The sequence below is a fragment of the Anaerotignum neopropionicum genome, from assembly GCF_001571775.1.
In the GTDB taxonomy this organism is placed as follows: domain Bacteria; phylum Bacillota; class Clostridia; order Lachnospirales; family Anaerotignaceae; genus Chakrabartyella; species Chakrabartyella neopropionicum.
On sequence record NZ_LRVM01000016.1, the window covers coordinates 1 to 40,781 of the forward strand.

Genomic DNA, 40,781 nt, shown 5'->3' on the forward strand with positions numbered 1-40,781 from the left:
AGAATACATTGACCCGTTTACGGGTGAGCAAGTGAGCACAGGCAAGAAGTAAACTGCTTTAGCAGTAGCCAGAGAATAAGAAACGGTTGGCAAACCGTTCAATGCATCTTTAGATGCAAGTTGGTAAAAGCCCCTTCTAGGGGCAGAGCAAACCACCAGCTGAGCTGGTGGTGATGATTAGGAAAGAAACATTAAAAAGGGTGCGTGGAAATTGCAGTAGCATTTTTATACCGCCCACTTATGAGCCAACGGGTGCGCATAAATCATTAAAAAAACAAAAATATAAAATTACACTCAAAAAGAGATATGCAAAAGGAAGGATGCATATCTCTTTTTTATAGATTTTATAGAAGTCTATACCCTAGGGAAGCGGTGATTAATTCCGTTTGCATATCTAATTTGCATATCTAATCGGTAAATTTTCCGCTTGGACGGCGTCAAAAAGCGTGGCAATAGCGCTGCTATTGCTGTGTTTTTTTCTTGCAAATTAAAAATTTCTTCGACTATCTGCATACCCTCCATTAAATCAGCGCTTACTTAGATAAGATAGATCATGTCATTTGTGGATGAATTGGGTGTGGATGAATACGAATTCAATTCGTTGGAGGATAGACAAACCTTGGATATTGCCCCTTCACAGCCCAAGATAGGGTAGATGGAAAATCTGGCTTTTGTAAAGCAAAAGCGATGATCAAACTTAATTACTTCTTGCAAAGACCAAAAATTTCAAGAAACCCGTATAGTAAGGGGAAGGATCAAGGGTGAAACCCGTATAGGAGTGTTTGAGGGAAAATCCCTCAAGATTTTTAGTTTGTATTCATCTGACAAATGCAATCATCTTTGCTTTATTGCAGATAGTGATATAGTTTATTGCCGCTATAAAGTAGGCTAACTGCCAAAATAGCCGTCAAACCTTCGGCAATGGGGATCGCCAACCAGACGCCGTTGATGCCAAATACATGGGGCAAAAAAAGAATGCAGAGCGTAACGAAAAAAAATGTTCTCAAAAACGAGATTATTGCAGACAGCTTTCCGTTGGACAACGCCGTAAAAAGGGATGAGGTGAAAATATTGATGCCTGCAAACAGAAAGCCCCAAGCAAAAATATGATACCCGTGGAGGGCAATTTCATAGGTCGCCGTATTTTTTGGTGTGAAAATTGCAATGGTGGGGGTTGCCATATAGAAAGAAAATATAGAAATTGCAACGGATGATACCAATATGATTCTAAGGCATAATTGAAACATCTTTTTCATTCTTTGTGCATTCCGATTACCGTAGATAAAGCTGAAGATTGGTGCAACCCCGCTGGCAAAGCCCATATATGCCGATGAAAATAAAAACTGGGCATACAAAATGATTGTGACTGCGGCAACCCCGTTTTGTCCTAAGGTTTTCATCATCGTCAGGTTAAATAAAAACGTAGTTACAGCCATGGCTCCTGAGGTCACCATTTCTGAAGAACCGTTTAAAATACTATTAAGAATCACCTTACCATCCCAGCGTGGCTTCACAAAAAAAAGAATGGCTCTGGGTTTAGCGAAGTACCAAAGGGGGAATAATCCACCGATAAGGAAGCTGGAAGCAGTGCCCCATGCGGCCCCTGCAATACCCCAATCCATTACCACAATAAACAGGTAGTCGAAAAAAATATTTGCAATGCCGGAGATTGCGTTTAACCATAGCCCGAGATGAGGCTTCCCAGCTGTTACAAATAAGGTTTGGAACAATACCTGTATAACGGCAACAAAATATAAGGACATAAGAATTTTACCATAATCCACGCAATATGGCAAAAGTACGGCATCGGCTCCTAAGAGGCGACATAGTGGCGTAATGAAGATAAAACAAAAGGCCGAAAAAACAAGACCTAGTGCTGCGGCAAAAATTATTATTAAAGTAAAACTGCGTCGTGCGTCGTCTATGCGTCCTTCACCCAGCGTTCGACCGATGACTGCACTGCCCCCAGCGCCCAGCATAATGCCTATACCCATCATAATATTGATGAGAGGAAACACAATGTTGGCCGCAGACAGTGCCGTAGTTCCTACATAACGGGAAACGAAAATGCCGTCAACAATGGTATAGGTGGCAACAAATATCAGCATAGTGATGGTTGGCAGCGTAAAACGCAAGAGAGAAGATAGATTAAAATCCTTTGCCAGTTCATTTTGCATAATAAAACCTCAATTCAATTTCAAAAAAAGCTTGGAAATGTTTTCTTCCTTAGACTTTAAACGGACTTTAGACAAAGCCAAAACCTTGAGGGCTTTGCCCTCAAACACCTACAAGGGTTTTGGTCATCACTTTTGCTTTGCAAAAGCCAGCTTCGCTGTCTGCCCTATCTTGGCAGTGAGTGGTCATCACTTTTGCTTTGCAAAAGCCAGCTTCGTTGTCTGCCCTATCTTGGCAGTGAGTGGTCATCACTTTTGCTTTGCAAAAGCCAGCTTCGTTGTCTGCCCTATCTTGGCAGTGAGTGGTCATCACTTTTGCTTTGCAAAAGCCGTCCTTGGGACAAATGACACTTTTTTGCCACTGCAACCTTGACCGGCGTAAACCCGCATAGAATGCGGATTTTATAAAGATTTTTGATCTTGCTTTTTAAAAAAGCAGTGGGTTTGGGCAACGCCCAAGGTTTGTCTTCGCTCTGAGGCATAGTGTTTTCCGCCTATAAACAGTAAAATGAATTCCACCACATTGTTTTTTTCGAAAGCATTTCAATCAAAGAGCTTGTATAGACTGCACTTTTTCTTCGTCGGGGGTTACATAAATAGTACGGTTAGTTAGATAAATAACCATACCTGGTTTTGCGCCGTTAGGCTTTTTCACATTTTTACGCAGCGTGTAGTCAACAGGTACCATGCTGCTGTTTTTTGCTTTGCTATAATATGCAGCCAAATTTGCTCCTTCTGCTAGGGCCATATCACTTGCTACACCTGTGCCGTTGGTTCTTATAATAACATGAGAACCTGGAATTTCTTTGGTATGGAGCCAAATATCCGTACTTTCGGCAAAGCGTAACGTTAATTCGTCATTTTGCAAATTGCTTTTTCCTACGAAAATGTCATAACCGTCAGACGATACAAAATGTAAGGGCTTGGCCTTTTTGGCTTTCGGTGTACCTTTTTTTGGTGCTTGACGGCGAATGAAACCGCTTTGTGCCAATTCCGTTCGGATTTCTGTTAAATCCGCTTCGTCAGCCGCACTTTCCAGAGCATTAAGCACACTTTCCAAATATTGAAGCTCATCATTGTTCTGTTTTTCCTGTATCTCCAATGCGGCGAGGGTTCTTTTTGCTTTATTATAGCGAGCGAAATATTTTTGTGCATTTTCCGCCGCAGTTTTTGTGGGGTCGAGGGTGATATCAATTTCCCCGCTGTTTTCATCATAAAAATCTATGGTACGAAAGGTAGTAACGCCCTTGGGTACGGCATAAATATTTGCAGTCAAAAGCTCGCCCTTTTTCTTCCATATTTCCATATCAGCCACATCCTTACGGGTTTTCAGCTGAATTTCTTTTTTCTTTATACAGCGGTCAATATTTGATGTGACCAAGCGATGCATATCATGGGCTTTTTGGCGAATGTGATAAGCATTATCTCGTTCTTGGTAGAAGCTCTCTAATAAAGAAGAAATGTCGGGAAAAGATTTTTGCTCTAAATCATTGAATTCCGTCATTTCCAAAACTGAAAAATCCATAACACGTTTGGAATTTGGATGGTAATAGATTTTCGGTGTAAAATTGGTCTGCTTTACCTCATCCATTGTGTTTACAAAAGCGGCAAATAAGGTTTCTCCCTGATCAGCCGTTGTTTGCTGACAAGCGTCAGAAGGCTCCAAGGCTGCGCGAAAACAAATTTCTCCTGCCATAATAGGGCTGATTCCCATATAATTTTTGTATAAGAATTCTTGCAGCTTTTGTCCTGCTTGCAATTGTAGGGAAAATAGAAAATCTGACTTTTCCGCCAAAAGCGGATTTTTTTTGTTTTGGGAGGGAGGGTAAACATAGTCTTTCCCGGGCAATACCTCTCTTACAGAGCTTTTCTCATGGGAAATCCGCTTGATAGAATCCAGAATACGTCCGTTTTCATCGGTTAAAATTAAATTACTGTGTTTTCCCATAATTTCCAAAATCAGATTTTTAACCGTCATATCGCCCAGTTCATTTGCTGACTCCACTTTTATGATTATAATGCGCTCAAAGGTCGGCTGAAAAATATCTACAATTTTCCCTCCGGCAAGGTGCTTGCGTAAAACCATGCAAAATAAAGGGGCTGTCATGGGGTTTTCTTTTGCGGTTTGTGTGAAATGGATTCTTGGGGTGCTTGAATTTGCGGAAACTAATATTTTATGGACAACGCCGGCGCCTCTTACCGAAAAACGAATTTCATCCGCCATCGGTTGATGGATTTTATCAATTCTGCCGCCAAGTAGATTTGTTTTCAATTCGTGTACAATTGCTGCTGTTGTGATACCGTCCAAAGCCATTAGGCGTTCCTCCTTGTTTCATGATTGATATGTCGGTATAGTATAACATAGGGAGAAAAATAATACATCTATGACAAAAATTAAAATTAGATTAAAAATTTGGTGCTATTTTTGGGTTTTTCCTTGATATTTGTTAGGGTATAGGCTATAATGGGGAGCAATATACACAAAGGAATAGGTGATTTTTCAAGAAATATTTTTGCGTTTTTGAAAGTGTGTAGCATTCTTTTGCGATAAAATGCAAAGATAATTTTTAATGCACAAGGTAGTATTGATAATAATATGTTTTAAAATAAAAAAATTGATACAGATTGTCTTGGCAAAAGTACACAGAGAGCAAGAGAGAGGAAAAGAATATGGAATCAAGTGTTAGAAGCATGACGGGATACGGCCGTGGGGAGCATATTGCAGAAGATAGAAAATTTACCATTGAACTAAAATCTGTAAATCATAGGTATAATGATATTAATATTAAGCTGCCAAGGTCTTTGATCAGCTTGGAGGATAAAATTAAAAAGCATATTATGAAGCAGGTTTTTCGGGGTAAAACCGATGTTTATATTGGCTTTGAAACCTTTGCTGTTGATGATGTTGATGTTAAGCTGAATGAAGTGCTAGCACAGGCATATGTGGGAAAATTGAAAATACTGCAGGAAAAAATGGGTCTTGAGGGCGGAAGTTTTTTTGATTTAACGGCAAAATTTCCCGATGTTCTCACCGTGGAAAAACCGCAGAAGGATGAAAAAGTTATTTGGGAGGCCTTGCTCCCAGCTTTGGACGAGGCAGTAACACGCTTTGTTGCAATGCGTCAGATGGAAGGTGGGGCTTTAAAAAGTGATGTTTTGGCAAAGGCAGAGCGAATTATTATTTTGGTTGACAAAGTGAAAGAACGCTCACCCTTGGTTGTAGAGGAATACAGAGATAAGCTCAACAACCGTTTAAAGGATTTGCTTGACGGCGTTGACATTGATCCCCAGCGTATTGCTACAGAGGTTGCAATTTTTGCTGATAGAGGCTGCGTGGATGAAGAAATTACACGCCTGAAAAGCCATTTGGTACAGCTTGCTGATATTTTGGAAAAAGGCGGGCAGGTTGGCAGAAAGCTGGATTTTCTTGTGCAGGAGATGAATAGAGAATCCAATACCATTGCATCGAAAGCAAATGATATTCAAATTGTTCAGGCAACCATTGAATTAAAAAGCGAAATTGAGAAAATTCGTGAACAGATTCAAAACCTAGAGTAGTTGGGAGTGGGCGCATGGATAAAATACAATTTTTAAATATCGGTTATGGAAATGTAGTCTCTGCAAATCGGGTGATTGCCATTGTCAGTCCTGATTCTGCCCCGATTAAGCGTATTGTGCAAGAAGGGAAGGAGAAGGGGAGTTTAATTGATGCAACCTATGGCAGAAAGACCCGTTGCGTGATTATTATGGATGATGGACATTTGGTGCTTTCGCCGAATATGCCGGAGACAGTCGGTGGTAGACTTTCAGCAGAGCAAAAGGGGAATTAACAATGAAGAAACAAGGAATATTGCTAATTATTTCCGGTCCTTCCGGTTCAGGCAAGGGAACGGTGGTAGAACAGCTTTGCAAAAAAGAAAATTTTTCACTTTCAATTTCTGCAACAACAAGGGCGCCCAGAGAGTATGAAAAGGATGGAGTTCACTATTTTTTTCATACGAAAGAAGATTTTTTGCTTATGCAAGAGCATAAGGAGCTTTTGGAATGGGCGGAATTTTGCGGAAATTATTATGGTACACCCCGTAAATACGTTGTAGAGCAACTACTGCAGGGGAAAAACGTAATCCTTGAAATTGAGGTGCAAGGAGCGTTGCAGGTGAAAAAGATTTATCCCGACGGTGTTTTGGTTTTTCTTATGCCTCCAAATCTGGAGGAATTGGGGAAGCGACTAACGAACAGAGGGACGGAAGACAAAAATACAATTAACCGTAGAATTCATAGGGCTTTAGAAGAAATGGAGCTTGTGGAAGAGTATGATTATGTTGTAATTAATGATACCATTGAAGAAGCTACGGAGGATTTATTTGCCATTGTTCAGGCGGAAAGAATGAAATGTAGCAGAAACCCTAATATTAAAAAGATATTTAAAGGAGAGATTTAATATGTTAAGACCTTCTTATACAGATTTATTGGATATTCTTAATCAGAAAACAAATGATATTACCATTGTTAGTAGATATACCATTGTTATTGCGGCAGCAAAAAGAGCAAGACAGCTGGTGGATCACGCAGAGCCCTTGATTGACAAAATTAAAGTGAATAAGCCTGTTTCTATTGCAGTGAGTGAACTTTATGAAGGGAAAATCAAGGTTCGCCAGGTTGCAAATACAGGATTTAGCGATGAAATGCTTTTGGTTGAGGATGCGGAAGAGGATTTTGAGGCAACAGAGGAATAAGAAAAGAATTGAGGGCGATAATCAAAACGTAACTTGCGCAAGTAAAAGGTTGTTTGCGTAAAAAATTTGATTATCGCCCTTTTATCACTAAGGAGTCTTTTCGATGAAAGGGGGGAGAAAAATGAAGTTTGCCAGAGTGATTGTGGGGATGAATAATCCGGAAACCGATCGGGTATTTGACTATCGTATCCCGGAGAAATTTGAGGATATTGCTATCCAAGGAATGCGTGTGATCGTGCCCTTTGGCAAAAAAAACACGAAAACGGAGGGCTATATTCTTTCCCTGTCTAACGTGAGCGAAATTTCCCAGGAAAAGCTGAAGGATCTCCTTGAAATTTTAGATGAGGGCAAGCCCATTTTTACCCCTGCAATGCTACGTTTGGCTGAATGGATGAAGGATAAATATTTTTGCACGCTTAACCAATGCCTGCAAGCGATTATGCCCAGCGGAATTCGAACAAAAAGTGTTTGGTATGCTTCCCTGACCGATAGGAAGGATATTCCTAAATGCGGAAAAATGGAGCAGACGGTTTTGGATGCTTTGGCGGATATGGGGGGTGCGGCAGAGCTTACGGAGATGGAAAAGATCTTTGGCAGAGGATGCAAAAGCATATTGCAGCAGCTTCAAAAAAAGAATATCATATCTCTAAAGCAGCGGCTTTTACGTTCGGATTTTAAAATTGAAAAGCGTTTTTTTTCTATTAATTTTAATGCTACGTTGTTGGAAAACGCAATGAAAAAGGCACAACAGGATAAACGCCTGCAAGGGCAGAAAATGCTCTTTGATTTACTTCTGGAAAAAGGAGAATGTTCCATGGAGGAAATCAAGGGGAAAGGTATAAATGATTCTCCTGTGAAAACATTGCTTGCAAAAGGGATGATACAGGAGCGTCGGGAAGAAAAAAAGAGGGCGGTTTTTTCCTTAGATGATTATGAAAAAACTTCTCCTTTTCATCCAACGTCACAACAGGCAAATGCTTTGGCAGTGATTGAGAAACAGCTTATAATTCCGGTGAAAAAGCCTATTTTGCTCCATGGAATAACGGGCAGCGGTAAAACGGAGATTTATATGCAAAGCATTGCCAAAGTCTTGGCAATGGGCAAGCAAGCGGTGGTTCTTGTTCCGGAAATTAGCCTTACGCCTCAAATGATGGAGCGGTTTATTTCCCGTTTCGGGGCGGCTGTTTCTATTACCCATAGCAGGCTTTCTGCGGGGGAGCGGCTGGATCAGTGGAAAAAAGCCAGAGAGGGGGAGGTTTCCGTAATCATCGGCCCAAGGTCTGCGCTATTTATGCCCTTTTCTAATTTGGGAATGATTATTGTTGATGAGGTGCATGAAAATAGCTATATATCCGACATTACCCCTAAGTATGATGCTAGGGAAGCAGCCAAAAAGCTGGCAGAGGACACCGGAGCTGTTCTCATCATGGGAAGTGCAACCCCCGATTTGGTGACATACCATAAGGCGACTATGCGTGAATACCTTTTACTAGAGCTAACGGAGAGAACCGGAGGCGGGTTTCTTCCCCAAATGCATATCGTTGATATGCGCAAGGAATTAGAGGAAGGGAACCGATCCTCTTTTAGCCGGGTTTTGCAACAGGAAATTGCAAAAAATTTGGAAAAAGGGGAGCAAACCATGCTGTTTTTAAACAGAAGGGGCTTTGCAACCTTTGTATCCTGCCGCAGCTGTGGACATGTGATGCGCTGTAGGGATTGCAACATTTCATACACTTATCATGCAAAAGAGAACGCCTTGATGTGCCATTATTGCGGAAAAACTGTGGAGAATCCTAAGACTTGCCCTGTTTGCGGTTCAAAATATATCCGCTATTTTGGCACGGGTACCCAAAAAATTGAGGATGAGGCAAGACGGTTGTTTCCTAAGGCAAAAATTCTCCGCATGGATTTGGACACCACATCTGGAAAGGGTAGCCATAATCGAATTTTAGAGGCATTTCGCCATGGACAAGCGGATATTTTGGTGGGTACGCAAATGATTGCAAAGGGTCATGATTTTCCCAATGTATCTTTGGTGGGCATTATGGCAGCCGATACCTCTTTAAATACAGGCAGCTTTTATGCTTCGGAAAATACTTTTCAGCTGATCACCCAGGCAGGTGGAAGGGCAGGGCGGGTTAACGATACGGGGCGGGTTTATGTGCAAACCTATCAACCCAAGCATTATGCAATTACCCATGCCGCCAAGCAGGATTATAAAGGCTTTTATGGGGAGGAAATATTACTGAGGTACATGATGGGATACCCCCCCTTTGGCGCTTTTTTCTCCGTTTTGGTAAGCGGGCAAAATGCACAGGAAACGGTTTTGGCGTCGGAAGGCTTAGGAAGGTTATTTCAGGAGGGAAATCAAGACGGGAACTTTTTCGTTATGGGGCCTGTGGCGGCAGTACTATCCAAATTTAGGGGGGAATTTCGCCAGAGAATTTTGATTCAAGGAAAGGAAGAAGAAGCTTTGGCGCAATTTGTGGTGCGTATTGTTGAAAAAGCTAAAAAAAATACAAAGAAAGAAATTTATTTTAATTTAACCCCAAATCCGATGAATATTGTGTAACTTTGTTTTTTATGTTAAAATATTGAGTAAACATTTCCAAAACCATTACTTTTTAAGGATTTCTCGAGTATAGCATGGTTTTTATCTATGGTTTGCGAATATAAAATTAGTTAAGGGGTAAAAAAGAAGCTTGTTTCTGAATGGATTGTATTTTTAGGAGGTAAGATAAATGGCAACAAGGGAAATTCGCGTGAGTACAGACGAAGTTTTAAGGAAAACTTGTAAGCCTGTAAAAGAGATTAACGAAAAAATATTAACACTATTGGATGATATGGCAGAAACCATGTACGCCTCAAACGGCGTTGGACTTGCGGCGTCCCAAGTGGGTATTTTGAAAAGAATTGTTACGATTGATGTTGGAGAAGGTTTAGTTGAGCTGATTAACCCTGTGATTGTGGAAAAAAGAGGTTCTCAGATTGATTATGAAGGCTGTTTGAGTGTTCCGGGAAGAAGCGAATTGGTGGAGCGTCCGGAATATGTGAAGGTTGAGGCGTTAAATCGTAACGGAGAAAAGATTGTTGTGGAAGGGGAAGAACTGATGGCAGTGGCACTTTGCCACGAAGCCGATCATTTGGATGGGATTTTATATATTGACAAAGCCATTCCAGCAGAAGATGTGGAAGAGGTTTAAGGAGGAACGGCCCGTGAGAGTGATTTTTATGGGTACACCGGATTTTGCGGTGTATTCTTTAAAGGCATTGTTGACACAGCATGAAGTTATTGCCGTTGTGAGCCAGCCGGATAAGCCAAAGGGCAGAGGAAAAAAGCTTGTGCCCACACCTGTTAAAGAGTTTGCTTTGGCCCAGGGGCTTCAAGTTTTTCAGCCGGAAAAAGCAAGGGATTTGGAATTTGTTGCACTTTTAAAAGAGCTTAATCCCGATGTGATTGCCGTAACTGCTTTTGGGCAGCTTTTGCCCGAAAGCATTTTGAATATTCCCCAATATGGCTGCATTAATGTGCATGGTTCTTTGCTCCCTAAATACCGTGGCGCGGCACCGATGCAATGGGCCATTATTAACGGGGAAAAAGTAACAGGAATTACTACCATGTTTATGGCCAAGGGCATGGATACAGGAGATATGCTTTTAAAAACGGAGGTGAAAATTACTCCCCAGGATAATTTTGCTTCTATTCATGATAAAATGGCACAGGCAGGAGCAGGCTTGCTTTTGGAAACCTTAGATGCCTTGCAGGCAGGAACGGTGGAAAGAGTTCCGCAAGACCATGAGGCCGCCACCTATGCGCCTATGATTACAAAGGAAACAGGGCACATTGATTGGACAAAAAGCGCATGGGATATTATTAATTTAATGCGTGGGCTGGATCCGGCACCCGGGGCATATGCAATTTGTGAGGGGGAACCCTTGAAGCTTTTCAAGGGGATGAAAGCAGAAGGGGACTATCGTCAGGGGAAACCCGGCGAGGTTATAGATATTACAAAGAAGGGGTTCGTCGTGAAATGCGGCGATGGAGCGTTGACCATTACGGAATTGCAAGCGATGGGCAAAAAACGTATGCCTGCGGATGCGTATTTAAGAGGTCATGCAATGAATAAGGGCGTCCTTTTACAGTAGTCTTTTTAAGAGAATGCTGATTCATTTTGTGGGTGCATCTAATGACCTGCACGCCTAATATGAAATCAGCGTTACCTGAGGCGTTACAAAAATAAAGGAGGAACCAATTATGTTTATTTTATTAATTTTGGCAATTATACTTTCGCTGTATGCACAGTCGAATGTAACAGGAACATACAACAAATACGCGAAGGTGCAAAACAGACGGGGATATACAGGAGCACAGGTCGCAACGATGATGATGGAAAATACAGGGGTTTATGATGTTACCGTGGAAAGAGTTGCGGGGAACCTAACCGACCATTATGACCCTCGTACCAAAACCTTACGTCTTTCCCAAGGCGTATACGACAGTACATCAGTAGCGGCATTAGGCATAGCTGCCCATGAAACAGGCCATGCCATTCAGCATGATGTGGGGTACGGACCTCTTGCGCTACGCAGCATTCTTGTTCCCGTTGCAAATTTAGGTTCAAGAATGGCTATGCCGTTGATTTTCATGGGTATGCTTTTTTCCAGCAGTAGCGGCAATTTTATGATTCAGTTGGGAATTATTTTCTTTGCGGCATCGGTGGCATTTACCTTGATTACCTTGCCTGTTGAATTTGATGCGTCTGCAAGGGCCATTGACCTATTGGTAGACCAAAGCTTTTTGGATGAAAGTGAAATTGGCGGAGCAAAAAAAGTGCTGAAAGCGGCGGCATTAACCTATGTTGCGGCAGCCATCGTGGCTGTTGTCCAGTTATTGCGCTTAATTGGTATTTTTGGCAGAAGAAACAACTAAGTATAAAAAAGGCTGATTTTTTTTAACCGAAAATCGGCCTTTTGCCATTTCTTGCAAAAGGTTAAAATCACCTGTAAAATGGCGAAAAATGTTGCTCAATGGCACAGAATACTTTATAATAATAATTTAGTGGATTAAAATTTGAACGATATTCCTGATAAAGGGGAAAAAAGAATGATACAGATTAACCCAAGAGAGGTTGCCGCTGAAGCTATGATGGAGATCATGGAGGAGGGCGCCTATAACAATATGGCATTACGTAGGCTGTTACGCCAAAACGGCGCAATGACGCCAAAGGACAGAGCCTTAGTAACGGAAATTGTAAACGGTTCCTTGCGGAATTTATATTATATTGACCATGTGATTCATCAATTTTCCAAGATCAAAACGGAAAAAATGAAGCCATGGGTTTTGGCAGTTTTGCGTACAGCGATATATCAAATGTATTTTATGAAAACGCCCGATTCTGCCGCCTGTAATGAGGCGGTGAAGCTGATTGCCGAAAGAGGCTTGGCGCCGCTAAAGGGCTTTGTAAACGGAGTTTTGCGTACGGCGGCACGGGAAAAAGACAGTATTCCTTTACCAAAGGAAGGAACAGTTGAGTTTTTGAGCATTCAGTATTCTCACCCCCTTTGGGTGATAAAAATGTGGCTTGCTTATTTTGGGTATGAAGAAACCCAAAAGCTTTGCCAAGCCAATAATTGTTCTCCCGATGTAACAATTCGGACGAATACTTTAAAAATAGAGAAAGCCTTGCTGAAGAAGGAATTGGAGAAAAGCGGGGCAATGGTAACGGAGGGAAGACTTGCGCCATTTGCCTTTCATTTAAAGAAAACCGCTGACATTGGCGGCTTAAAAACCTTTAAAGAGGGTTTGTTTCATGTTCAAGATGAAAGCTCACAGCTTGCCGTGGAGATTTTAAATCCCCAAAAAGGGGAAGACATCTTTGATCTTTGTGCCGCCCCCGGCGGAAAAAGCTTCACCATTGCAGAAAAAATGGAAAATAAGGGCAGGTTGATATGCGGCGACATTTATGAGCATAAAATGGATTTGATTTCCCAAGGGGCAGTGCGTTTGGGCATTACCATCATTGAGCCAAAGCAGCAGGATGCCACCGTATATAAAAAGGAATATGACAGCACTTTTGACCGTGTTTTGGTGGATGCGCCTTGCTCAGGTTTAGGCTTGATGGGGAAAAAACCGGACATACGTTTAAAGAAAAATGGCGATGAAATTGACTATTTGGTGCCTATTCAGCGTCAAATATTAGAAAATGGGGCAAGGTATGTGAAGCAGGGTGGAATTTTGGTTTACAGTACCTGTACTCTTTGCAAAAAGGAAAATGAAAAAAATATAGAGTGGTTTTTGAAAGACCATCCCGATTTTATCGGGGAGGATATAACAGAATTTCTGCCCCAGGAGCTTTGGCAGGAAACAGCTAAGAAGGGGTACATTACATTGTTACCCCATAAAAGCAATACGGATGGATTCTTTATTGCGAAACTAAAAAGAAAGGGATAAGTCATGGCGAAAACAGATTTAAAATCTATGAATTTAGAGGAAATACAGTTTTTTATGGCGGATTTGGGTGAACCAAAGTTTCGTGCAAAGCAGCTTTTTGAATGGATGCATAAAAAGCAGGTTTCCTCTTTTGACGAGATGACGAACCTTTCCAAAGGTCTGAGGGAAAAGCTTGGGCAAAACGCAACGCTTCGTGGTGTGGAAGGGGTACGCCGGCTGATATCTCAGATAGATGGAACAAGAAAATATCTTTTTGCTTTAGAGAATGATTCGGTAATAGAAAGCGTATTGATGAAATATGAGCATGGAAATACCGTTTGCATTTCAACCCAGGCGGGCTGCCGTATGGGCTGCCGTTTTTGCGCCTCTACCATAGATGGTGTGGAGCGAAATTTATCGGCAGGGGAAATGCTTTCTCAGGTTTATGAAATACAAAAGGATTGCGGCGAGCACATTAACGGCGTTGTTTTGATGGGCAGCGGCGAGCCTTTGGATAATTATGAAAATGTGGTGAAATTTCTTCGTTTAATCAATCACCCTGATGGACAAAACATGGGGCAAAGACACATTACCCTTTCCACCTGTGGGCTGATAGAAAAAATGTATCAGCTAGAGGAGGAGCATTTGCAAATTACCCTTGCGGTATCCTTGCATGCTCCCAATGATGAAATAAGAAAGCAAATTATGCCTGTGGCAAGGGCAAATCCTATGGATCGGCTGCTGGTTGCATGCTATGATTATACAGAAAAAACAAAGCGTCGTATTACCTTTGAATATGCAATGATGCAAGGGATTAACGATAGTGATGCTTGTGCAAAGGAACTGGCAACAAAGCTTCGAGAGATGCTTTGTCATGTAAACTTAATTCCCGTAAATGACGTAAAAGAGCGGGATTATACCAAAAGCTCTGCCGATAGAGTGAAACGATTTGCGGCCATTTTACAAGGAAACGGTGTTGAAACCACCATTCGCAGAAAATTAGGCAGCGATATTGATGCGGCTTGCGGACAGCTTAGACGCAGTCATCGAAAAGGAGAAAGAGAATAAAGGGAATTGTCTATATGAAATTTTCATATTATTTTAAGAAGGTTTCATTGGGATTGTTTTATGGATTTTCTACACCGAGGAGGTGGATTGTTTGAAAGCAGTTGGAATCAGTGATATTGGGAAGTGCAGAAAAAATAACGAGGATGCGTTTTATGTGCCTTCACCCACGGATGCCATTCAAAACCTGTATATAATTGCAGATGGCATGGGGGGCTGTAATGCGGGAGAGGTGGCGAGTCAATATGCCATTGACTCTTTTTTAGACTGTATTCGAAGGGAGCAGGATTCACACTGCCAAGAGGATATCCCCGACTTATTGGCCGAGGCTATGGCAGCATCGAACAAGGCGGTCTATGAAAAATCCAATTCTTCCAGAGAATATGCGGAGATGGGAACGACTTTAGTTGCCGCTGCCGTTCAGGATGGGAAAATTTTTGTGGCATATGTTGGGGATAGCCGAGCCTATTTGTATCGGAAAAAAGAATTGAATCCGCTGACTACGGATCATTCTTATGTAATGGAGTTGGTTCGGCTGGGTACCATAACCAAGGAGGAAGCGGCAAGCCATCCCAAAAGAAATATTATTACCCGTGCTGTGGGAATTAGAGATACCGTGGAAACAGATGCCGTTGTGGAAAGGACCATGAAGGGGGATATTTTGCTTCTTTGCACAGATGGCCTTTCCGGTATGCTGGCGGATAAGGAAATGGCTGATATCATTGGTAAGAGGATGTCCTTGGAAAAAAAAGCGCAGAAACTGGTGGAAATGGCCAACGAACGAGGCGGATATGATAATATTTCCTTGATTTTGGTTGATGTAGGAGGTAAGAACTAATGTTATTGAATCCCGGAACTATCCTTGGGGATAGATATGAGATTATAGAGAAAATTGGCTCCGGCGGAATGGCTATGGTTTATCGGGGCAAGGATAAAAAGCTGGATAGATACGTTACGGTTAAGGTTTTACGAGAGGAATTTGTTGGAGACGATGAATTTATTGAACGATTCCGTTCGGAAGCGTGTTCTGCGGCAAGGCTTTCCCATCCCAATATTGTTCGGGTTTATGACGTTGGAGAGGAGGGCGAAATTAGCTATATTGTCATGGAATATATTCATGGGGATACGTTAAAGCAGGCCATCAAGCAAAAGGCTCCCTTTGATTCACGCTCTACGTTGAATGTGTCAATTCAGATTGCATCCGCTCTGGCGCAAGCCCATAAGGCACATATTATACATAGGGATATCAAACCGCAAAATATTTTGGTTGGCACCGACGGCGTCATTAAGGTTACGGATTTTGGCATTGCACGAGCTGCAACGGCATCCACCATGACCACAACGGCTAATGCAGCGGGATCGGTACATTATTTTTCGCCGGAGCAGGCAAGAGGCGGCTATGTGGATGAAAAAAGTGATATTTATTCCCTGGGCATCACTATGTTTGAAATGATTACGGGGGTTTTGCCCTTTCAGGGGCATAATTCTGTTTCCATTGCATTAAAGCATATTAGCGAGGAATTGCCGGATATTAGGCAATATAATCCCAATTGTACCCCTGCGATTGAGGGCATTATCAAAAAAGCCACTATGAAAAAAGCGGACGAGCGATATACAACCATCGATCAAATGCTAACTGATTTGATTCACGCAAGAACAGATACGGCCGGCGGCTTTTTGCAGGCGCAAACGCCTGTGAAAAAAGAGGTGGAGGCCGCCCTTACTGCGGCAACCCTTGCAGGTACGTCGGTGAATGCAAATCCCGGTATGCGTCTTTCAAGAAGAGCGGCAGCAGCAGCTGAACTGCGTGAGATGCAAGAGCAGCAGCCCAAGGCAGAGGAAAGTACTTCTTCTATCGTTTTACCAAACAAAGAGGAAAAAGAGGAAATAGAAGAAGTCACAAAGGCGGCAGACCCAAAAGAGGTTGAATATATTAGACGAAACAAAAATGTCCTTTTGGAAAAATCGGGTGATGAGGAAAATTTACCGCAGCCGGTTAAGGAACCCATGGTAAGCTTTGAAAGATACAGTAAAAAGCTGCGTTTATCAAAAGATGACAATTATGAAGAAGAATATATGGAGGCGGAGACTGTGAAAACAAGTAAAAGGCCCCAAAAAATTCGCAGAAACCCCAGAAAAGAGGGGAGTTACGGAAATGAGCATGATCGTAATGCAGAGAAAAAGGTGATCATTGCTGCAATTGTTACTGCATTAATTATCATTGCAATCATTTCTGTGGTTGGCATGAAGCTTTTAAGCGGCGGTTTTGGCGGGTTTACTGCATCAGAAAAAAACATTGAAGTACCTACGTTTGTGGGCGTACCTCTAAGCGATGCCAAAGCAGCAGCAGAACAGATGGGCTTGGAATTGGTTGAAGAAGGCCAAGACTACAGCAGCTATTATGAGGAAGGCTACGTTATATATCAGTCTGTTGGGGATGGGGTTAAGGTATCCGCTGGAACAAAAATTGGGGTTAAAACAAGCCTTGGATTGACCTCTGAGGATATGCCCACTGTGGTAGGCAAAAAGGAAAATGAGGCCACAGAAAAAATTGTTTCTTTGGTGGGCACTTCTCCTAAAATAGAATACGAGTACAACGAAGACAAAGAGGTTGGTATTGTTTTGGAACAATCGCCAGCTGCCGGAACAAGCATTAATGCAAAGACCTCAATTACACTAACCATAAGTAAAGGCAAGGAGAATCAAAATGTTGCTGTACCTAACGTTATGGGATTTACCGAGGAAGCAGCCAGAAAGGATTTGACAGCAGTTGGCTTGGTGGTTGGAAGCGTCACAAAAGCGGAAAGTGCAACGGTGGCTGAAGGCAAGGTTATGACCCAGACATTAAGCGCAGGGCAGGAAGTGCCAAGTGGAAGCGTTGTAAATTTGGTAATCAGTGCCGGAAAAGCCGAAGGGAATGGTCCTTCACAAAATGAGGATAATAATACCGATAACAACGGCGGTAATACGGGTGGCAGTGGTAATAATGCAACAACAGGTGCAAAATCCTTTACAATTAGTGCACCAGCGGGGGTTGATGGAGATATTTATGTTCGCATTGTTAGAGATGATGCGGACGGACTTTTCCCGGTGGTGGATGAAACAAGAAATTCAACCCAATTCCCTTATACTGTAACCATCACTGGTAGAGGGAGTGGCACGGTAAGTTGCTATATTGAAGGAGAACTGCAATGGACACAAAACGTGAATTTTTCGGAATAAGGTGGCGGATATATGCTTGAAGGCGTAATTGTAAAAGGAATTGGCGGATTTTATTATATTGATACGGAAAGAGGCGTTTATGAAACGCGTGCCAGAGGGATTTTTCGAAAAGAAGGCATCCGTCCTACGGTAGGCGATCATGTAAGAATTTCTGTTTTGGATGAGGATAATAAAAAAGGCAGTTTGGATGAAATTTTGCCAAGAAGAAATGAGCTGATACGCCCAAAAGTCAGCAACGTTGATCAGGCGGTCATTGTTTTCGCTGCAAAAAGCCCGGATATGAATTTGGATTTGTTGGATCGCTTCTTGCTTCTTGCTGAGGAGCAGGAATTGGAAATCATCATTGTGATAAATAAAGTTGATAAGGACGAGGAACGCAAATACGAAGAAACAGCCCAAATGTATCGGCAAATTGGGTATTCTGTGTATTGTACCAGTGCGGAAATCGGCATTGATACAGAAGAACTAAAGCGGGCACTGGAAAATAAAATTTCCGTTTTTGCAGGCCCTTCGGGCGTAGGGAAAAGCAGCTTAATTAACGCAATTTCCCCGGGATTATCATTAAATACTGGGGAATTGAGTGAGAAAATACAACGGGGACGCCATACCACCAGACACGCAGAGCTAATTTGTTTTTGTGAAAACAGCTATATTGTAGATTCTCCTGGGTTTACATCTCTGTTTTTGAGCCACATTCCATCGGCAAAATTACAATACTATTTTAGAGAATTTGAGCCCTTTGTGCACAAATGCTACTATAATGGATGCGTACACATCAATGAGCCCGACTGCGCTGTGAAGGCGGAAATCGAAAGGGCAATCAACCCTGTCCGTTACGCGCGGTATGCAGCCTTATATCAAGAGCTGAAAAATGAAGAAGAAAGGAAAAAATAAAATGTCAATTTATCTTTCCCCGTCAATGCTTTCTATTGATTTTACAAAAATCGGTGAGCAGTTAGCAATGATCGAGCAGGCAGGCACGCCTTACATTCATCTGGATGTAATGGATGGCGTTTTTGTTCCAAATATTTCTTTTGGAATACCCGTAATTAAAGGAATTCGTAAGGCAAGCGGTATGGTTTTTGACACACACCTGATGATTGTGGAGCCCGAAAAATATGTTGAGGAGTTTCGGAAAGCAGGCGCTGATATTATCAACTTCCATCTGGAGGCAACGGAAGATCCTAAAAAAGTAATTGATAGGATACGAGCTACGGGTGCAAAGGTGGGCATTACCATAAAACCAAAAACCCCTGTTGAGGCGTTAAAGCCCTATTTAGCAGAGGTGGATATGGTGTTGGTTATGACGGTAGAGCCGGGCTTTGGCGGCCAAAAATTTATGGAGGATCAAATCCCCAAAATTCGTCAGCTGTCTGAGTGGAAAAAAGAGTTGAAACTTGGATATGATATTCAGGTGGATGGCGGTATCACCCAGGACAATGTTAGAATTGTTTTGGATGCAGGCGCAAATGTGATTGTTGCGGGTTCTGCCGTGTTTGGAAAAAATGATATCGGACAGGCCGCAAAGGGGTTCATGGATATCTTTAAGGAGTATGAGTAAGCATGAAAGCAGTTATTTTTGCAGGAGCCAAAATCACGGATTATGGATTTTGCCAAGAATATTTGGAGGGCGCTGAAATCATCATCTGCTGTGATGGTGGTTTGGAGCATACAAAAAAAATGGGGATAGTGCCTCATTACATTGTGGGGGATTTTGACTCTGTGAGCCAAGAGGTGTTGGAATATTACAAAGAAAAAAACATCCCGATTTTCCAATTTCCTGCAAGAAAAGATGAAACGGATATGCAGCTGGGGATTCAGCTGGCGCTGGAAAAAGGTGCAAAGGATTTGATTCTTTTTGGAGGGATAGGCTCTCGTTTTGACCATACCCTTGCCAATGCCCATTTGCTTTTGGGGCTGTTAAAAAAAGGAATTCGTACTAGACTGGTTGATGAAAACAACTGTGTTGAGTTAACGGATAAGCCAATTACCATACATGGCAAAAAAGGGGATTTTGTTTCAACAATACCCCTGTCTATGATGGTAAAAGGCATTACCCTTACGGGTTTTGAATATCCCTTAACGAACAGAGATCTTGCGTTAGATGATGATTTGCTTGCAGTTAGCAATGTGATGGCAAAGGAAGAAGCAACCATAGAGCTTAAGGAAGGGTATCTTTTTGTGATTCGTTCCAAAGACTAATATTTAAAAACAGAAAAAATATCGAATATTATTTTGTTTTTTCTTGCAAAACATTGACTTTTCTGCTAAAATATCAATGTTGTGTCACATAAGGCAGCAATGGAGGAGGTGCAGACATGGCTAAATGTGAAATTTGTGGTAAGGACCAGATTAAAGGTCATAGAATCAGCATTAACCGTAGTCAGGTTAGTAGACGTGCAAATAGAAAGTGGAAACCCAACGTAAAGAAAGTAAAAATCGTTGAGAACAACGGAAATGTGAAATCTATTTACGTTTGCACAAGATGCATGCGTGCGAATAAAGTTACTCGTGCAATCTAATTGACCCGAAAGTTCAAAAGCCTTTTTCCATATTTGGGGGAAAGGCTTTTTTTCGTTAGCGCATTGTTTGTTAGCATTGCCTGAAGCTAATGATCAGCCAGACTCCCGCACCAATAAATAGAACAGCCAGTATAGGAATGCAGTAGGGGAAAAGCACTGCCAGAAGCATGCCTATGCCTATAGAGACCAAAATAATGCCGCATAGCCGTTTTATATATGAATACTGCCATCTTCTGCGCATACGAACACCCCCCTCTAGTATTTTTATTCAGCAAGAGTCAATTTTGTACCTGGGCAAAAAAATTATACAATATATAAAAAGGTTCAAATAAAAGGTGACGTGTAAAATATTAATTGGTTTTGATGAGAAGCGGTAACAAAAAAAGATGATGTTTCAGAGCATAGACAAACCTTGGGCATTGGCTCTCCATTGCCCAAGATAGGGCAGACAGCAAAACAGGCTTTTAACATACTAAAGTGAGGAAGCCAAAGCCCTCAAAATTTTGAGTTGCCTTCAGTCTGGCTTAAATACATTATATGCTTTCAAAAGTATTCTAATGAATCAAGGGAGAAAACAGAATCTACAGGATAGGAAATTATTTAAAGTAATGCAAAATAGCAAATAAGGAATAGAAATAGAAATAGTACCATACGAGTTTAGTTGCTGAGGGAAAGGCGTATATTGCTTCTTTTCTTAGGCAAAACTTGTATTTTAGCAGCGAATACGCTATGATAAAAATATTGGTTATTTTTTGAAAGCAAAGGAGAAGGTTATGCTTGATATATGTTTGCTGGGAACAGGCGGAATGATGCCTATGCCCGGACGATTTTTAACGGCAATGCTGGCCAGATTGAACGGGCGGCTATTGATGATAGACTGCGGCGAAGGAACGCAGGTTACCATGAAAATGCTGGGGTGGGGCTTTAAGTCCATTGATGCTATATGTATTACTCATTTTCATGCGGATCATATTTCCGGATTACCGGGGCTTTTGCTTACCATTGGGAATGCGGGCAGAGAAGAACCGCTGACGCTTGTGGGGCCTCAGGGACTGGAATATGTTGTGGAGGGACTGTGCAGGATTTGCCCTGAATTGCCCTATCCCTTAAAATTTGTTGAAATTAATCATGATGCACCAAATCCCATTCATGTGGGGGAATTCTCTATTTCCTACTGTTTGGCGGAGCATATGGTTAGATGCTATGCTTATCGCATTGACGTACGTCGAAAGGGTAAGTTTGATGTAAAAAAAGCGGAAGCCTTGGGACTTCCCAAGCCATTGTGGGGACAGATACAAAAGGAAGGTACCGTGGAATATGGAGGAAATGTATACACCTCCCAAATGGTACTGGGGGATGCCAGACCCGGCATTGGTGTTGCTTATTGTACGGATTCCAGGCCTGTAGATAGATTGCGTAGCTTCATTGGAGGTGTGCAGCTTTTCATTTGCGAGGGCATGTATGGCGAGGATGAAAAAAAGCAAAAAGCAAGGGAAAACAAGCATATGTTGTTTTCGGAGGCGGCGCAGCTTGCAAAAGGCGGCGGCGTGGAGGAATTATGGTTAACTCACTTTAGCCCATCCTTGAATGAGCCTGAGCTTTTTTTGGAGGTTGCCCAAGCAATTTTCCCCAATACCTCTTTAGGAGAAGAAAGAAAAACAACAACCATTCTTTTTCCAAAAGAAGGATGATTTGGAGGACAAAAAATATGGAAGAAAAAAAAGATATTTATATACTGGCAATCGAAAGCTCTTGTGATGAAACGGCGGCGGCAGTTGTGAAAAACGGGCGAGAGGTGCTTTCCAATATTATTTCATCGCAGATTGCTTTGCATACCCTTTACGGTGGCGTTGTGCCGGAGATTGCCTCCAGAAAGCACATTGAGGCAATTGATGGCGTGATTATGCAGGCGTTGCAAGAGGCAGGCGTTACGTTAGAGGAAATTGATGCCATTGGTGTTACCTATGGCCCCGGTTTGGTGGGAGCATTGCTGGTTGGATTGGCAGAGGCAAAGGCCATTGCGTTTGCGGCAAACAAGCCGTTGATTGGCGTGCATCATATTGAGGGGCATATTTGTGCCAACTATATCGAAAATAAGGATTTTGAACCCCCCTATATGGCCTTGGTTGTTTCGGGAGGACATTCTCATTTGGTTTATGCCTCTGACTATGGGAAATATGAAATTTTGGGCAGAACGAGGGATGATGCCGCCGGAGAGGCTTATGATAAGGTTGCAAGAGTCATCGGTATGGGCTATCCCGGAGGGCCCAAGATTGATGCAGCGGCGAAAAAGGGAAATCCCACGGCAATAAAATTTCCCCGTGTATTTTTGGAGGAGAACAGCTATGATTTTAGCTTTAGTGGATTAAAATCAGCAGTTTTGAATTATGTGAACAAGCAAAAAATGATGGGAGCAGAAATTAATCCCTATGATATTGCAGCAAGCTTTCAGCAATCCGTTGTGGAGGTTTTGGTGGGAAAAACCATAAAAGCCGCCAAGGATCGAGGCGTGAACAAAATTGCCTTGGCGGGTGGCGTTGCTTCAAACAGCGCCCTTCGGGATGAAATGAAAGGGGCCTGTGAAAAAGAAGGGTTTCAGCTGAGTATTCCTTCCCCCATCCTTTGTACTGACAATGCAGCAATGATTGGATGCGCGGCATATTATGAATATTTGGCCGGGGTGCGCGATGGCTTGGATCTTAACGCAAACCCCAGTTTAAAATTAGGGGAACGATAAACAGGAGGTGAGACTTTGATTCGCAAGGCTTTGGATAAGGATTTAAATGAGGTTGAGGAAATCTACCACCAGGTTTTGGATTATGAGGCAGGGTCTGTCGGCTATACCAATTGGCAAAAGGACCTTTATCCCACAAAAGCAGATGCCAAAAAGGCATTGATGGAGGGTACACTTTTTGTGGGCGAGGATGAAACAGGCAGGCTTTACGGAAGTATAATTTTAAACCATCTTCAACCCAAGGAATATGGAAATATCCCATGGAAAATTGTGGTTGAGGACGATGAGGTTTTGGTGATCCATACCCTTTGCATCAGGCCTAATTGCAGCGGCAAGGGCTATGGTAGGGAGTTTGTCGCATTTGCACAAGCGTATGCCCAAAAACTAAAATGCAAAACCATAAGACTAGATACATATGAGGGGAATTTGCCTGCCATCCGTTTATATTCTCATTTAGGCTATCAACTGGCAGGAAAGTGTCTTTTTCACTTTCAGCATTTAATTTGGGAAACTTTGGTTTGTATGGAAAAGAAAGTGGAAAATTAACGAATTTTTAGAGTATTGCCTTATTGCAATGTGGTTTATCAGAAAACAAGGGATTTGCGTATGACTTATTATGTGCATTGAATAGGTTGTGGGTGTCCTGGGCTAGGCAATGAAAAACGTGAGGTTTTATTATAACTTAAAAACGGCATCTGCAGAAAAATTTGCGGAGGCCGTTTTTTGTATGCTATTTTTTTTTTGTTTAACTGATTCCCAAAAGAGAGAATAGCTCCATCAGATTATGAATTTCATAGGTCGGTTGAAAGGAGGTATTATTGATAAGATGGGCAGGATTGAACCAGCAGGTGTCAATGCCTGCACGAATACCTCCTTGGATATCGGAGGACAAAGAATCTCCAATAATCAAGGCGTGGCTTTTTTGAAAATCAGGAATACGTGCAAAGCAATAGTCGAAATATGCAACCATGGGTTTTTGAAAGCCCATTATTTCTGAAACAAAAACGGCTTCAAAATAAGTAGCAAGCCCAGAATCTATAAGACGTTTTTCTTGGGTGGAGGCAAGGCCGTTGGTCACAATATACAGCTTGTAGGTTTCAGAAAGCTTAGAAATTACCTCCAAGGCGTTTTCTATCAAATCAGCACCCTCGGACAAGGCTTGCCGATATGTTTTTTCCATCAAATTTCCATCGGCACTGATGGAGAATTGGGAAAAAGTATCGCCAAAGCGGTTTTCAAAAATTGTCTCACGAGGGATGCACCCATTTTCATAGCTTGCCCAGAGCGTTTGATTATGGGCAAGATACCATGCAAGGATTTCCTCGGTAAAAGGTATTCCAAAGGCATCAAAGCTTTTTTTTAGGGCTTTTTTTTCTGAGGTTGAAAAATCCAAAAGGGTGTGGTCAACATCGAACAATAAAAATTTCTTTTTCATTAGTGCATACCTCCATCTAAGGTTACAACCTGCCCGGTAAGATAGGAGGCACCTTCGTCGGCCAAAAAAAGTGCCAGCTTTGCCACTTCTTCGGGTGTTCCAAAGCGCATGAGTGGGATTTCATCGGTGAGGGCATTGCGTTCTTCTTCATCAAAGCAGGCGTTCATCTGGGTTTCAATGACACCGCAGGCGATGGCATTTACCCGAATTCCCGAAGGCCCAAGCTCCTTTGCCATTGCTTTTGTGAAGCTGTTGATGCCTCCTTTTGAAGCGGAATATACAGCCTCGCAGGAAGCCCCGATTTCACCCCACATAGAGGAAATATTAATAATAGCACCGCTTTTTCTTTGCACCATGGACGGTACAGCAAGGTGGGTGCAGTTAAAAACAGAGAACAGGTTTACCGCCATAAGCCTTTGCCATTCCTGGGGCGTGGTATCGGTAAACAGGCCGATATGAGCAATGCCTGCATTATTGACTAGAATATCAACGCTGCCAAAGGTTTTTTCTATGGTTTGGAACATTTTTTTGCAAGTATCATAATCCGAAACGTCACCAAGGAGGGCAAGTACGGGAATACGCGCGTCTTTCAGTGTTTTTTCCATCGCCCAAAGGGCCTCCTTGCTTTGAGATGCACTTAAAATGATGTTACAGCCTGCGTGGGCAAAAGCAAAAGCAATTGCCTGACCAATGCCCCTGGAGGAGCCGGTTATAAAAACGGTTTTACCCATTAAGCTCATAGTATCCCTGCCTTTTAATGTTTTCTATATTGTAGCGGAAAATTTTAAGAAATACAAGGCACAAAGCAGTTGGAATTTCAACTGGAATGCGGTATACTGTTTCTATTGACTTTTTGGTCAGAAAGGGTGGAAGTATGCTAGAAGCAATCAATCATAGAGAGTTGAAGTTCATAGAAATTTTATCTATCACTATGAATTTATTCATTAAGAATTTTAAGGAGATTATACTTGTCGTCGCTATGCTTTTTTTCCCAATCAGCATTTTAAATGCGATGATTATGGATAAGTTAAACAGTAGCACTTTGATTATAATGAAGCTTGTTGAAGCAGGCGGACTGATGCAGAGCTTCCCTGCAAACTCCCAGGTGTTTGTGACGTTTTTTGAAAATCATATATTGCAGATGATGGTGCTGTTAATATTGGAGCCTGTTGGCATTATTGCAATTGCAAGGATTATAAAAAGCTACTTATACAATGAGCCTATCCAAGTGCAACAGGCCATTGGCGAAGCAATGAATTGCATAGGGGCAATTATTATAACGGGAATTCCTTATGGAATTTTGGTTTTTCTCGCAAGCTTGTGTTTTATTTTTCCCGGGATATATCTTGGAATAGTTTGGATATTTTATATCTATGCCATTGGTTTAAGAGGGGTAAAGGGGTGGAATGCGCTTGCATACAGCAAAGAAATAACTAGAAGAAAATTTTGGAAAACTTTGCTATTTGCCATGGTATTTTCCTTTATCTCAGCGGGATGGGATTGGGCGTTTAGCACAGTTTTACTTATGGCACCCGAGAATATTGCAACAGATATTTTGTATTATACATTAGCTTATATTTCCGGTAGCTTTGCGTTTGTGGGAATGACAGTTTTATTCATGAACAGAGAGGCTTTTATACTGGAAAGAAGATACAATGCAACGGAATATGCAGCAGATAGTTCAGTTGATGGGGATAAAAATTAGTTAAGGTTAAGGCTTTTTCTTTTTAAGAATGAGAAAAGGCCTTTTTTCATACCAAAGGCTTCAAATGGGGACGATGTTTTTATGGGGCAATTTATATTAATTGGATTTTTTTAATGACAATGTGAATTAAGAAAAAAGGATTGAAATGGGACGAAAAATGTCCCGATTTGAAAAAATATTTTTAAAAAAGTCTAGGAAAAGAAAAAGGCCTCTGCTATAATGAATGAGATAATGTTTATATTTGAAAGAATGGTGGGCGAAAGATGTATTCGACAGAACAATCCTTTACACAAGAAGAAATGAAGTATTTAAAATTGCTGGCAAATCAGTATAAAAATATCAATAGCGCAGCAACAGAGGTAATGAACCTGAAAGCAATACTAAATTTGCCAAAGGGCACAGAACATTTTGTTTCCGATATTCACGGGGAAGCGGAGTCCTTTAGCCATGTTTTGAGAAATGCATCCGGGGTTATCAAAAACCATATTAGCGCAATTTTTGGCGCAAGCTTGTTGGAAAGTGAAAAGAAGGCATTGGCAACTTTAATTTACTATCCCGAAAAAAAGCTTGAAATGATGACGGAACAGGATGAGGATTTAAATGACTGGTATAAAATTACTTTACATAGGCTGGTTCGTATTTGCAAGGTGGTTTCTTCAAAATATACCCGCTCCAAGGTTAGAAAGGCACTGCCCAAGGAGTTTACCTATATTATCGAAGAATTGCTCCACGAAGACAGTATCAGCCGTGATAAGGAAATGTACTATAACGAAATCATTCGTACGATTATTGACTTAGATCAGGCGGATCGTTTCATTATTGCATTGGCTAACCTGATTCAAAGATTGGCCATTGATCAGCTTCACGTTATTGGGGATATTTATGACAGAGGTCCCAATGCGGCGGCAATTATGGATATTTTGGCGCAGTATCATTCGGTTGATATTCAGTGGGGGAACCACGATATTGCCTGGATGGGAGCGGCGGCAGGGTGTCAAGCTTTGATTTGTAATGTTTTGCGTATTCAAACAAGATATGCCAATTTGGATACCATTGAAGAGGATTATGGAATCAACCTGATTCCTTTGGCTACGTTTGCCATGGAAAAATACGCCAATGATCCTTGTACGCAGTTTGCCCCAAAAGGCACAGAGGAACTGAACGATAAGGATTTTAATATGATTGCCAAAATGCATAAGGCAATCTCTGTATTGCAATGGAAAATGGAGGCGCAAATTATTAAGCGTCACCCTGAGTTTAAAATGGAAAATCGTTTGCTGCTGGATAAAATTAATTTTGAAAAGGGAACGATTCAAATTGAAGGAAAAGAATATCAAATGAACGATATGAATTTTCCTACGATTGATGTTAAAGATCCTTATAAGCTCACCGCTGATGAGCAGTTTGTAATGGATAAGATAAAATCTTCTTTTATAAACAGTCAGAAGTTGCAGGAGCATACCCGTGTTCTTTACAGCAAGGGCAGTATGTATACGATTTTTAATTCCAACCTTTTGTTCCATGGTGGTATTCCCATGAATGAGGATGGAACAATAAAAACCGTACGTTTCCGCGGCAAGAAATATAGCGGAAAAGAATATTTGGATGAAGTGGAAAGAACGGTCCGAGAAGGCTACTTTAGCAAGCCCCATAGTGAAAACAAGCGTGAGTGTATGGATATCATCTGGTATTTATGGTGTGGCGAGGACTCTCCTTTATTTGGAAAGAAAAAGATGACAACCTTTGAGCGGTATTTTATTGACGATAAAACAACGCACAAGGAGGTTAGTAATCCGTACTATTCCTTACGAAACGAAGAAAGTGTTTGTAAAATGGTATTGTCAGCCTTTGGACTTGATCCCGATACTTCTCATATTATCAATGGACATGTACCAGTAAAGGTTTCTAAGGGGGAAAGCCCCATTAAAGCCAATGGAAGACTTTTTGTAATTGATGGAGGGTTTGCAAAGGCATATCAGAAGGTGACAGGCATTGCCGGATATACCTTGATTTATAACTCCCACGGACTGGTGTTGGTTTCTCATGAGCCGTTCGTTTCGAAAGAAGTGGCCATTGTCCAGGAAAAGGATATTCTCTCCTCAACCGTGGCGTTGCAGTACACCCAAGATCGTATTCGCGTAAGGGATACAGATATTGGCAAGAAGCTATTGGAAAGCATTGAAGAACTGGAAAAGTTGCTTTATACCTACAAAAATGGTTTGATTAAAGAACAATAAAAACGGAAAAGCCGCCAATCCTAAAAGGGAAAGGCGGCTTTGTGTTTTATTGGAGTAAAAAGGTTTTTTGCTGACCTCAAAAACCAGCGGAAGAAAGAGAACGATAGAAAAGGGAGATTAAGTACGGAAAAAAATTGTTTTCGTGAATTTATATGATATAATTACTAGTAGATATGATAAACTTTAAGGAGACAGTTTTATTTGATGGAGCTCTGTTGCGTAGTGAGCACAAAACGATGGAAGAGTTCCTGGAATTTCATGTGTCTTCTTTTATGGTATACTTAAGGATATAAGATATAATATAAATATTCTCTATGGATTGAATGAGGTATTAAAATGAACAAAAAAGCATTACGTACACTGGAGTATGACAAAATAATTGAAAAATTAGCAGGATTTGCGGTTTCACCTATGGCAAAGGAACGTGCCAGGGCGCTATACCCTCAAACGGCAATGAGTGACATTGCCCTTTGGCAGCAGGAAACAACGGAAGCCACGGATATGCTTTTGCGAAAGGGAACACCTTCCTTTGGCGGATTTCGGGAAATCAGACCGCAGTTAAAGCGTGCAAGCATGGCGGGCGTTCTGTCTATTTCTGAATTGATGGGCGTTGGGGAGTTTCTTTATGTATGCCGTAAAATTAAAAACTATGGGAAGCACGAAAATAAGGCGGAATCCTATGAGCGCATGGATGAATATTTTGAGCTGCTAGCGCCGTTACCTTCCTTGGAAAATGAAATCAGTCGTTGTATTCTTTCAGAAACGGAAATTTCCGATGATGCAAGCAGCGAGCTGAGAAATATCCGCAGGGAAATTAAGGCTTCCAATGAAAAGGTAAAGGATCATTTAAACGGTATCATTTCTTCCTCGGCATACAGAAATATGCTGCAGGATTTTGTGATAACCATCAGAAATGACCGCTACTGCGTTCCTGTAAGAAGTGAGTACAGAAACAGCTTTCCCGGTATGATTCATGATCAATCCAACACTGGGGCAACGCTGTTTATGGAGCCTTTAAGTGTTATACAGCTAAACAATAAAATTAAAGAGCTGCAAGCCCAGGAAAAAGAAGAAATTCGCAAAATTTTGGTAGAGCTATCCCTTTTGGTTACGGAAAACAGTGCAATTTTGGAGGCGGATTTGGAGCTTTTGACCCAAATGGATTTTATTTTTGCCAAGGGAGAGCTGTCCATTTCCATGGCAGGAACGCAGCCTTTATTTAACACCAAGGGATATGTTAATATTCAAAAAGCAAGGCATCCCTTACTGGAGGATAAGTCAGTTGTGCCCATTAATATTTACTTGGGGAAGGATTTTTCAACATTATTGATTACGGGGCCAAATACAGGTGGAAAGACAGTTGCCTTAAAAACCTTGGGCTTATTTTCCTTAATGGGACAGGCTGGGCTTCATATTCCTGCTTTTGATCACTCCCAATTAGCCATTTTTGATAACATATTTGCAGATATTGGGGATGAGCAAAGCATTGAGCAAAGTTTAAGCACCTTTTCTTCACATATGACGAATATTGTAAGGATTATGGAGGAGGTAACGGATGATTCTTTGGTTCTTTTTGACGAATTGGGCGCGGGTACCGATCCTACGGAGGGTGCCGCCCTTGCTATTGCCATAATTCAAGCATTAAAAGAAAGAAAAATTCGTACCGCAGTAACAACACATTACAGTGAACTGAAGGTTTATGCCCTTTCTACGGAAGGTGTGGAAAATGCCAGCTGTGAGTTTGACGTTGAAACCTTACGCCCAACCTACCGTTTGCTTATTGGTATTCCGGGAAAGAGTAATGCTTTTGCAATTTCAAAGCGGTTAGGCTTGCAGGATTATATTTTAGAGAGTGCAAAGGAATTCATTAGTCAAGATGAGGCAAGGTTTGAGGACGTTATTACAGATTTGGAAATCAGCAAAAAATCTGTGGTGTACGAGCAGGAACGTGCTGAGCAATATCGTAAGGAAGCAGAGAGCCTAAAGCTTGAGGTAGAGCTGCAAAAGGAAAAAACCAGAGAACAGAAGGAAAAAATATTGCAAAAGGCAAGGGAGGAAGCAAAGCTGATTTATGCCCAAGCGAAGGAAGAGGCTGACAGCATTATTAAGGAAATGAATCGTCAGGCCAAGGAAAAGGGAAACCAGCAAAAGCTGATTGAGAATAGAACAAAGCTAAAGGAAAAGCTTTCTTCTGTGCAAGAGGATTTTTTAAAGTCCAAGAAGGTTAAGCCGAACCATAAGGTGCCTGAAAAATTACAAGCGGGAGATAGGGTTTATGTGATTTCCTTTGATCAAAACGGAGTGGTGCTTTCGCCACCTGACAAGAACAAAGAAGTCATGGTGCAAATGGGGATGATGAAAGCCAAATTCCCGCTGGCAGAATTAATGCTGGATGACTCGCCCAAGGCAAAGGAAATGAAGCAAAAGCAAGCACCAGGTCGCACCAAGACTTCCAAGAGCCAATTTATTTCAGCGGAAATAGACTGCAGGGGGCAATTGGTGGAAGAGGCCATAGGAAACATAGATAAATATATTGACGATGCATATTTGTCGGGATTAAAGCAGATTGTGATTATTCACGGTAAGGGAACCGGTGCATTGCGCACAGCGGTACAAAGCTATCTTAAAACAAATCCTCATGTAATAAGCCAAAGACCGGGCGTGTACGGTGAGGGTGAAGCAGGGGTTACCGTTGTAGAGTTAAAGTAGTTCTTTCAGAGGGGGGATTTTCATGAGCGGGAAACAAAAAATTTTGGTTGTTGATGATGATAAGCATATTGCAGAGCTGATTTCTCTTTATTTGGAGAAGGAAGGCTATGATACCAAGGAGGCATTCGATGGCAAGGAGGCCGTTAAGAATGTGGCGGAGATCAAGCCGGATCTTGTCATTTTAGACTTGATGCTTCCTGGATTGGACGGGTACCAAGTTTGTACCGAAGTACGCAAATCAAGCAACGTACCCATTATTATGTTGACGGCAAAAGGAGAAACCTTTGATAAAGTGCTGGGGTTAGAGCTTGGGGCGGACGATTACATGGTGAAGCCCTTTGATACAAAGGAATTGGTAGCTAGGGTAAAGGCGGTTTTAAGGCGCTATGAGCCAAAGGAGCCTGGCGATTCTAATATATTAAGGTACCCTAATTTGGAAATCAATTTTTCCAACTACTCCGTCACCTACCATGGAAAAGGCTTGGAATTTCCGCCAAAAGAATTTGAACTTTTGTTTTATTTGGCAGAGCATCCCAACCGTGTTTTTACAAGAGAACAACTATTAGACCAAATTTGGGGCTATGAGTATGTTGGAGATACAAGAACCGTTGATGTGCATGTGAAGCGAATCAGAGAAAAGCTGAGCCAAGAGGACGAGTGGGGAATTTTAACCGTTTGGAGCGTTGGATACAAATTCGGACAAAAGTAAGAAGAATGAGAAAGAGCATTTTAGAGTGAAAAAGTCGGCTGTTACCAACAGCCGACTACATACAGCTAGAATTTTGAAACAAAATCTGTTTATTCTTGAGAATCCTTTTGCGTGTCATAGTTTTCCTGTGTTTGTGTGGATTCCTCAAGGGTTTTAACGTCGTTTTCTCTGACAGGATCATCAGAACCTTTTTCTTCAAGTACATTCATTTCATCAGCAATCTTTTTTTGCTCCAATGCTTCTTTTTTTGCATTTTGCTTACGGATATTTGTGATGCGCATCATAATGCAGAAAATGTAAAGGAAAAAAAGAAGGTAAAAAAAGCTATTCATATTCGACCAAGGCGTTCTGATTAAAATGAATATCCCAAGGAGCATTAAAATTATATCAGTGGTTGAGATTTTTCTTTTGTTAGGAGTTGGCCTTTGTTTTGTATTTTTATTCATGAAATTGTGAAACGGTTATACCGTTCGCTCCTTTCTACATAGCGTATACATATTATTATACCAGTTTTTTAGAATATTGGAAGTTTTTTATGTATTTTTGGAGGTAAAATCATGCGGAATAAATCAATTGTAAAAAAGCAAATGTTGCAATACATTGGTACCATTCTTATTTGTGTACTTGTATTAGGGGGCATTCTTTCACTGGTTTATACGCAGCATTATATGAAGGAAAAACGAAATGAGCTTATTCAACAGGGGCGGAATATCTCCGTTGCCTTTTCCAATGCTTACAGAACGGGGAATTTAAGTAATTTAAGCTATGAACTTCAGGTTTTGGAGGAGTATATGGGAGCCAAAATTTTAATGGTCAATTCAGATGGTGTTGTTGTTTTGGCATCACCGGGACTAGATGAAATGATGATTGGCCAGTCCTTTGCTTATCAGGAATTGGTTGAGGGGGTAAAGGATGGAAATATCGTTTCCATGGAGACCAAGGCCAAGGCGTTGTTTGACGTACCCACGTTGGTGGTTGGATATCCCCTTTCCGTTGGGCAGATGGTGGGCATTTTTATGTGCCGCCCTATGCCGGAGATGGAGCAATCTCTGTATCAAATGTATCAAATGGGCATTGTCAGTATTTTTGTTGTGTTTCTCTTTGCCGTTGTAGCCAGTTATTTGACCTCAAAAAAAATGACGCGCCCTATTAAACAGATGAATGAAGCAGCGAAGGTAATTGCCAGTGGAAATTTTGAGCATAGAGTAGAAATTATTAGCAATGATGAATTTGGCGAGCTGGCCAAGAGCTTCAATCATATGGCGGAAAGCTTGCAAAATAACGATAAAACACGACGGGATTTTATTGCCAACGTATCCCACGATTTACGCTCGCCGCTAACCTCAATGCAAGGGTTCTTGACGGCAATGCTGGATGGAACAGTGCCCACGGAAAAGCAGGCAAAATACTTACAAATTGTTTTGGAGGAAACCATGCGCCTTTCAAGATTAACGGAGGGAATTGTTGATTTAAGCCGAGCGGAAAGCAGCAAAATTATTTTGGAGGAATCGGATTTTGATCTTAACGGGCTGATACGAGATAATATTATTTTGCTTGAGCCCCAGTTGAATGATAAAAATGCCGTAATAAAAGCAATTTATGCGGATCAAATTACAATGGTTCATGGAGATAAGGACAAAATTTCTCGTGTTATTCAAAATTTATTGAGCAATGCGGTGAAATTTTCCCCTGTGGATGGGCTGATAGAAGTGGAAACTACAAAAACCGAACGAAAAAAAGTACTGGTTTCCATTCAGGATCATGGTATTGGCATTAGCCAAGAGGATCAAAAATATATTTTTGATCGGTTTTATAAGGCGGACAGAACCCGCAATGAAGATATGCATGGAAGCGGAATAGGCCTTGCAATTGTAAGAGAATTTCTGCAAGCGCATAATGAAGGAATTACGGTAAAGAGCGTGGAAGGGGAAGGCAGTACCTTTGTGTTTTCATTGAAGCTGGCAGAGGAATAAAAAAAACAGTGTCAAATGTAGTCATCTACAATGGACACTGTTTTTTTATTTGTATCGTTATTTAACAAAAGGAAAAGTTATAGTTTCTCAACTTCATCCATCCAAATTCGGTTAGAGGCATCCGTGGGCATCCGCCAATCGCTTCTTGGAGACAAGCACAAAGCGCCAACCTTTGGCCCGTCAGGCAGACAGGAACGCTTAAATTGCTGCATAAAGAAACGGTGATAAAAGTTTTTCAGCCATTTCAAAAGAATTTCTCTGGGGTATGCATCGCCAAAGGCTTGCTCTGCCAAAAACAACACTTTTCCGGGTGAAAAGCCAAATCGAATAATTTGATACAGAAAAAAATCATGAAGCTCATAAGGGCCAACCAGATCTTCCGTTTTTTGGTTAATGTTCCCGTTTTCATCAGGAGGAAGCAATTCGGGGCTTACGGGAGTATCCAAAACATCCAAAAGAATTTCAGAGGCTTTGCGATCCAGCTCCCCTGTGTTGGCAACCCAATTCACCAAAACCCGCACCAAGGTCTTTGGAATACCGGCGTTGACACCATACATGGACATGTGATCCCCATTATACGTTGCCCAGCCCAAAGCGAGCTCAGACAAGTCACCTGTTCCCACAACAATACCCCCGGTTTGATTTGAAATATCCATCAAAATTTGCGTACGCTCACGGGCCTGCGTGTTTTCATAGGTAATATCATGAATGGCGGGATCGTGTCCAATATCTTTAAAATGCTGAATTGCCGCATCACGAATGGAAATTTCTCTCATGCTTACACCAAGAGATTTCATCAAAGTTAAAGCGTTTTGATATGTGCGGTCAGTTGTTCCAAAGCCGGGCATGGTAATGCCCAAAACGTGATCTCTTGATACACCCAAATAATCACAAGCCTTCACACAAACTAAAAGTGCCAGCGTGGAATCCAAACCGCCGGAGATACCAATTACTAAGGTTTTAGCGTGAACATGCTCCATGCGGCGCGCCAAGCCTGCTGTTTGGATCATAAAAATGTCGCGGCAACGCTTACTTAAAGAAGCATCATCCTTTGGAGTAAAGGGCTTTGCGGTTATAGGGCGTAAAAATTCCCCTAATTCCCCCACACACATATCAAACTTAATTTCTCTATAAAATTTTTGTGCATCAGGTTTTGTAAGCTGAGACATAAAGGTTGTATGCTTGCGGCGCTCACTTACCAGCAATTCTAAATCCACATCAGCACAAATTAGCTGATTATCACGGCAAAAGGATTCGGATTCGCCAAGAAGCACACCGTTTTCATAAATCAAGCTATGTCCGCTAAAAACAGTATCCTGCGTGGACTCACCAACACCCGCAGATGCGTATGCATAGGCTGAAAGACAGCGTGAGGACTGCTGGGCTACAAGCTGATGGCGATAGTCGGGCTTGGCAGCCAATTCGTTGCTGGCGGAGGGATTCAAAATGACAGTTGCGCCATAAAGGCTTAAATAGCAGCTTGGCGGGATTGGTCCCCATAAATCTTCACAAATTTCAACGCCTACTTTTAAATACGGAATTTTTTCAGCAGTAAAGAGAAGATCCCCACCGATGGGAACAACTTGTCCGGCGAAAGAAATTTCCTCCGATATTAAGTCATCTGCGGAGGAGAACCATCGTTCCTCGTAAAATTCGCTATAGTTGGGAAGAAGTGTTTTGGGAACTAACCCCAAAATTTTTCCTTTATGAAGAAGGGCGGCACAGTTAAAGGTTTGATTATCAGCTAAAACAGGGACGCCAATTAAAATCAGCATGTCCAATTCCTTTGTGTCTTCTGCAATTTCTGCTAGGTTTTTTTCTGCGGAGACAAGCAAAGGGCTCTGAAAAAATAAATCCGCACAAGTATAAGCGGTAATGGAAAGCTCTGGGAAAGCAAGAATTTTCACTTTTTTATCAGCAGCCTTTGCAATGGTATTAAGGATTTCTTTTTTATTATAAACACAGTCCGCAACCTTGAGCTTTGGGACAGCAACAGCAATTTTTACATAGTTGAACATGATAAACACTCCTTAGAATTTTCTAAACAAACCAATTACTTTCCCCAAAATGCTTACATCGCGAACAATGATAGGAGACATGGCGGCATTTTCGGGCTGCAAGCGGATAAAATCCTTTTCTCTATAAAAGGTTTTAACAGTTGCAAAGTCTTCAATAAGAGCAACAACGATATCTCCGTTGTTTGCAGTGTTTTGCTGACGTACCAAAATTAAATCTTTATCGAAAATACCAGCCTCTATCATGCTTTCGCCTCTAACACGAAGCATGAAGACAGTATCATTGTGAATATATTCCACGGGAATTGGAAAGGTATCCTCTATATTCTCCACTGCCAAAATGGGGACACCTGCTGTAATTGTTCCGATTATAGGAACCTGAACCAATTCTTTTTGTGGTGTCTCATAGAAGTCTGGCGCCAAAATTTCAATTGCACGAGGCTTGGTGGGATCGCGACGGATAAGCCCCTTTTTCTCTAACCTGGAAAGGTGTCCGTGAACGGTAGAAGTAGATTTCAAGTTCACAGCCTCACAAATTTCTCGAACCGAAGGCGGATAACCTTTTTTCTTTACTTCGGATTTCATATATTCTAAAATTTGTCTTTGCTTTGGTGACAAATCGCCCATTGAAAACACTCCTTTTATATGGTTATAGAATTTGTAAAACACAAAATTTTATTCAAAGCAACGGTGCGAAAGAATAATTTAATAGAAGTATAGCACATAATAAAAACAAAATCAAACCTACGTTCGGAAAAAATGAAAAAAATATTGACAAAGAATGTAGGTTCGTTTATTATAAAAACAAAAAAAGGAAAATTTGTTCGTGGTGGAGGCGTTGAATATGAATCAATATTTGTGTAAAATTTTGGTTAAAAGATCAATAGGAATGCGAAAAAAACTCTTTTTTTTAATAACCCTTACTATGGTAGTATGCCTTGGAACTATGGCGTTAGGGGCGCAGCGGCAGAAGGAAGTAAAGATATATTATAAGTGTGTTGCAATTCAATCTGGGGATACACTATGGGGAATTGCACAAAAATATAAAACAGAAGATCAAAAAATAGAACATATGATTCAAGAGATTATGGTGCTTAATGAAATGCGTTCTGAGAACATAAGATCTGGAGAAAGCTTGATTGTACCGCTAAAAAAAGAAAAATTGCAAAAAATGCAATCTGCAGCAACTCTACAGTCGAAATTTTAAAAAATTAAAATATTACATAATATTTATTGTAAAATTAAGAAAGAATACAACAATAGTAAAGGATGCATAATTTAAGTATTCAGAAAATTAAAACAACCTCCTGCTAGATTAATTCTTAAGCATTTTTTACGGTTCATAAATTGTATTGTTATCTTTTCTATATTATGGTAAGATGGTAAAAATATTAAAGCGCTCTGTGACTGATTATTTTGCGAATAAAAGCGTTTTAAGAAGGAGGAAGATTATGTTACCTTGGATCGGCGTGTTGGCGATATTAGGGCTAGTGCTGATTTATGCGGAAATGCTAATACCCGGTTTTGGCGTTTTTGGCGTTCTTGGCATTGTTTCTTTGATGTGTTCAACAATTTTGGCGGCGAAAATCTATGGTTTTTTTGTATTTTTTGTCATGCTTATCTCATTGATTATTTTGTTTTTTGCTATGCTTGTTTTAGTGAAAAAAAGTGGACTTTATAACAAAGTGATTTTACGCGACCGTCAAGATGTGCAGGATTTTGACGAGTCAAAGCTTGTAGGACTAATTGGAAAGACAGGCATAACGCGAACAACATTAAGACCATTTGGGATTGCTGAAATTGATGGGAAGAGTTTTGATGTTCGTTCTTTGGGAGATTTTATTGACAAAGGGAAAAAAGTCGAGGTGATTCAAATTTCTGGCAAGACGGTAACGGTCAAAGAATGGAAGGAAGAGTCGTAAGTATTTAATTTTAGGGAGGAAAAATTTATGTTTGATGTGATTCCGGTGGTTTTACCACTGATTGTTATTATCGTAATTGTGATGATATTCTTAAGCTTTGTACCACTGGGCTTATGGATTTCCGCTATTTCAGCAGGTGTTAGAGTAAGTATTTTTTCGTTAATTGGTATGCGTCTGCGCCGTGTTCGTGCGGACAGAATTATTCGTCCGTTGATAAAGGCACAAAAGGCTGGGATGAATGTAAACGCAAATCAGCTAGAATCTCACTTGTTATCCGGTGGTAGAGTGGATAATGTTGTGGATGCGTTAATTGCGGCGCATAGAGCAAATTTGGATCTTTCTTTTGAAAGAGCGGCTGCAATTGATTTGGCGGGACGTAATGTGTTTGAGGCTGTACGCATGAGTGTAACACCTAAAATCATTGAAACACCATGGATATCCGCAGTGGCTATTGACGGTATTGAGGTAAAGGTAGTTGCAAAGGTAACTGTTCGTACAAACCTTGCCAGATTGGTCGGCGGCGCAGGGGAAGAAACCATTATTGCGAGAGTTGGAGAGGGCATTGTTACGACTGTCGGCTCATCACAAAGCCATAAGAGTGTTTTGGAAAATCCGGATTTAATTTCCAGAACTGTATTATCAAAGGGGCTGGACAATGGAACTGCCTATGAAATCCTATCTATTGATATTGCAGATGTTGATATTGGTAGAAATATTGGTGCACATCTTCAGATTCAACAGGCCGAGGCTGACAAACAAATCGCCCAGGCCAAGGCTGAGGAGCGCCGTGCAGCTGCAATTGCGAAGGAACAGGAAATGAAGGCGGAAGTTGAGCATATGAAAGCTAAAGTTGTTGAGGCTGAGGCTGAGGTGCCTTTAGCACTTTCTGAAGCTTTACGCAGTGGGAATTTAGGGGTAATGGACTATTATCACATGCAGAATGTGCAAGCTGATAGTAGCATGAAAAACAACCTGGGTAAGACGGATTTTAGCAGTGTGATTGCTCCTAAAACTGAGCCTTCTGGAAAGGCATAATAATTGAAGGATAAGAATTTTAAAAAGACCGTCTATATTAGGTGGTCTTTTTTTAATGAAAAGGAATGAGAATTATAGGCAGATAAAATGAAGAAAAAAATTAGCAAAATGCAATGATAATTTCATTAGGAAGTGAAAAAACTAAATATGTTATAATATAAGAAAACATTTTTGAAATGGGGGGTTTTATGGCTAGGAGTTTGGAGAAGGAATGGGAACGACTACAAAAGAAAGAAGAGAAAGTTTTTATAAAAATGGAAAATGAAGTGGCAAATCAGAATTTTTCCGAACTAGTTGGGATAAAGCAGGCGATATCGGAAAAAATACCAGATAAACTTGTGATATTAATTAATGAAGGATTTCAAAAGGCATTTAGGCTAGTTTTTTCAAAAGGGATTGGGATAATTGAAAAAACTTATAGAAAAGATGAAATAGCTCTTGAATTTGAAGTGAATGATTTTCGAATGAACCAAAGGCCCAATAGCAAGTCGTTAACACAACTGGAGAAACAAGTGAAAAGAAGACAGAGAATTAATACTTGTGCTACTGTGACCGAAGGGATTGGGTTAGGCGCTGTTGGTGTAGGATTACCTGATATTCCTTTGTTTCTTGGAATTTTACTTAAAGGCATTTACGAGACATCTATTGGCTACGGCTATCATTATAATGAAGAAAAAGAACAAATTTTAATTTTAAAAATGATTACTGCCGCTTTGAGCGAGAAGGGAAAGATGCGGACGGTTGACAAGGATGTTGAAATTTGGTTAAGTCAAATAGATAGCGGAAATGTTTCTGATATGATTAGCTTAGATGAGGAAATCAAAAAAGCCTCAAATGCGCTTTCTCAAGCCTTATTATTGCCAAAATTTTTACAAGGGTTTTTTCTTGTTGGTATAGTTGGCGGCATTGCAAATCCTATTGTTTATCAAAAAGTAATGAAGTATGTAACGCTAAAGTATAAAAAAAGATATCTAAATCAAAAAAGATTAAGTATAAAAAAACAGAGATAAGCCATACTATGACTGCGGGGAAAATCCTCGAACAATTTAGACTTAAATGAAACTAGGGAGGTCATGGAGTATGGATAAGAAGACGAACAAAAGCACAGAAAAAACACAAAAAAATATGAATAGGACCGAGTTTGCTCAAGAGTATAGCCTTGACACAGGTTCTCAGTCCACCAGCAAATGTGACAAAACCAATAAAACCAACAAGACAAATAAGACAAACAAATTAAACAACACAAACTAAGTTCACAGAGAATTTCGTGTTGTTTTGAGAATCCCTTCATTATAACAGGGGATTTTAGCTGCAGACAATCAAAGTGATGTATATATCAAATACTTTGATTTCTTTGATGCTTTAGCTCTGTAAGCCATCCTACAAACTGGCGTATTAAAGCTTAAAGCAGTAATAAACCTCCTTTGATAACTTTAAAGTGGTTCATCAACCATTAGAATATCGAAGGAGGTTTTACTATAACTAAAATTAAAGTAGTTCACAATAAAAATGCATTCAATTTCAAGGGATTTAAAATAAAGAAGTGAAAGCCGACAGTTTGGTTTTAAATAATTACCTGATTTAAAGATCACAAAAGTAAAAGATCGAAGCATGCTGTGATAAATAATCTGGCAGGTAGAAAAAACAACAAAAAAGACGTTGATTTTGCAGGTGTTGGTAACTTTATTAAAAAAACGAAAAAAAAGTCGAAAAAGGTATTGACAAGATCTAAAAACAGTGTATAATAAATAACTGTCACTGCTGATTGGCGTGCGAAAAGATAAGAATTAAGGGTGCGTTATTAAGAGCTTAATTGTTGAAAAATAAAAAACATTTAAAAAAAGTTCTTGACAAAAGAAAACAAATCTGATAAACTAATCTTCGCTGGCAACAGAAAATGTGACAGCAAATAGGAAACAATTTGATCCTTGAAAACTAAACAGTAGAATACAAACACACAACCCATAGTCAATTCAAAGCACCGCAAGGTGCGAAAAGACAAAAGAGTTTGCCGATTTCGAAAAAATCGGAAAAGTAGCCAGATTATCTGGTTAGGACAAAACTTTAATTTAAGAGTTTGATCCTGGCTCAGGATGAACGCTGGCGGCGTGCTTAACACATGCAAGTCGAGCGGAGATATGAAATCTGAGAGCTTCGG

At 40.9% G+C, this 40,781-nt stretch carries 37 protein-coding genes and 1 rRNA gene; 30 read left to right on the forward strand and 8 right to left on the reverse strand.

From position 1 onward, the window contains the following. Nucleotides 1-845: 845 nt before the first annotated feature. The 3 genes from CLNEO_RS14540 to CLNEO_RS14555 all read right to left on the reverse strand — a co-directional run bounded on the left by CLNEO_RS14540 (nucleotide 846) and on the right by CLNEO_RS14555 (nucleotide 4,488). Nucleotides 846-2,177 (reverse strand): MATE family efflux transporter, encoded by a 1,332-nt coding sequence (locus CLNEO_RS14540; protein WP_066090806.1) that lies wholly within the window; start codon nucleotides 2,175-2,177, stop codon nucleotides 846-848. A 100-nt stretch (nucleotides 2,178-2,277) separates the two neighbouring features. Then, a complete protein-coding gene (locus CLNEO_RS14545; RefSeq protein WP_157723607.1) occupies nucleotides 2,278-2,541 on the reverse strand; it encodes a hypothetical protein in 264 nt (87 codons plus the stop codon). A 180-nt stretch (nucleotides 2,542-2,721) separates the two neighbouring features. Next, the gene (locus CLNEO_RS14555) at nucleotides 2,722-4,488 is read right to left on the reverse strand and encodes an Rqc2 family fibronectin-binding protein (protein WP_066090815.1); all 1,767 of its coding nucleotides are present in this window, start codon (nucleotides 4,486-4,488) and stop codon (nucleotides 2,722-2,724) included. 356 nt (nucleotides 4,489-4,844) lie between these two features. Here CLNEO_RS14555 and CLNEO_RS14560 point away from each other — a divergent pair, with 356 nt between their 5' ends. The 19 genes from CLNEO_RS14560 to CLNEO_RS14650 all read left to right on the forward strand — a co-directional run bounded on the left by CLNEO_RS14560 (nucleotide 4,845) and on the right by CLNEO_RS14650 (nucleotide 23,429). Continuing rightward, nucleotides 4,845-5,732 (forward strand): YicC/YloC family endoribonuclease, encoded by an 888-nt coding sequence (locus tag CLNEO_RS14560; protein ID WP_066090818.1) that lies wholly within the window; start codon nucleotides 4,845-4,847, stop codon nucleotides 5,730-5,732. Nucleotides 5,733-5,746: 14 nt separating this feature from the next. After that, nucleotides 5,747-6,004 carry a DUF370 domain-containing protein gene (locus CLNEO_RS14565; protein ID WP_066090821.1) on the forward strand — a complete coding sequence of 86 codons (258 nt, stop codon included), beginning with the start codon at nucleotides 5,747-5,749 and terminating at the stop codon, nucleotides 6,002-6,004. A 2-nt stretch (nucleotides 6,005-6,006) separates the two neighbouring features. Then, on the forward strand, nucleotides 6,007-6,615 hold the full coding sequence (gene gmk, locus CLNEO_RS14570; RefSeq protein WP_066090824.1) for a guanylate kinase: 609 nt from the start codon (nucleotides 6,007-6,009) through the stop codon (nucleotides 6,613-6,615). Nucleotide 6,616: 1 nt separating this feature from the next. Then, nucleotides 6,617-6,910 (forward strand): DNA-directed RNA polymerase subunit omega, encoded by a 294-nt coding sequence (rpoZ, locus tag CLNEO_RS14575; protein WP_066090826.1) that lies wholly within the window; start codon nucleotides 6,617-6,619, stop codon nucleotides 6,908-6,910. 121 nt (nucleotides 6,911-7,031) lie between these two features. Beyond that, nucleotides 7,032-9,482 (forward strand): primosomal protein N', encoded by a 2,451-nt coding sequence (priA, locus tag CLNEO_RS14580; RefSeq protein WP_066090908.1) that lies wholly within the window; start codon nucleotides 7,032-7,034, stop codon nucleotides 9,480-9,482. A gap of 169 nt (nucleotides 9,483-9,651) precedes the next feature. Then, entirely contained in the window at nucleotides 9,652-10,113 is a 462-nt protein-coding gene (gene def, locus CLNEO_RS14585; RefSeq protein ID WP_066090830.1) for a peptide deformylase, read from the forward strand. A gap of 13 nt (nucleotides 10,114-10,126) precedes the next feature. Beyond that, a complete protein-coding gene (gene fmt / locus CLNEO_RS14590; RefSeq protein WP_066090833.1) occupies nucleotides 10,127-11,056 on the forward strand; it encodes a methionyl-tRNA formyltransferase in 930 nt (309 codons plus the stop codon). A 109-nt stretch (nucleotides 11,057-11,165) separates the two neighbouring features. After that, on the forward strand, nucleotides 11,166-11,840 hold the full coding sequence (locus tag CLNEO_RS14595; protein ID WP_066090836.1) for a zinc metallopeptidase: 675 nt from the start codon (nucleotides 11,166-11,168) through the stop codon (nucleotides 11,838-11,840). A gap of 174 nt (nucleotides 11,841-12,014) precedes the next feature. After that, nucleotides 12,015-13,361 carry a 16S rRNA (cytosine(967)-C(5))-methyltransferase RsmB gene (gene rsmB / locus CLNEO_RS14600; RefSeq protein WP_066090839.1) on the forward strand — a complete coding sequence of 449 codons (1,347 nt, stop codon included), beginning with the start codon at nucleotides 12,015-12,017 and terminating at the stop codon, nucleotides 13,359-13,361. 3 nt (nucleotides 13,362-13,364) lie between these two features. Then, entirely contained in the window at nucleotides 13,365-14,408 is a 1,044-nt protein-coding gene (rlmN, locus tag CLNEO_RS14605; RefSeq protein WP_066090842.1) for a 23S rRNA (adenine(2503)-C(2))-methyltransferase RlmN, read from the forward strand. Between the two features lie 91 nt (nucleotides 14,409-14,499). After that, the gene (locus CLNEO_RS14610) at nucleotides 14,500-15,243 is read left to right on the forward strand and encodes a Stp1/IreP family PP2C-type Ser/Thr phosphatase (RefSeq protein ID WP_066090845.1); all 744 of its coding nucleotides are present in this window, start codon (nucleotides 14,500-14,502) and stop codon (nucleotides 15,241-15,243) included. Then, entirely contained in the window at nucleotides 15,243-17,627 is a 2,385-nt protein-coding gene (locus CLNEO_RS14615; protein ID WP_066090848.1) for a protein kinase domain-containing protein, read from the forward strand. Before CLNEO_RS14610 ends, CLNEO_RS14615 begins: the two co-directional genes overlap by 1 nt. A 12-nt stretch (nucleotides 17,628-17,639) precedes the next feature. Further along, nucleotides 17,640-18,521: a ribosome small subunit-dependent GTPase A gene (rsgA, locus tag CLNEO_RS14620; protein WP_066090852.1), complete on the forward strand. Its 882-nt coding sequence runs from the start codon at nucleotides 17,640-17,642 to the stop codon at nucleotides 18,519-18,521. A gap of 1 nt (nucleotide 18,522) precedes the next feature. Further along, nucleotides 18,523-19,188, forward strand: coding sequence for a ribulose-phosphate 3-epimerase (gene rpe, locus CLNEO_RS14625; RefSeq protein ID WP_066090913.1), 666 nt, complete (start codon nucleotides 18,523-18,525; stop codon nucleotides 19,186-19,188). Between the two features lie 2 nt (nucleotides 19,189-19,190). Beyond that, nucleotides 19,191-19,829, forward strand: a complete 639-nt coding sequence (locus CLNEO_RS14630) for a thiamine diphosphokinase (protein WP_066090857.1) — start codon at nucleotides 19,191-19,193, stop codon at nucleotides 19,827-19,829. Nucleotides 19,830-19,945: 116 nt separating this feature from the next. After that, the gene (gene rpmB / locus CLNEO_RS14635; protein WP_066090860.1) at nucleotides 19,946-20,149 is read left to right on the forward strand and encodes a 50S ribosomal protein L28; all 204 of its coding nucleotides are present in this window, start codon (nucleotides 19,946-19,948) and stop codon (nucleotides 20,147-20,149) included. A gap of 773 nt (nucleotides 20,150-20,922) precedes the next feature. Continuing rightward, entirely contained in the window at nucleotides 20,923-21,840 is a 918-nt protein-coding gene (locus tag CLNEO_RS14640) for a ribonuclease Z (RefSeq protein ID WP_066090863.1), read from the forward strand. Nucleotides 21,841-21,857: 17 nt separating this feature from the next. Further along, nucleotides 21,858-22,886, forward strand: coding sequence for a tRNA (adenosine(37)-N6)-threonylcarbamoyltransferase complex transferase subunit TsaD (gene tsaD, locus CLNEO_RS14645; RefSeq protein ID WP_066090866.1), 1,029 nt, complete (start codon nucleotides 21,858-21,860; stop codon nucleotides 22,884-22,886). A 15-nt stretch (nucleotides 22,887-22,901) separates the two neighbouring features. Then, nucleotides 22,902-23,429 (forward strand): GNAT family N-acetyltransferase, encoded by a 528-nt coding sequence (locus CLNEO_RS14650; protein ID WP_066090869.1) that lies wholly within the window; start codon nucleotides 22,902-22,904, stop codon nucleotides 23,427-23,429. Nucleotides 23,430-23,628: 199 nt separating this feature from the next. Here CLNEO_RS14650 and CLNEO_RS14655 read toward each other — a convergent pair whose 3' ends face one another. Then, nucleotides 23,629-24,318 carry a YjjG family noncanonical pyrimidine nucleotidase gene (locus CLNEO_RS14655; RefSeq protein WP_066090873.1) on the reverse strand — a complete coding sequence of 230 codons (690 nt, stop codon included), beginning with the start codon at nucleotides 24,316-24,318 and terminating at the stop codon, nucleotides 23,629-23,631. Beyond that, nucleotides 24,318-25,049: an elongation factor P 5-aminopentanone reductase gene (ymfI, locus tag CLNEO_RS14660; RefSeq protein ID WP_201032952.1), complete on the reverse strand. Its 732-nt coding sequence runs from the start codon at nucleotides 25,047-25,049 to the stop codon at nucleotides 24,318-24,320. Before ymfI ends, CLNEO_RS14655 begins: the two co-directional genes overlap by 1 nt. Nucleotides 25,050-25,192: 143 nt before the next feature. Between ymfI and CLNEO_RS14665 the strand changes: the two genes are divergently transcribed. From CLNEO_RS14665 to CLNEO_RS14680, 4 genes are all read left to right on the forward strand, one after another. Next, nucleotides 25,193-26,023 carry a hypothetical protein gene (locus CLNEO_RS14665; protein ID WP_162266485.1) on the forward strand — a complete coding sequence of 277 codons (831 nt, stop codon included), beginning with the start codon at nucleotides 25,193-25,195 and terminating at the stop codon, nucleotides 26,021-26,023. A gap of 263 nt (nucleotides 26,024-26,286) precedes the next feature. After that, entirely contained in the window at nucleotides 26,287-28,260 is a 1,974-nt protein-coding gene (locus tag CLNEO_RS14670; protein ID WP_066090880.1) for a fructose-bisphosphatase class III, read from the forward strand. Nucleotides 28,261-28,596: 336 nt separating this feature from the next. After that, entirely contained in the window at nucleotides 28,597-30,969 is a 2,373-nt protein-coding gene (locus tag CLNEO_RS14675; protein WP_066090883.1) for an endonuclease MutS2, read from the forward strand. Nucleotides 30,970-30,991: 22 nt separating this feature from the next. Then, nucleotides 30,992-31,678 carry a response regulator transcription factor gene (locus tag CLNEO_RS14680; RefSeq protein ID WP_066090886.1) on the forward strand — a complete coding sequence of 229 codons (687 nt, stop codon included), beginning with the start codon at nucleotides 30,992-30,994 and terminating at the stop codon, nucleotides 31,676-31,678. Nucleotides 31,679-31,767: 89 nt separating this feature from the next. On the opposite strand, the gene CLNEO_RS16005 is transcribed toward CLNEO_RS14680, so the two are convergent. Then, nucleotides 31,768-32,010, reverse strand: coding sequence for a hypothetical protein (locus tag CLNEO_RS16005; protein ID WP_162266486.1), 243 nt, complete (start codon nucleotides 32,008-32,010; stop codon nucleotides 31,768-31,770). A 225-nt stretch (nucleotides 32,011-32,235) separates the two neighbouring features. Here CLNEO_RS16005 and CLNEO_RS14690 point away from each other — a divergent pair, with 225 nt between their 5' ends. Then, a complete protein-coding gene (locus CLNEO_RS14690; RefSeq protein ID WP_066090890.1) occupies nucleotides 32,236-33,651 on the forward strand; it encodes a sensor histidine kinase in 1,416 nt (471 codons plus the stop codon). A gap of 77 nt (nucleotides 33,652-33,728) precedes the next feature. Here CLNEO_RS14690 and CLNEO_RS14695 read toward each other — a convergent pair whose 3' ends face one another. Both CLNEO_RS14695 and lexA read right to left on the reverse strand, forming a co-directional pair. Further along, nucleotides 33,729-35,669, reverse strand: a complete 1,941-nt coding sequence (locus CLNEO_RS14695) for an NAD(+) synthase (protein ID WP_201032951.1) — start codon at nucleotides 35,667-35,669, stop codon at nucleotides 33,729-33,731. Between the two features lie 12 nt (nucleotides 35,670-35,681). Continuing rightward, complete coding sequence (gene lexA / locus CLNEO_RS14700) at nucleotides 35,682-36,293, reverse strand: transcriptional repressor LexA (protein ID WP_066090893.1); 612 nt, start codon at nucleotides 36,291-36,293, stop codon at nucleotides 35,682-35,684. A 217-nt stretch (nucleotides 36,294-36,510) separates the two neighbouring features. On the opposite strand from lexA, the gene yneA reads away from it, so the two are divergent. From yneA to CLNEO_RS14725, 6 genes are all read left to right on the forward strand, one after another. Then, nucleotides 36,511-36,873 carry a cell division suppressor protein YneA gene (gene yneA / locus CLNEO_RS14705; RefSeq protein ID WP_066090896.1) on the forward strand — a complete coding sequence of 121 codons (363 nt, stop codon included), beginning with the start codon at nucleotides 36,511-36,513 and terminating at the stop codon, nucleotides 36,871-36,873. A 244-nt stretch (nucleotides 36,874-37,117) separates the two neighbouring features. Then, nucleotides 37,118-37,588 carry an NfeD family protein gene (locus CLNEO_RS14710; protein WP_066090899.1) on the forward strand — a complete coding sequence of 157 codons (471 nt, stop codon included), beginning with the start codon at nucleotides 37,118-37,120 and terminating at the stop codon, nucleotides 37,586-37,588. A 27-nt stretch (nucleotides 37,589-37,615) separates the two neighbouring features. Further along, nucleotides 37,616-38,623 carry a flotillin-like protein FloA gene (gene floA, locus CLNEO_RS14715; RefSeq protein WP_066090902.1) on the forward strand — a complete coding sequence of 336 codons (1,008 nt, stop codon included), beginning with the start codon at nucleotides 37,616-37,618 and terminating at the stop codon, nucleotides 38,621-38,623. Between the two features lie 188 nt (nucleotides 38,624-38,811). Next, a complete protein-coding gene (locus tag CLNEO_RS14720) occupies nucleotides 38,812-39,633 on the forward strand; it encodes an EcsC family protein (protein ID WP_066090905.1) in 822 nt (273 codons plus the stop codon). A gap of 70 nt (nucleotides 39,634-39,703) precedes the next feature. Beyond that, nucleotides 39,704-39,874 (forward strand): hypothetical protein, encoded by a 171-nt coding sequence (locus CLNEO_RS16010; protein ID WP_157723610.1) that lies wholly within the window; start codon nucleotides 39,704-39,706, stop codon nucleotides 39,872-39,874. Nucleotides 39,875-40,688: 814 nt separating this feature from the next. Beyond that, nucleotides 40,689-40,781, forward strand: a 16S ribosomal RNA gene (locus tag CLNEO_RS14725); the annotation flags it as partial.

Bases quoted from the DNA above. Each gene is read 5' to 3' on its own strand.
- CLNEO_RS14655 (WP_066090873.1), bottom strand. From the start codon at position 24,318: ATGAAAAAGAAATTTTTATTGTTCGATGTTGACCACACCCTTTTGGAT.
- CLNEO_RS14560 (WP_066090818.1), top strand. From the start codon at position 4,845: ATGGAATCAAGTGTTAGAAGCATGACGGGATACGGCCGTGGGGAGCAT.
- rpmB (WP_066090860.1), top strand. From the start codon at position 19,946: ATGGCTAAATGTGAAATTTGTGGTAAGGACCAGATTAAAGGTCATAGA.
- yneA (WP_066090896.1), top strand. From the start codon at position 36,511: ATGAATCAATATTTGTGTAAAATTTTGGTTAAAAGATCAATAGGAATG.
- CLNEO_RS14695 (WP_201032951.1), bottom strand. From the start codon at position 35,669: ATGTTCAACTATGTAAAAATTGCTGTTGCTGTCCCAAAGCTCAAGGTT.
- CLNEO_RS14675 (WP_066090883.1), top strand. From the start codon at position 28,597: ATGAACAAAAAAGCATTACGTACACTGGAGTATGACAAAATAATTGAA.
- rpe (WP_066090913.1), top strand. From the start codon at position 18,523: ATGTCAATTTATCTTTCCCCGTCAATGCTTTCTATTGATTTTACAAAA.
- floA (WP_066090902.1), top strand. From the start codon at position 37,616: ATGTTTGATGTGATTCCGGTGGTTTTACCACTGATTGTTATTATCGTA.
- lexA (WP_066090893.1), bottom strand. From the start codon at position 36,293: ATGGGCGATTTGTCACCAAAGCAAAGACAAATTTTAGAATATATGAAA.
- CLNEO_RS14540 (WP_066090806.1), bottom strand. From the start codon at position 2,177: ATGCAAAATGAACTGGCAAAGGATTTTAATCTATCTTCTCTCTTGCGT.
- ymfI (WP_201032952.1), bottom strand. From the start codon at position 25,049: ATGGGTAAAACCGTTTTTATAACCGGCTCCTCCAGGGGCATTGGTCAG.
- CLNEO_RS14565 (WP_066090821.1), top strand. From the start codon at position 5,747: ATGGATAAAATACAATTTTTAAATATCGGTTATGGAAATGTAGTCTCT.
- CLNEO_RS14680 (WP_066090886.1), top strand. From the start codon at position 30,992: ATGAGCGGGAAACAAAAAATTTTGGTTGTTGATGATGATAAGCATATT.
- rpoZ (WP_066090826.1), top strand. From the start codon at position 6,617: ATGTTAAGACCTTCTTATACAGATTTATTGGATATTCTTAATCAGAAA.
- tsaD (WP_066090866.1), top strand. From the start codon at position 21,858: ATGGAAGAAAAAAAAGATATTTATATACTGGCAATCGAAAGCTCTTGT.
- CLNEO_RS16010 (WP_157723610.1), top strand. From the start codon at position 39,704: ATGGATAAGAAGACGAACAAAAGCACAGAAAAAACACAAAAAAATATG.
- CLNEO_RS14670 (WP_066090880.1), top strand. From the start codon at position 26,287: ATGTATTCGACAGAACAATCCTTTACACAAGAAGAAATGAAGTATTTA.
- CLNEO_RS14630 (WP_066090857.1), top strand. From the start codon at position 19,191: ATGAAAGCAGTTATTTTTGCAGGAGCCAAAATCACGGATTATGGATTT.
- gmk (WP_066090824.1), top strand. From the start codon at position 6,007: ATGAAGAAACAAGGAATATTGCTAATTATTTCCGGTCCTTCCGGTTCA.
- CLNEO_RS14615 (WP_066090848.1), top strand. From the start codon at position 15,243: ATGTTATTGAATCCCGGAACTATCCTTGGGGATAGATATGAGATTATA.
- CLNEO_RS16005 (WP_162266486.1), bottom strand. From the start codon at position 32,010: ATGAATAGCTTTTTTTACCTTCTTTTTTTCCTTTACATTTTCTGCATT.
- CLNEO_RS14720 (WP_066090905.1), top strand. From the start codon at position 38,812: ATGGCTAGGAGTTTGGAGAAGGAATGGGAACGACTACAAAAGAAAGAA.
- rsmB (WP_066090839.1), top strand. From the start codon at position 12,015: ATGATACAGATTAACCCAAGAGAGGTTGCCGCTGAAGCTATGATGGAG.
- def (WP_066090830.1), top strand. From the start codon at position 9,652: ATGGCAACAAGGGAAATTCGCGTGAGTACAGACGAAGTTTTAAGGAAA.
- CLNEO_RS14555 (WP_066090815.1), bottom strand. From the start codon at position 4,488: ATGGCTTTGGACGGTATCACAACAGCAGCAATTGTACACGAATTGAAA.
- rlmN (WP_066090842.1), top strand. From the start codon at position 13,365: ATGGCGAAAACAGATTTAAAATCTATGAATTTAGAGGAAATACAGTTT.
- CLNEO_RS14665 (WP_162266485.1), top strand. From the start codon at position 25,193: ATGCTAGAAGCAATCAATCATAGAGAGTTGAAGTTCATAGAAATTTTA.
- priA (WP_066090908.1), top strand. From the start codon at position 7,032: ATGAAGTTTGCCAGAGTGATTGTGGGGATGAATAATCCGGAAACCGAT.
- CLNEO_RS14710 (WP_066090899.1), top strand. From the start codon at position 37,118: ATGTTACCTTGGATCGGCGTGTTGGCGATATTAGGGCTAGTGCTGATT.
- CLNEO_RS14595 (WP_066090836.1), top strand. From the start codon at position 11,166: ATGTTTATTTTATTAATTTTGGCAATTATACTTTCGCTGTATGCACAG.
- CLNEO_RS14690 (WP_066090890.1), top strand. From the start codon at position 32,236: ATGCGGAATAAATCAATTGTAAAAAAGCAAATGTTGCAATACATTGGT.
- CLNEO_RS14640 (WP_066090863.1), top strand. From the start codon at position 20,923: ATGCTTGATATATGTTTGCTGGGAACAGGCGGAATGATGCCTATGCCC.
- rsgA (WP_066090852.1), top strand. From the start codon at position 17,640: ATGCTTGAAGGCGTAATTGTAAAAGGAATTGGCGGATTTTATTATATT.